The organism is Amycolatopsis thermalba, assembly GCF_003385215.1.
Taxonomy (GTDB): domain Bacteria; phylum Actinomycetota; class Actinomycetes; order Mycobacteriales; family Pseudonocardiaceae; genus Amycolatopsis_E; species Amycolatopsis_E thermalba.
The window spans coordinates 1-55,496 of the sequence record NZ_PQHW01000038.1 but is presented as its reverse complement, the minus strand read 5'-3'; the positions used below and the strand labels follow the sequence as shown (position 1 = coordinate 55,496).

Here is a 55,496-nt window from a genome sequence, read left to right as displayed (position 1 = left end):
CTCTCGAGACACCGTCGAGGCGGGCCGCGCGTCGCGTTGACCAGGGGCGCCCCCACGCATACCGTCGATGGCGGTAAATCGCTTCGGTGTGATTCGGCCGCGGCGCGGTCACTGGGGCACAGCGCGGTCACGAGCGCGGAGGCGGTTTACCACTGCCGCGGGTCCTGTCCAGGACCCCGGGTGCTTGTTTCGACCGGCCGCACCGGCCGGGCGAGGGGAGGCATGCGTGGTCGACGAAAGGCCGGTTCAGGTCGTGCCCGGGGAGCAGGGTGAGCTCTTCCCGGACTCGTCCCTGCCTGACGAGCTGGTCGGATACCGGGGTCCCGCGGCCTGTCAGATCGCCGGCATCACCTACCGGCAGCTGGACTACTGGGCGCGCACCGGGCTGGTCGCGCCGAGCATCCGCACCGCCCACGGTTCGGGCTCGCAGCGGCTGTACTCGTTCAAGGACATCCTCGCCCTCAAGATCGTCAAGCGTTTACTCGACACGGGCGTCTCGCTGCAGAACATCCGCGTGGCCGTCGAGCACCTGCGCAAACGCGGGGCGCGTGACCTGGCGAAGGTCACGCTGGTCTCCGACGGCACCACGGTCTACGAGTGCACCTCGCCGGAGGAGATCGTGGATCTGCTCCAGGGCGGCCAGGGCGTGTTCGGGATCGCGGTGAAGGTGCCGATGCAGGAGATCAGCGGCACGATCCACGACTTCCCGGCCGAGCGCGCCGACGGTGGCGAGGTCGAATCGGTCGTACCCGACGAACTCACCCAGCGCCGCAACGCTCGCCGGACCGGGTGATCGTCCGGCCGAACCGGGGAGTAGGGTACTGATCGCGGTCGCCGAAGCCGCGCGGGAGAGACCGGGCCACCACCAGCGCGCCCGGCGCCGAAGGAGCAAATCCTCCCCGGAACCTCTCAGGCACCCTGGACCGCGCGGACGAGACGCCTCTGGAAAGCGGGCTGACGGGCACAACTCCGTCCGGCCCCGCCGAAGGTGCAAACCCGGCTCAACTCTCGGGTGAACCTCTCAGGCGCCCTGACGGGGCACGACAGAGTGGGGAGGGCCCGGAACTGGGGGTTCCGGGCCGGCCGGCGGCTTTCGTCAGCTGGGCACCTTGTCCAGGAATCCCAGCACCTGGCTGATGCGGCCGTTGTCGATCACCACCACGTCGAAGCCGATGACGAGCGGCTCCGCGGCACCGGGCGCGCCCAGGTGCCAGGTGAACCGCGCCTGGTCGTGGTGGCCGTCCACGGCGCCGCCGAGGCTGAAGGTCAGCCCGGCGAACTGCGCCTGCGCTCCGGCGACGAACCCGTCGATCCCGTCCGTGCCGCGCACCGCGCCCAGCGGGTCGGTGTAGGTGGCGTCCGGGGTGAACAGGTCCTCCACCAGCGCCCGGCGCTTGTCGGCGTCGGTCTCGTTCCACACGTCGATGTAGCGGTGGGCGAGGGTGGTGTAGTCGGACATTCGATCCTCCTGATGTGGTCGGTGTGACCTGATCACGATCTCCCGGAACGCGCGGCGCGTCGATTACGCCGGAGGTAATGGCGGCCGTGCCCCCGAACCCCGTAACTTCGCACGGGTGACGACCATGCAGCGCCCCGTGGGCGAGCAGTTGCGGAACTGGCGGGAACGCCGACGGCTGAGCCAGCTCGACCTCGCCCTGTCCGCCGAGATCTCCACGCGCCACCTGAGTTTCCTGGAAAACGGCCGGTCCCAGCCCAGCCGCGACATGGTGCTGCGCCTGGGGGAGCGGCTGGAGGTGCCGCTGCGGGAACGCAACCGGCTGCTGCTGGCCGCCGGCTACGCCCCGGTGTTCCCGGAGACCCCGCTGCCCGACGTGGGCGCGGCGCTCGACGCCGTCCGGCACCTGCTCGCCGGGCACGAGCCGTACCCGGCGGTGGTCGTGGACCGCAACTGGGACCTCGTCGAGAGCAACAGCGGCATCGCGTTGCTGACCGATCTCGCCGACCCGGCCCTGCTGGAGCCGCCGGCCAACGTCCTGCGGATCGCGCTGCACCCCCGTGGCCTGGCGCCGCACGTGATCAACCTGGGGCAGTGGCGGGCCGAGCTGCTGGGACGGCTGCGGCGCCAGGTGGAGATCACCGGGGACCCCGATCTGGCCGGCCTGCTGACCGAGGTGAGCGGGTACCCGTGCGACGATCCGGTGGACGAGGCGCCGGCCGGGTCGGTGTTCGTGCCGGTGCGGCTGCGCCGCGGGGACGCCGAGCTGACCCTGCTGTCGGTGGTCGCGACCTTCGGCACCGCGCTGGACGTCACGCTGGCCGAGCTGGTGATCGAGTCGTTCTACCCGGCGGACGCGGCCACCCGCGAGGTGCTCACCCGGTCAGCGTGACCACCGGCGGCGAGCGGCCCGGGCCGGTGCGGGGCGCCGGATCTGCCCGGTGCGGTGGTGGCCCGGAGGGCGGAGCCGGTCCGGGTCCTCAGGCGCCGGGGGTGAGCACCCGGTCGAAGTCGGCCTTCTGCGCGGGTTCCTGCAGGTAGTTGCGGAACACCTGGGAGGCGCGCTGCTGGACCTCGTCCACGGCGTCGGCGGTGAGCACCGCGCACGGGTAGTCGGCGGTGGGGGTGGTCGCCAGCGGTTCGGCCGGGGAGGTCAGTAGGGCGGGCCGGGCGGCGGTCAGCTGGGTGATCGTCGCCGTGGTTTCCGGGATCCACACGGCGGGCTGGCCGCCGATCGAGTCGAGGTTGCCGCGGCCGGTCAGGGCGAGCAGGACGCGCTGGTCGTCGATGGCCTGCACCCGGACGTGGACGCAGTGCGCGCGCACGACGGTCCTCGCCTGGTTCCACCGCTCGGCGGCGGCAGTCACCGCGGGCGCCACGGACGGGGCGGCGACCACGCTGAGGGTGGAGTCGCCCTCGGCGCAGGCGCTGGCCTGGGCCTCGGCGCGGCTGTTGAGGATGCTGTCGGCCCAGCCCCAGCCGAGGAGCCCCAGGACGAGCAGCACGACGAAGCTCGCGGCGACGATCGGCCACTTCGCGATGCCGCGCTTGGTCTCGCCGAGCACGCGGTGCGAGCCGGTCGCCTCCCCGGGCGGCGCGACGCGGTGCGAGCCGGTCGATTCGCCCGGCGAGGCCCGCCGGCGGCCGAGCTGGGGACGCCCATCCACCGCGAGGACCTGCCGGGTGCCGGCGCTCCGGCCCGCGCGGCCACGCCGAGAGCCCGACGCCTCACCCACCGCACGCTGGCTGCCAGTGGCCTCAGCGGCACCCGCGCGGCGGCTGCCGGTGGTTTCGGAGGCGCCCACCGCGGCGCGGCGGCTGCCGGTGGTGTCGGCCGTGATCGCCCGGCGGCTGCCGGTGGTCTCGCCGGGGGTGGTGCGATAGCCGGAGTCGAGGGCGCGGCGGCTGCCTGTCGCCTCACTGGGGGTGGTGCGGTAGCCGGAGTCGAGGGCGCGGCGGCTGCCTGTCGCCTCACTGGGGGTGGTGCGGTAGCCGGAGTCGAGGGCGCGGCGGCTGCCCGTCGTCTCACCAGGAGCGTCCGGCACGCGCCGGTATCCGCTCGCCGGGCCGGGATCCACTGGGAAGGCCCCCACGACCTCGCCCGGCCGCGGCGCCGCGGTCCGAGTCTCAGGACGGCCGTGAGCGGGGTCGTCGCCCCTGCTGTGTCGCCCCATACGTGCTCTTCCTCAACTCTCCGTGTGCTCCGACAAACGATGTTCACCCTAACAGGGGTTCGCCGTTAGCGAAACGTGATGAACCCAAGAAAATCGCAGGACTGAGCGTTACCGCTCTGCTGCGAGCAGCGTCCGGCAGTGCTCGATCAGCCGAGTGCGCAGCGGCTCCGCCCGGGCCGCGAACGCCGCCTGGGCACGCGCGTACTCCGCGCGCCCCCGGGCGGTCTCGATCCGCACGGGGGAGTAGCCGAGCCCGGACAAATCGTACGGGCTGGCCCGCATGTCCAGCTCCCGGATCTCCACCGCCAGCTCGAAGCAGTCCGCGACCAGCTCGGACGGCACGAACGGGTCGAGCTTGAACGCCGCCCGGTACAGGTCCATGTTGGCGTGCAGGCACCCCGGCTGCTCCAGCTCCACCTGCCGCTCCCGCGACGGCTCCAGCGCGTTGCGCGGCCGCGCCGGCGGGGTGAAGAACCGGAACGCGTCGTAGTGTCCACAACGGAGCTCCAGCGACTCCACCACGGTGTCGGTGCCCGCCGGCCAGAGCCGCAGCGGCAGCTGGTTGTGCCGCACCTGCCCGGGCGGCTGCCGGTACACCATCGCCCACTCGTGCAACCCGAAACAGCTCAGCCGCGGCGCGCGGGACGCGGTGGCCTCCAGCAGCACGAGCAGCGCCCGCACCGTCGCCACCCGCTTGGCCGGCAACTCGCCGACCACCACGCCCCCCTCGGCCTCCCGGAAACCCGGCCGCTCCAGGAACTCGCGGGCGCCCGCGAGCACCACACCCGGCCCCGGGCTCCACCGCTCCAGGTGCGCGGGGCGGTGCGGGTAGTACTGGAACAGGAAGTCGTGCACCGGGTGCTTCTCGCCCCGCGACCGGCGCTCCTGGTAGGGCACGGTCCAGCGGCGGACCCGCGCGACGTGCTCGCGTTCCCGGGCCCGCCACTCGTCCTCGGTCAGCACCCGCATCACGCCGTCACGTGCGTCCCGTCGCGCACCGTGCCCACGTACTCCTCGACCAGGTCCTCCAGCGCGACGACACCGATGATCGTGCCGTCGGCGTCCCGCGCGCGGGCCAGGTGGCTGCCCTCGCGCCGCATCGCGGACAGCGCCTCGTCCAGGCGGGCGTGCACCGGCAGATCGGTCAGCGGCCGCGTCCTGTCCGCCGGGACCGTGCTCCCCGCGGGCTCGCCGATCTGGTCGAGCACGTCCTTGACGTGCAGGTACCCGATCAGCTCACCGCCGGCCGACCGCAGCGGGTAGCGCGAGAAGCCGGTCGAGGACACCGCCGCCTCCACCTCGCCCACCGTCGGCGCGCTCGGCAGGGTGGTCAGCTCCGCGGTGGGCACCAAGACGTCGGCCACGGTCTTCTCCACCGACGACAGCGTCTGGCTCAGCCGCTCGTGCTCGGACTGCTCCAGCAGGCCCTCCCGGCGCGACTCGGACAGCAGCTCGGCCAGCTCGTCGGAGGTGTAGGCGGTCTCCAGCTCGTCCTTGGGCTCGACGCGGACCACCCGCAGCAGCGCGTTGGCCATGGCGTTGAGCAGCCAGACGAACGGGTTGGTGAGCTTGACCCAGCCCACGTGGATCGGCACCAGCCACAGCGCCAGCCGCTCCGGTTCGGCGATCGCGAGGTTCTTCGGCACCATCTCGCCGATCAGCACGTGCAGGACCGTGATGAAGGCCAGCGCGATCGCGAACGACACCGCGTGCAGCACCACGTCCGGCAGGCCGATCAGCTCGAACAGCCCCTCGAGCTGGTGTGCCACCGCCGGTTCGCCGAGGCGGCCCAGCAGCAGGGAGCAGATCGTGATGCCCAGCTGGGCGCCGGCGAGCATCTGCGACACGTGCCTGCTCGCGTTGATCACGATCCGGGCCCGGGTCTTGCCCTGCTCGAGCAGGGCCTCCAGGCGGTCGCGGCGCGAGGAGATCAGGGTGAACTCCGCGCCCACGAAGAACGCGTTGAGCAGCAGCAGGACGACGATCAGGAAGATGGCGAGCCCGTCGTTCACCGCGCCACCTCCGGCCGCGCCCCGGCCAGCGGCCGCAGGCTCACCTCGGCGATCCGCAGCCGGTCCATCGCGGACACGGTCAGCCGCCAGCCGTCGACCTCGGTGGAGTCACCCGGCTCGGGGATGCGGCCGAGCCGCTCCAGCATCAGGCCCGCGATCGTTTCGTAGTCGCCGTCGGGCATCCGGAACCCGGTGATCTCGGTGACCTCGTCGGCGCGCAGCTGCCCGGACACCAGCCAGGTGTCGGTGCCGACGCGCTGCGAGGACGGCGCCTCGCCGGTGTCGTGCTCGTCGCGGACGTCGCCGATGATCTCCTCGACCACGTCCTCCAGCGTCACCAGGCCGGCCGTGCCGCCGTACTCGTCGACGACCATGGCCAGCTGGAAGCGCGAGTCCCGCAGGCGGGACAGCAGCGCGTCACCCGGCAGCGACTCCGGCACGGTGGGCACCGGGCGCATCACCGAGCCGATCCGCACGGTGCCGCGCTCGGCGGCGGGCACCGCGAAGGCCTGCTTCACGTGCACCGCGCCCTGCACGTCGTCCAGGTCCTCGGTGTAGACCGGGAACCGCGAGAACCCGGTGCGCCGGGACAGCTCGACGAGGTCGTTGATCGTCTCGCCGACGGTCAGCGACTGGACCTGCACGCGCGGGGTCATCAGCTCCTCGGCGGTGCGGTCGCCGAAGCGCAGCGACTTGTCCAGCAGCTGCGCGGTCGAGGTGTCGAGCGTGCCGCTTTCCGCGCTGGTGCGCACGATCGAGCCGAGCTCCTGCGGCGAGCGCGCCGAGCGCAGCTCCTCCTGCGGCTCGATGCCGAACTTGCGCACGACCCAGTTGGCGCTGTTGTTCATCAGCGTGATCAGCCAGCGGAACAGCGCCGAGAACCGGGAGTGGTAGCCCATCACGGCCCGCGCGGTCTCCAGCGGCTTGGCCACGGCGAGGTTCTTCGGCGCCATCTCGCCCAGCACCATCGACAGGATCGTCGCCAGCAGCAGCGCGATGACCAGGGACGTGCCCGCGGCGAGGCCGTCGGACAGCCCGGCGCCGGTGAGCAGCGGGCGGACCAGGTTGCCGATCAGGGGCTCCGCGACGTACCCGGTGACCAGGGTGGTCAGCGTGATCGCCACCTGCGCGCCGGAGAGCTGGAACGACAGCGTCGAATGCGCCTTGCGGACCGTGTGGGCCCGTTTGTCACCGACCTGGCGGACGTGCGCCTCGACGGTGCTGCGCTCGAGGGCGGTGAGGGAGAACTCGGCGGCCACCGCGAGACCGGTGCCGACGGTGAGCAACACGAAGAAAACGACTCCGAGAACGGAGAGGAGCACTTCCATCATCGGCCATCACGGTCCTGAACCGGGCCGGGGAGGTGCTCGGGAACGCCGGGTTCGCCACCCGGCTTCGTACTGTCACCAGGTGACTGCGCGTCGCGCACGAAAGAAGTCACTCCTTGGGAGTTGGCTGAAAGTGTGCCGCCATGATACCCGCCCGCGCGTGCGCACGAGTGGTATCGGCGCTGGTGAGCGTGTCAGGACTCGGCGGCGGCCCGCGCCCGGTGCCGTCGCACGCTCTCCTCGACCAGGTCGAGCACCGGCCCGAGGTCGTCGGCGGGCAGGCCCATCGCCAGGTGCGAGACCAGGCCCTCCAGGACCAGCTCCAGGTACGCGGTGAGCACGTCCACGTCCACGTCGTCGCGGAGGTTGCCGGCCTGGCGCTGCCACTGCAGGCGCTGCCGGGTCGCGGCGGTCAGCTGCTGCGAGCGCTCGGCCCAGCGGCCGCGGAACTCCGGGTCGGTGCGCAGCCGCCGGGAGACCTCCAGGCGGGTGCCCAGCCAGTCGGCGGGGTGGTCGCTGCCCTCGGCGAGCAGGTCGCGCATCACCTGCACCAGGCCCTGCTGGGCCACGACGTCGGCCATCCGGGCGGCGTCCTCCTCCGCGAGGGCGAGGAAGAGTGACTCCTTGTCACGGAAGTGGTGGAAGATCGCGCCCCGGGACAGCCCGGTCGCTTCCTCCAGCCTGCGTACCGTGGCACCCTCGTAGCCGTACCGGGCGAAACAGACACGGGAACCGTCGAGGATCTGGCGCCTGCGCGCTTCGAGGTGGTCCTGGCTCACCCGGGGCATGGCTAGATCCTGACACCGGGTGCCCGGCTTTCGCAAACCGTACGTACTTACTGCAATTCTTCCGAACCTCCCGCGCCGTGGCCGGTACGGTCCGTTCGACGCCTGAAATTGTCGGTGCCCGCGTGTAGCTTCCGAAGACGAGTGCTCCGCAGAGATTGGACACGACATGACAACGGCTCGGCCCGTTTCTCCCGCCCCGGGCGGGGCGGTGGCGGCGAAGGTGGTTTCCGACCGCGCCGAGGGTGAGGCGTACGTGGCGTCCGTGTGCTTCAAGCACGGCCCACCGCGCCTGCTCGGCGTGGAGCTGGAGTACACCGTGCACTACGCCGGCGACCCCCGAAGACCACTCGACCCTGATGACCTCGCCCGTGCGCTCGGCCCGCACGCCCCGCGCACCCTCAGTCCCGACAGCCCGGCCCGCCCGTTGCCGGCCGGCTCCCCGCTGACTCTCGAACCCGGCGGCCAGGTGGAGATCTCCGCCCTGCCCCAGGCCTCGCTCCGCGAGCTCGCCGCGGCGGTCACCGCCGATCTGGAACACCTCACCGGACTCCTCGCCCGCCACGGGTTCGTCCTGCGCGACGACGGCATCGACGCCCACCGCGCACCGGCCCGGCTGCTCGACACCCCCCGCTACGCCGCGATGGAACGCCGGTTCGCCCCGATGGGCCCCGGCGGGGTCACGATGATGTGCAGCACCGCCGGCCTGCAGGTCTGCGTCGACGCCGGGGAAGCCGACACGTTCCCGGCCCGCTGGGCGGCGATCCACGCGCTCGGGCCGCCGCTGCTGGCCCTGTTCGCCAACTCGCGGCGGCACGCGGGCCGCGACACCGGCGCGGCCTCGGCCCGCTGGCTCGCGGTGATGAACACCGAACCGTGCCGGACCGCGGCCGCCGCGTGCGGCCCGGACCCGGTGGACAGCTGGTCCCGCCGCGTCCTGGACACGCCGCTGCTGGTGGTGCGCCGGGGCGGGGAGCCGTGGGACGCGCCGGAGGACCTGAGCTTCGCCGGCTGGGCCACCGGCCGCGGCGCCGGGCGGGTCCTGCGGCGGCCGACGCTGGCCGACCTCGACTACCACCTGTCCACGATGTTCACCCCGGTGCGGCCCCACGGTTACCTGGAGGTCCGCTACCTCGACGCCCAGCCGCGGCACCGTTGGCTGCACCCGGTCGCCTTGCTGACCGCCCTGCTCGACCGGCCGTCCACTGTGGACCGCGTGCGCGAGGTGTGCGCGCCCGTCGAAGGGGAGTGGGAAAGGGCCGCGCGCGCCGGGATGGCCGACCCGCGGATCGCGGCGGTGGCCCGCGAGGTCGCCGACCTCGGGTGCGCCGAGCTGGCCCGCACCGATCTGACCGAGGAGACCGTCGACCGGATCAGCGAAGGCGTGCAGCGGCTCGCGCACGCCGGGGAGGGGACGAAATGACCGAGGTGTCGCCGCTGACCGAGGCGCCGAACCCGGTGCGGGACCTGCCCGCCGAGGCCCTGCGGTCCCGCGCGGCCGCGGCGCTGGAGCGGGCCCGCGCCCGCAGCACCGCGCTCACTGGCGCGGTGGACGACGACGACCTCGTCCGCCAGCACTCGAAGCTGATGTCGCCGCTGGTCTGGGACCTCGCGCACATCGGCAGCCAGGAGGAGTTGTGGCTGGTGCGGGACGTGGGCGGCCGGGAGCCGCTGCGGCCCGACATCGACGACCTCTACGACGCCTTCCAGCACCCGCGCGCCACCCGGCCGTCGTTGCCGCTGCTGGGCCCGGCGGAGGCGCGCGCGTATGTCGCCGAGGTGCGGGCCAAGGCGTTCGACGTCCTGGAGCGCGCCCCGATGACCGGCCGCCCGCTCACCGAGGCCGGGTTCGCCTTCGGCATGATCACCCAGCACGAACAGCAGCACGACGAGACCATGCTGGCCACCCACCAGCTGCGCCGGGGCGATCCGGTGCTGCACGCGCCCGAGCCGCCGCCCGCCCGGTCCGGGCCGCTGCCCGGGGAGGTCCTGGTCCCGGCCGGCCCGTTCGTGATGGGCACCTCGCTCGAGCCGTGGGCGCTGGACAACGAGCGCCCCGCGCACGAGGTCCACGTGGACGCGTTCTACCTGGACACGGTGCCGGTGACCAACGGCGCGTACGTGGAGTTCCTCGAGGCGGGCGGCTACGAGCAGCGCGAGTGGTGGAGCGCGGCGGGCTGGGAGTACCGCACCGCGCACGACATCACCGCGCCGCGGTTCTGGCGGCGCGAACCGGACGGCTGGTGGCGCGTCCGGTTCGGGGTGCACGAACCGGTGCCGGCCGATCAGCCGGTGGTGCACGTGTCGTTCCACGAGGCCGAGGCGTACGCGAAGTGGGCCGGCAAACGGTTGCCGACCGAGGCGGAGTGGGAGAAGGCCGCCCGGTTCGACCCGGCGACCGGGGAGTCCCGGCGGTACCCGTGGGGCAACGACGATCCCACGCCCGAGCACGCGAACCTGGGCCAGCGGCACCTGTCCCCGGCCCCGGCGGGCGCCTACCCGAAGGGTGCCTCGGCGTTCGGCGTGCACCAGCTGATCGGCGACGTGTGGGAGTGGACGAGCACCGACTTCGCCGGCTATCCGGGCTTCCGCGCGTTCCCCTATCGGGAGTATTCGGAGGTGTTCTTCGGGCCGGAGTACAAGGTGCTGCGCGGCGGTTCGTTCGGCACCGACGCGGCGGCCGTGCGCGGCACGTTCCGCAACTGGGACTACCCGATCCGGCGGCAGATCTTCTCCGGGTTCCGATGCGCGCGGGACGTCCCGCCGGGCGAGCGGGCCTGAGATGTGCCGTCACGTGGGTTACCTGGGCCCGCCCCGCTCGCCGGTGGACGCGGTGTTCGACGCGCCGTACTCGCTGCTGCGCCAGACCTACGCGCCGCGGGACATGCGCGGCGGTGGTGTGGTGAACGCCGACGGGTTCGGGCTGGGCTGGTACGACGACGGGCCGGAGCCGGTGCGGTACCGGCGACCGGTTCCCCTGTGGAGCGACCACGACCTGCCGCGGCTGGCGCGATCGGTCCACAGTGGCGCGTTCGTCGCCGCGGTGCGCAACGGCACCACCGGCATGCCGTCCGGGGAGGGCGCGTGCGCGCCCTTCACCGGGGGCCGGTGGCTGTTCAGCCACAACGGGATGGTGCGCGGCTGGCCGGACAGCCTCGCCGTGCTCGCCGGGAAGCTGCCCGTCACCGACCTGATGACGCTGGAGGCGCCCACCGACTCGGCGGTGCTGTGGGCGCTGCTGCGCGAGCGGCTCGCGGCGGGGGAGGACCCCGCCGGGGCGGTCGCCGACCTGATCGCGCAGGTCGAGCGGGCCGCGCCGGGGTCGCGGCTGAACTTCCTGCTCACCGACGGCACCGTGCTGGTCGGCACGGCCTGGACCCACGCCCTGTCGGTGCGGGTCGAGGGCGAGTCGGTCCTGTTCGCGTCCGAACCGCTCGACGACGCGCCCGGCTGGTCGGAGGTGCCGGACCGGCACCTGGTCCGCGCCGAGCACGGCGCCGTCGAAGTCATCCCCCTCAACGCCGATCGGAGTGTTCCCTGATGACCGAGTCCGAACTGGACATCCACCGCAGCGCCACCGACATCGCCGAGGCGCTGCGCGCGGACGTGCGGGAGGGGCTGTCGGCCGAGCAGAAGTGGCTGCCGTCCAAGTGGTTCTACGACGCGACGGGAAGCCGGCTGTTCGAGGACATCACCGCGCTGCCCGAGTACTACCCGACGCGGTCCGAACGGGAGGTGCTGGCGCGGGAGGCCGGGGCGATCGCGCGGATCACCGGCGCGCACACGCTGGTCGAACTCGGTTCCGGGTCGAGCGAGAAGACCCGGCTGCTGCTGGACGGGTTGCGCGATCACGGCAGCCTGCGCACGTTCGTGCCGCTGGACGTGTCGGAGTCGGCGCTGGCCGAGGCGGTGGAGGCGATCCAGGCCGGCTACCCGGGGCTGGACGTGCGCGGGGTGGTCGGCGACTTCACCGAGCACCTGGGCCTGCTGCCCGGTGAGCCGCCGCGGCTGGTGGCGTTCCTCGGTGGCACGATCGGCAACTTCCTGCCGGCCGACCGCGGCAAGTTCCTGCGCTCGGTGCGGGACGTGCTCGCCGGTGGTGAGTGGTTCCTGCTGGGCACCGACCTGGTCAAGGACGCGGAGACGCTGGTGCGCGCCTACGACGACGCGGCCGGGGTGACGGCGGAGTTCAACCGCAACGTGCTGCGGGTGGTCAACGAGGTGCTGGGCGCGGACTTCGACCCGGACTCCTTCGAGCACGTGGCCCACTGGGACGCCGGGAACGAGTGGATCGAGATGCGGCTGCGCGCCCCGGAGGCGGTGCGCGTGTCGATCCCGGGCGCGGGCATGGAGGTGTCGTTCGAGGCCGGGGAGTACATCCGGACGGAGATCTCGGCGAAGTTCCGTCGCGAAGGAGTGACCACCGAACTGGCCGACGCGGGCTTCGAGGTGGCGCACTGGTGGACCGACGCCCAGGGGCGGTTCGGGGTGTCCCTGGCGCGCGCGGTGAGCTAGTGCGTGTTTTGTCAGCGGGGCAGCCCCGCGTTGATCGAGGCGATCATCGGTACCGCCTCGAAAACGCGCGGCGAGCTTGTCGTAGCGGGTGGCCACTGCCCGGTTGCGTTTGAGCCGGTTGATGCAGCACCGCGTGCCGCTGCTTGGAGACCTCTGGATCGAACGCTGGTGGCCGGCCCCCCACACGGCTACAACGCCGCAGGTAGCCGCGGTCAGCGCGGGAGCTGCAGGCCCCTTGTCGGTCGGCACCCGATCCGGCCGGGTCCGTGCTCGACCACCGGCGATACGGGCCACCCGAACACCCTCCGACACCACCTGAAACTGAGGGCTGTCGGCTCGTTGTCCGGCGGTCACCAGCAACGGCAACGGCTTCTGGCCCTGCTCGGTAGCCAGATGAGTCTTCGTCGTGAACCCGCCCCGGGAGCGGCCGAGCCCGTGTTCAGCAGGTTCGGCGGCGATCCCGCCGGGCGGTTCGACCTGCGGATCCCCTTGGCCGTGCGGCAGCCGCATGCTGGGGCGCCCGGCTGGCCGTGGAATCCACACTCACAGCCCAGGTGATCAGCCCGGCGGCTTCCGCGCGAGCCTGCACGCCGGGGAGGATCCGCTTCCCCGTGCCGTCACGTCGCCAGCGTCGGAACAACCCGCACCCCGTCTGCCACGGCCCATCGACCTGGGGGATGTCTCGCCAGGGTGCCCCGACCCGGATCCGCCAGCGGATCCCGTTGATCAGCGACCGTTCGGTCCACTTCGCGAGCGGCCAGGCTTTCTGCCGATGCGCAGCAGTGGTTCCAGTGCCGTCCAATGCCGTCGGTCAGGCCCGCTCGCCCCGTCACAACCCGACGCAATCGTCATCGCCATCACACCAGCTCCCAGCTTTGAAACACGCGCTAGCCGCGGTGCCGGGCCGGCGCCGAGGCGCGGTGGTGACCGGCACCCCAATGCGGGGTGATCGGTGGCGGGAGCGGGCGGGTGGTCCAATAGGGGTCGTGAAGAACCCGCTCCCGCTCCTGGCCCGCAGGCTGGGCACCCGGCCGTGGCTGATGCGGCTCGCGAAGGTCATCATCTGGGCCGACAAGCGGCTGCACGGCCTGTTCGGCGGGCGGGTCAGCCTGGTCGGCATCGCGGGCCTGCCGTCGCTGCGGCTGACCACCCTGGGGCGCAAGAGCGGACTGCCCCGCAGCACGAACCTGCTGTACTTCCCGCACGAGGACGGCTTCGTGCTGGTCGGCTCCAACTGGGGCCGTCCCCGCGATCCCGGCTGGACCTACAACCTGCGCGAGCACGCCGAGGCCACGGTCGCCATCCGCGGACGCGAGATCCCGGTGACGGCGAAGCCCGTCAAGGGCGAGGACTACGACCGCATGTGGCAGCGCTTGCTCGACTTCTGGCCCGGCTACGAGATGGAGCGCCTCGCCGCCGGCCGGGAGCTGCCGATCTTCCTGCTCACGCGCCGCTAGCTGGAGGGATCATGGGGAGTCAGGACCGGCAACGCCCTGGCCTGCCGCCGCTGGCACGCCTTCCGCACCCAATTTGTGTATAACGACCTATACGGCGCGACCTTCCTAAAACTTTTAGGAAGTATCTGATAGCCTTTAGGCATGGTGCGAGCGGGACTGACCGCGGAGCGGGTGGCCCAGGCCGGTGCGGAGCTGGCCGACGAGGCCGGGTTCGACGCGGTGACCCCGTCGGCGCTGGCGCGGCGCCTCGGGGTTCAGGTGGCGAGCCTGTATTCGCACGTGCGCAGCGCCCACGACCTCAAGGTCCGCATCGCGCTGCTCGCGCTGGGGGAACTCGCCGCGCGGGCCGCCGAGGCGCTGGCCGGGCGCTCGGGCAAGGACGCCCTGGTCGCGTTCGCCGGCGTCTACCGGGACTACGCCCGCCGGCACCCCGGCCGGTGGGCCGCGGCGCAGTTCCGGCTCGACCCGGAGCACGCCGCCGCGAGCGCGGGGCCCGAGCACACCCGGATGATGCGGGCGATCCTGCGCGGCTACGACGTGCCGGAAGCCGACCACCCGCACGCCGTCCGTCTGCTGGGCAGCGTCTTCCACGGCTTCGTCGCGCTCGAATCGGGCGGCGGGTTCGGCCACAGCGCGCCCGGCACCGGCCAATCCTGGACGCGAATCCTCGAGGTCCTCGACGCCACCCTGCGAAACTGGCCGGAACGGACCGGATCATGATCACCACACCGCTGACCGCGGACCTGCTGCGCGGCGCGCTGGACCTGGAAACCACCGCGCACGGCCTGCTGCCGCACCGCCTGCCCGCGTGGGCGCGCGCGAGGGCCGACGCGCAGCTGGCCATGGCGGAGTCGCAACCCTCCGGCGTGCGGCTGGCGATCCGGACCCGGGCCACCGTCGTCGAGCTGGACGCGCTGCGCACCACCCGCGCGTACGTGGGCGCCCCGCCGCGCCCGGACGGCGTGTACGACCTGTTCGTCGACGGCCGGTTCACCGCCCAGCGCGGCGTCGGCGGCGGCAACACCGTCCACCTCGACCTGTCCAGCGGCGCCGCCCGGATGGAGCCCGGCCCGCCCGGCACCGTGCGGTTCGACGGTCTGCCCGGCGCGGACAAGGACGTGGTGATCTGGTTGCCGCACAACGAGATCACCGAGCTGATCGCGCTGCGCACCGACGCGCCGGTCGAGCCGTCGCCGTCGCGGGGCCGCGTGTGGCTGCACCACGGCAGCTCGATCAGCCACGGCTCGGACGCCGCGAGCCCCGCCACCACGTGGCCCGCGGTCGCCGCCCGGCTGGGCGGCGCCGAGCTGGTCAACCTGGGCTTCGGCGGCAGCGCGCTGCTCGACCCGTTCACCGCGCGCGTCATGCGCGACACGCCCGCCGACCTGATCAGCGTCAAGATCGGGATCAACCTGGTGAACAGCGACGTGATGCGGCTGCGGGCGTTCACCCCGGCGGTGCACGGGTTCCTCGACACGATCCGCGACGGGCACCCGGACGTGCCGCTGCTGGTCGTCTCGCCGATCCACTGCCCGATCCACGAGGACACGCCCGGCCCCGGCGCGTTCGACCTCGCCGCGTTGCGGGCGGGCGTCGTGCGGTTCCGGGCCACCGGCGACCCCGCGGACGCCGCCGCGGGGAAACTCACGCTGCGCGTCATCCGCGACGAGCTGGCGCGGATCGTCGAGCAGCGCGCCGACGAGAACCTGCACTACCTCGACGGACGCGAGCTGTACGGCGAGGCCGACTACGCCGGACGCCCCCTGCCCGACGGCCTGCACCCCGACGCGGACACCCACCGGAGCATGGGGGAGCGGTTCGCCGGGCTCGCCTTCACCGGCCCGTTCGCGGCGCGTCAGTCCAGGCAGGACCGCAGCGCGTCCAGGTAGGCGGTCGTGTTCGGCGCGTTCAGCAGGCCCGGCGCCATCCGGTTCATGACGTAGGCGAAGGTCAGGCGCCGGTCGAGGTCGTTGACCACCACCGAGCCGCCGAAGCCGCTCCACCAGCACGTCCGGCCGTCCACCGCGTAGCCGAGCCCGAACCGGACCGGCGCGCCCAGCACCCGGTCCACGCCATCGGCCTGCACGTCGAAGATCCGGTCCACAGTGGACTCCGACAGGTAACGCCTGCCGTCGATCACGCCGCCGTGGGAGACGACCGATTGCAGCCGCGCCACCGAACGCGCGTTGCCCTGCCCGTTCAGCCCGCCCAGCTCGGCCGTGAGGAACGGCCGGGTGGTCGTCACCGCGGGCGGGATCAGCGGATTCGTCAGCGTCCGGATCGCCACCGCGCCGAGCGCGGCGTAGTCCACCCCGGACGACGGCGGCGGAACCAGCGTGGCGAGCCGGGAATCGAGGTCCGGCGGGGCGCCCAGCCAGTAGTCCGCCCCGAGCGGTTCGGCGAACTCCGCGCGCAGCACCGTGCCCAGCGACCGCCCGGTCACCCGCCGGACCAGCTCGCCGACCAGGTGCCCGTGGCTGACCGCCTGGTAGCCGGAGCCGTCGCCGGGTGTCCACCACGGCTCCTGGGCCGCCAGCAACGCGGCCGCTCGCGTGGTGTCGCAGACGTCGTCCAGCGTCACCGGCGCGTCCCACCCGCACACGCCCGACGTGTGGCCCAGGACGTGCCGCACCAGCACGCCTTCCTTGCCCGCGGCGCCGAACTCCGGCCAGTACCGCGCCACCGGCGCGTCCGGATCCAGCAGGCCCCGGTCGGCGAGTGCGAGCGCCACCAGCGCCACCATGGTCTTGGTCAGCGAGTACGTGGTCACCAGCGTGTCCCGCGTCCACGGCACGCCGGGGGAGGCGAAGCCACCCCACAGGTCCACCGCCACCACGCCGTCGGCGATCACGCAGACCGAGGCGCCCGCTTCGTCGCCGTCGCGCAACCGCTTCGCCAGCAGGTCGCCGAGCGCGGCGAACCGCGCGTCGCAGTGCCCGTTCACGTCAGGGCCGCCGCCCGCTTCCGGCCCGCCTCGATCTCCCGGTGCAGGTCCCGGACGTAGCGGGCGAAGTCGAGCTGGATGGTGTGCCGCGGCGCGGAGTAGTACTGCCCGAGGTGCTTGGCCTCGTCACGCGCGATGACCGCCGTCATCTCCGCCACGGCCGGCAGTTCGTACTCCCCGGTCAGGTGCGCGGCGATCAGCTTGCTCTGCTGCTCGGCCAGGTTCACGATCGTCGGGGACGCCTGCGCCAGCCCGGCGAAGTACAGGTTGCCGACGCCCGGCTTGACGATCCGCTTGAACAGCGGCATCCGGTGCTCGGCGTCCGGCAGCAGCTCCGGGTCGTCGAAGAACGGGAACGCCATCCGGTAGCCGGTCGCGCACACGATCACGTCGGCCTCGATGCGGGTGCCGTCCACGCACACCACGGCGTCGCCGTCCAGCCGCTCGATCGCGGGCACGCACGTCAGATCGCCCGAGCCGGCCTTGGCGAGGAAGTCCACGCTCACCGACGGGTGCGCGGACAGCGGCTCGTGGTCCGGCTTGGGCAGCCCGTAGTCCTCCATGTTGCCCAGCGTCTTCTTGATGGCCCGCCGGGACAGGGCCAGGCCGAGCTTCTTCGGCATCCACGGCGGCATCATCATCTTGTCCGCCGGTTTCCCGCCGCGGTACTTGGACAGCACCCACACCCCGCGCCGGGCGGACACCCAGACGTGCCGGGCGATCGCGCGGTGCGACAGCTCGGAGGCGATGTCCAGCGCCGAGTTCCCCATGCCCACCACCACGATCCGCTTGTCCCGCATGTCGACCGGGTCGAACGGGCTGCGGTAGGCGTGGCTGTGCAGGACCGGCCCGTCGAAGGTGCCCGGGTAGTCCGGCAGGTACGGGTTCCAGTGGTGGCCGTTGGCGACCACGAGCGCGTCGTAGGTCCGGGTCTCGCCGGTGGACAGGGTGACCCGCCAGGTGCCGCCGGACTGCCGTGCCGCGTGCTCGACGGCGGTGTTGAAGGTGATCGTGTCGCGCAGGCCGAAGTGGTCGACGTAGTCGCGGAAGTACTGGTGGATCAGCGAATGGTGCGGGAAGTGCGGCCAGTCCTCGCCCGCCGGGAAGTCCTCGAACTGCAGCCGCGTGGTCGAGGTGTCGATGTGCAGCGACTCGTAACAGGCCGAGCGCCCGTTGGGGTTGCCGAAGTACCAGTTGCCGCCGACGTCGTCGGACATCTCGAAGCAGTCGTAGGGGATGCCGTGGTCGCGCAGCCGCTTCGCGGTGGTGAAGCCGGAGCAGCCGGCGCCGATGATGCAGACGGTCGGGAGTGAACTCAACGCGTACCTCCTGTGCCGGCCACGATGCCGCAGTCACTGTGGCACGTTCGCTGACGCTGTGTCCAGTGAGTAGGCTGACCGTTATGACCCTGCGCGAGCGGCAGAAGCAGCAGACCCGGCGTGACCTGCTGGAGCAGGCCAAGGCGTTGTTCGTCGAGCGTGGCTACGCGGCGGTGACGATCGACGACATCGTCTCCGCGGTCGGCTGCAGCCGTGCGACGTTCTACCTGCACTTCACCGGCAAGCCCGAGGTGCTGCAGAAGATCGGCGCGGAGACGATGGCGCGGCGCGCGGTGGCGGTGTACGCGGAGCTGGACGAGGTGCTCGACTCCGGGTCGCGTGCCGAGTTCACCCGGTGGATGCGGCGCGCGGTGGCGTGGTTCGAGGAGAACCAGGCGATCCTGCCGGCGTGGGACGAGGCGGTCGCGCTCGAACCGGAGTTCCGGGCGATCGCCAAGCGCGCGGTCGACGAGCTGCCCGCCGCGATGCCGCGCTACCTGGCCCGCTGGGGGCCGGACCGCCGGGCCGAGGCGCACCTGCGGATCGAGCTGCTGGTCAGCCAGCTGGAGCGGTTCTTCACCCGGTGGGCGGTGCAGGGCACGATCACCTCCACGGCCGACGAGGCCGCGCAGGTGCTCAGCGACATCTGGTTCCCGGCCCTGCGGCCACCGCGCTGAGACGGTCGCCGTCTCAGTCGGATGCCAATCGGATATTGGACATCTCGGTGCCGGGGTGCGATGGTCGGAGGCATCTCTGCCCAGCCGTGAAAGGACGACGGATGTCCGTGGATGTCGTGATCTGCGAGCCCCTGCGCACGCCGATCGGCCGGTTCGGCGGAGCGCTGGCCGGGCAGACCCCTGCCGCGGTCGCCGCGCACGTGCTGGCCGCCGTGGTGGAGCGCACCGGCGTGGACCCGGAGCGCGTCGACGAGGTCATCCTCGGGCACGCCTACCCGACCTCGGAGGCGCCCGCGCTCGGGCGCGTGGCTGCTCTGGACGCCGGGTTGCCGGACACGGTCACCGGCATCCAGATCGACCGCCGCTGTGGTTCGGGCCTGCAGGCCGTGCTGGACGCCGCGATGCAGATCCGCGCCGGGTTCAGCGAGGTGGTGCTCGCCGGTGGCGCGGAGGTGATGAGCGCCGCGCCGTACTACACGCACGAGGGCCGCTGGGGCATCAAGGGCGCCGGGCTGCAGCTGCACGACTCGCTGGCGCGCGGCCGGGCCACCGCGGGCGGGGTCCACCACCCGATCCCGGGCGGGATGATCGAGACCGCGGAGAACCTGCGGCGCGAGCACGGCATCTCCCGCGAGGACCAGGACGCGCTCGCGCTGCGCTCGCAGCAGCGGGCGGCCCGGGCGATCGAGGGCGGGCTGTTCAAGGAGGAGATCGTCCCGGTCACCGTGCGCTCCCGCAAGGGCGAGACGGTGGTCGACGCCGACGAGCACCCGCGCCCGGACACCACGGCCGAGGGCCTGGCGAAGCTGAAGCCGGTCATGATCCGCACCGACCCGGAGGCGACGGTCACCGCGGGCAACGCGAGCGGCCAGAACGACGCGGCGGCGGCGTGCCTGGTCAGCAGCCGGGAGACCGCCGAGAAGCTCGGGCTGCGCCCGCTGGTGCGGCTGGTGTCGTTCGCGCGCGCCGGCGTGCCCGCGGAGACGATGGGGATCGGGCCGGTGCCCGCGACCCGGGCGGCCCTGGACAAGGCCGGGCTGTCGCTGCGCGATCTGGACCTGATCGAGCTGAACGAGGCGTTCGCCGCCCAGGTGCTGGCCTGCACCCGCACGCTCGGCCTGAGCGACACCGACGAGCGGCTCAACGTCAACGGCTCCGGCGTGTCGCTGGGCCACCCGGTAGGCGCGACCGGCGCCCGGATCCTGACGACGCTGGCGAGGGAACTCACCCGCCGCGAGGCGCGCTACGGCCTGGAAACGATGTGCATCGGCGGCGGCCAGGGCCTGGCCGCGGTGTTCGAGCGCGTGGCCTGACCGGCGTGGTTCATCGCCGCCCCTGGTGCTCCACTGTGGACACCCGGCGTTCGGTGAGCCGCCGGATGAGTGGCGCGAGCGCGAACAGGATCGCGGCGAGGACGACCGCGCCCAGGCCGAGCAGGCCGAAGTAGGCGGCCGCCGACCCGGCGTCGTAGAACTTCACCAGCTGCGCCCCGATGCCCTGCCCGGCGGCGTTCGACGACAACCACAGGCCCATCGTCTGCGTGGCGAACGCCGCGGGCGCCAGCCGGGTCGTCGCGGACAAACCGATGGGGGACAGGCACATCTCGCCGATCGTGACCACCGCCAGGCTGCCGATCAGCCACAGCGGGCTGGTCTGGCCGGGGCTGGCCGCCGGGACCACGAGCATCAGGTACGACAGCCCGGCGATCGCCAGGCCGGCCGCGAACTTGTGCGCCGTGGCGGGGGAGCGGGCGGACCGGTCCAGGCGCAGCCACATCACCGCGAACACCGGCGTCAGCACGATCAGCACCAGCGACCCGACCGACTGGAACCACGACGCCGGGATGGTGAACCCGAACGCGCCCAGGTCGGTGCTCTCGTCCGCGTACTGGGCGATCACCGTCGCACCCTGCTCCTGGATGCACCAGAACGCGACCGCGGCGACGAACATCGGGATGTAGCCGCGCACCCGCGCCCGCTCGGCCGCCGTCGTGCGCCTACTGCGCAGCATGACCGTGAAGTAGCCGACGGGCAGCGCGATCGCGAGCACGCTGATCAGGTCGACGATCCGGCCCGGGCCGAGCGCACCGGTGCCCACGGCCACGGACAGCACGGCGACGAGCACCGCGATCCCGGCCGCCACCGCGGCCAGCCGCGCCCGGGGAACCTCGCCCAGCCGCAGCGGGTTCTTCGGCGCGTAGCTGAGCGGGCTCAGGTGGCGCTGGCCGCGCACGTAGACGACGAGGCCGAGCGCCATGCCGATCGCCGCGAGACCGAACCCGAGGTGGTAGTCGTAGTTCTCGCCGACGGTGCCGACGATCAGCGGCGCGGCGACCGCCCCGACGCTGATCCCCATGTAGTAGATGCTGAACCCGGAGTCGCGCCGCGGATCGTCCGGCGCGTAGAGGTCGCCCACCGACGAGGAGATCGTCGGCTTCAGCAGCCCGGTGCCGCTCGCGATGAAGATCATCGACGCGAACAACGCGCCGGCGCCGGCGGGGATCGCCAGGCAGACGTGCCCGCACATGATCAGGACACCGCCGGTCAGCGTCGCCCGCCGGTCCCCGAGCAGCCGGTCGCTGATCCAGCCGCCCAGGATCGCCGCCATGTAGGTGGCCGAGCCGTAGACCGCGATCAGCGATTTCGCGCTGCCCGGGTCGATGCCGAGCCCGCCGTCCAGAATCCGGTCGGTCATGTAGTACAGCAGCAGCGCGCGCATGCCGTAGTAGGAGAACCGTTCCCACGCCTCGGCGAAGAACAGCCCGACCAGCCCGCGCGGCTGGCCGAAGAACATCCGATCCGTACTCGCCACGGCCACGCCCACCCTCCGACCCGCGTCCAATGGGCGCAGACGATACATCCGCCGCCAGCGGTGATCAATGGATGATTCGGTGGTCCGGTCGGCGAATACTCGCTGTTACGACTTCGCCAGGGCGTTCCGCGCGATTCGATCGGCGATCGGGTCCGGCGTGCGTTAGGTTGTTCCCGTGCCCGGGAACCTGGACGAGATCGACGAGCTGCTCGTCCGCGCCCTGCACGAGGACGGCCGGGCCTCCTACGAGACGCTGGCCCGCCTGGCCGGGCTCGCCCGCTCGACCACCAAGGCCCGCGTGCAGCGCCTGCTCGCCGACGGCGCGCTGCGGGTGGTCGGCGCGATCCACCCCGCGGTGTTCGGGCTGCACCAGCTCGGTCACGTGACCATCGAGACCGGCGGTCCGGCCGTCCCGGTCGCGCGGCAGATCGCCGGACTCGGCGAGGTCTCCTTCGTCACCACCACGGCCGGCCGGTTCGCGGTCACCGCCGAGCTGCGCGCCGCCGACCTGGAGTCGTTCGCCCGCGGCCTCGCACGCGTGCAGGCCGTGCCCGGGGTGCGCGCGCTGCAGACGATGACCTTCCTGCGCATCTGGAAGGACCCCTACTTCCCGCCGGGGCCGCTGGACAGCCCCGGCCCGCTCGCGCACATCGACCTCGACGCCGCCGACCACGCGCTGCTCGCGCACCTGCGCGTCGACGGCCGCGCGTCCTTCGCCGAGCTGGCGAGCGTCACCGGCCTGTCCCCGGGGGCCACGCGGGCCCGGGTGCTGCGGCTGCTGGACACCGGCGTGGTGCACATCGGTGCGCTGGTGCGGATGACGCCGCTGAGCCGCGTCCACACGATGGGGTTCGCGCTGCACGTCAACGGCGACATCGAACCGGTGGCGCGCAAGATCGCGGCGCTGCCGGAGATCGACTGCCTGGCGACCGGGATCGGCTGGTGCGGCGGCATCGGCACCATCCGGGCCGGCTCGCTCGACGACGTGCTCGCCACACTGGAGCGGGTGCGCGGCCTGCCGGGCGTGCGGACGGTCGAAGCGTGGACGCACCTGCGTGCCATCAAGGAGGAGAACGACCGGGCGCTGCCCCTGGCCGGCCAGGGTGCACGTCACGGTTCGGTGTCGGTGGCAACCGGATCGGGCCGGGGAGCGAGTTAGCGGCATGGTTGCCGTGAGGGTTTTCGTCGCGCTGCTCGGCCTGCTCCTGCTCGGCGGGTGCGCCGCGCAGCAAGCGCCGGTGCCGGTGCCGCCCGGCGTGACCACCGCGGAGACCACCGCGGAGGCCGCGGCGCCGGTGGAGCCGGAACTCGTCGACATCCCGCGCATCGGCGCGCGCTCCACGCTCGTCCCGCTGGGACTCAACGCCGACGACACCATCGAGGTGCCGCCGGTGACCCAGCCGATGCAGGCGGGCTGGTACCGCCACGGGCCGGCACCGGGCGAGGCGGGACCGGCCGTGATCCTCGGGCACGTCGACGGTGGCGGGCAGAAGGGGATCTTCCACCGGCTGAAGGAACTCGCGCCGGGGGACGAGGTGGCGGTGTCGCGAAAGGACGGTTCGGTCGTCCGCTTCGCGGTGTCCCGCGTCGAGCAGATCGACAAGGACGAGTTCCCCACCGAGGCGGTCTACGGCGACACCGCCGGGCCCGAGCTGCGCCTGATCACCTGCGGGGGCAGCTTCGACCGGGCCGCGCACAGCTACCGGGACAACATCATCGTCTTCGCCGTGCTCCGGTGAAGACCGATTCTGGGAGGAAAACCATGCAGCACAAGAGAATTCTCGCCGGCGCCGGGCTGCTGGCGTTCGCGGCGGGGATGCTGAACACGCCCGCGGCCGGCGCGACCGCGCCGCCGCCGAAGCTGAGCGTGTCCCCGTCCTCGGTGTCGGCGGGGGAGGTGCTGGAGTTCACCGCGGTCTGTGCGGGCAACGCCAGCACCGTGACCTCGCCCGGGCTGGCCGCGCCGGTCACGATGACCCGCACGCTCGACGGCTACGCCGGCACCGGGAAGGCCGCCGCCAAGCCCGGCAGCCACGCGGCCACCTTCACCTGCTCCGGCAGCGGCGGCCCGGCCGGCAACGGCACGGCGACCGTCACGTTCACGATCACCGGCCCCACGCCCACCACGACGACGAAACCCCGGCCGGACACGCCGACGGCCACCCGCACGCCGGCCCCCTCGAAGACCACCCCGAAGGCCCCGCAGGTCAAGGTGCTGCCGAAGGGCGCCCCGGAAACCGGCGACGGCACGTTGGCGGGGTAAGGCCGAGCCCCGGGTGATCCCACCCCTCGTCGGATCACCCGGGGCCGGCTCACCCCAGCGCGGGGACCGCCAGGCGGCGTTCGTTCGCGGTGGCGTCGTCGGGCGCCTCCTGGGCGGTGCGCTCCGCCTCGACGCGGGCCCGGTAGTGGGCCACCTCGCGGTCGCGGCGCTCGGGCGACCAGCCCAGCTCCGGCGCGATCAGGCCGGCCACCACCGGCGCCGCCGCCAGGCCGCGGTCCCGCTGCTCGATCGAGATCCGCGTCCGCCGCGTCAGCACGTCCTCCAGGTGCAGCGCTCCCTCGTGCGTGACGGCGTACACCGCCTCCGCCTTCAGGTACTCCGGCGCGTCCGGGATCTCCTCGCCCAGCTCCGGCCGCTCACCGGCCAGCTCCAGGACCTCCTCGGCCGCCGTGCCGTAGCGGCCCAGCAGGTGCTCGATCCGCGACACCGGCAGCCCGGCGCACCGGGCGAGCGCGTACCGGTCCTCCCACATCCGCGCGTACCCGCGCGCGCCGACGATCGGCAGCCGGTCCGTCCACGACGGCGGCGCCGGACGGTCCACATCGGACATCGCGGCGTCCACCGCGTCCGCCGCCATCACCCGGTACGTCGTGTACTTGCCGCCGGCCACGACCACCAGCCCCGGCACCGGGTGCGCCACCGCGTGCTCCCGGGACAGCTTGGTCGTCGCGGTCGCCTTCGCCGCCAGCAACGGCCGCAGCCCCGCGTACACGCCTTCGATGTCGTCGTGCGTCAACGGCTTGCGCAGCACCGCGTTGACGTGGCCGAGCACGTAGTCGACGTCCGCGCGGCTGGCCGCCGGGTGCTCGCGGTCCAGGTCCCAGTCGGTGTCGGTGGTGCCGACGATCCAGTGCGGTCCCCACGGGATCACGAACAGCACGCTCTTCTCGGTGCGCAGGATCAGCCCGGTGTCCAGGTCGATCTTCTCGCGCGGCACCACCAGGTGGATGCCCTTCGACGCGCGCACCGTGAACGGCTTCTCGATGCCCGCGGCCTCGGCGATGTCGTCGCTCCACACCCCGGTCGCGGCGATCACCACGCGCGCCCGCACGGTGATCTCCGCGCCGCTCTCCCGGTCGGTGACCCGCGCGCCGGTGACCCGCTCGCCGTCGCGCACCAGCTCGGTGACCCGCGCCCGGGTGACCACCGCCGCGCCCTGGTCGGCGGCCGTGCGGGCGATCATCATCGTGTGCCGGGCGTCGTCGACCTGCGCGTCGTAGTACTGGATCGCGCCGATCAGCGCGTCGTCCTCGAGGCCGGGCGCCACCTCGAACGCGCGGCGCCGGCTCAGGTGACGGTGCCGCGGCAGCGCCCGCGCCCCGCCGAGCGTGTCGTACAACGTGACCCCGGCGCCGATGTAGCCGCGCTCCCAGACGCGGTGCCGCAGCGGCACCAGGAACTTCACCGGGCGCACCAGGTGCGGCGCGAGCGTGCGCAGCAGCAGCCCGCGTTCGCGCAGCGCCTCCCGCACCAGCTTGAAGTCCAGCTGCTCCAGGTAGCGCAGCCCGCCGTGGATCAGCTTGCTCGACCGGCTGGACGTGCCGGCCGCCAGGTCACGTGCCTCGACGAGCGCGACGGACAGCCCGCGCGACGCGGCGTCCAGCGCGGCGCCCGCGCCGGTGACACCACCACCGACGACGAGCACGTCGAACTCTTCGTTGGCCAGGCGCCGCAGCGAGTCGCCGCGGTAGGCGGGGGACAGGGGTTGGGACACGGCTTTCTCCTCGTGATCGTCAGTCGACGTCGACCCAGTCGAGTGTGCGGCCGACGGCCTTCTGCCAGCCGGCGTAACCCTCGGCGCGCTGGGTGTCGCTCCAGGACGGTTCCCAGCGCCGGTCCTCGTTCCAGTTCTGTTCCAGCTCGCCGGTCGACCGCCAGAACCCGGCGGCCAGCCCGGCCGCGTAGGCGGCCCCGAGCGCGGTGGTCTCGGCGACGACCGGCCGCGACACCGGCACGCCGAGGATGTCGGCCTGCAGCTGCATGCACAGCTCGTTCGCGGTGACGCCGCCGTCCACGCGCAGCACGTCGAGCGTGACGCCGGAGTCGTTCTGCATGGCCTCCACCACGTCGCGCGTCTGGTAGCAGATCGACTCCAGCGTCGCGCGCGCCAGGTGGGCGTTGGTGGTGGCGCGGGTCAGGCCGACGATCGCGCCGCGCGCGTCCGAGCGCCAGTACGGCGCGAACAGCCCGGAAAACGCCGGCACGAAGTAGATCCCGCCGTTGTCCTCGACCTGCCGGGCCAGCGTCTCGCTCTGCGACGCGCCGCTGATGATGCCCAGCTGGTCCCGCAGCCACTGCACGGCCGACCCGGTGACCGCGATCGAGCCCTCCAGCGCGTACACCGGCTTGTCGTCGCCGAACTGGTAGCACAGCGTGGTGAGCAGCCCGTGCTGGGACCGGACCAGCTCGTGGCCGGTGTTGAGCAGCAGGAAGTTGCCGGTGCCGTAGGTGTTCTTGGCCTCGCCCGGCCGGAAGCACACCTGCCCGACGGTGGCCGCCTGCTGGTCGCCCAGCACCCCGGTGATCGCGATCTCCCCGCCGAGCGGGCCGTCGGCGCGGGTGGTGCCGAAGTGGCCCGACGACGGCCTGATCTCCGGCAGCATCCGCCGCGGGATGCCGAAGAACGACAGCAGCTCGTCGTCCCAGTCCAGCGTTTCCAGGTCCATCAGCATGGTACGGGAGGCGTTGGTGACGTCGGTGACGTGCACGCCGCCGTCCACCCCGCCGGTGAGGTTCCAGATCAGCCAGCTGTCGGTGGTGCCGAACAACGCGTCGCCGTTCTCCGCGTCCACGCGGACGCCCTCGACGTTGTCCAGGATCCACTGGAGCTTGCCGCCGGAGAAGTACGTGGCGGGCGGCAGCCCGGCCTTGCGGCGGATCACCTCGCCCTGGCCGCCGCGCTCCAGCGCCGAGGCGATGCGGTCGGTGCGGGTGTCCTGCCACACGATCGCGTTGGTGTAGGGGCGGCCGGTGCGCCGGTTCCACACCACGGTGGTCTCGCGCTGGTTGGTGATGCCCAGCGCGGCCAGGTCGGACACCGTCAGGTTCGCCTTGGTCAGGGCGCTGGCGATCACCGCGCGGGTGCGTTCCCAGATTTCGGTCGGGTTGTGCTCGACCCAGCCCGGCCGGGGCAGGATCTGCTCGTGCTCGAGCTGGTGGCGGGCGATCTCGTTGCCGCCGTGGTCGAAGATCATGAAACGGGTGCTGGTGGTGCCCTGGTCGACGGCACCGACGAAATCGGGCATGGTCACTCCTTCGTGAACTCAGGCGGTGGGCTCGAGGGCCTTGGCGGGCCCGATGTCCTCGGTGCGGGGCAGGTGGCGGCTGATGAAGTACTTGTAGATCGCGCCGCCGATCACCGCGCCGACGATCGGCGCGACGACGGGCACCCACCAGTACGGGCTGCCGTACTGGTCGTTCCACGCGGTGTCGTAGCCGGTCAGCCAGGACGCCAGGCGCGGGCCGAAGTCACGGGCCGGGTTGATGGCGTAGCCGGCGTTGGTGCCCCACGCCATGCCGATCCCCACCACCAGGAAGCCGACGACGACCGGGCCGAGGTTCGCGGCGGGCGCGGTGTTGCGCAGGTCGGTGATGGCGAAGATGACCAGGGCCAGGATCGCGGTGCCGATCACCTGGTCGCGGAAGGCGCCCCAGTCGCCCACCGGCAGCGCGCCGTTGCCGGGCAGGGTCGAGAACACGCCCTGGGTCTTGATGGTCAGGCCGGGGTCGACGGCGTTGAGCACCTCGGTGTAGTTCCAGCGCACCAGCAGCGCGGCGACGAACGCGCCGGCGGTCTGGGCCAGGGCGTAGGGGGCGACCTTGCGCCACGAGAACCCCTGGAACACCGCCAGCGCGACGGTGATCGCGGGGTTGAGGTGGGCGCCGCTGATCCGCGAGGCGACGTAGACACCCAGCGTGACGCCGATGCCCCAGGCCCAGGCGATGCTGTCGTGGTCCCCGATTCCGGCGGCGCTGACCTGCGCCACCACCCCGCATCCGAACAGGATGAGGATCATCGTCCCCACGAACTCGGCGGCGAGTTCGCCGGCGAGCCCGTGAGCCTTGAGGCTTCGCGTCATTGCTTCCTCCACAAAGGACCGGTTCCCCCATTGGTGACGCCGAAGCTATGACCGCGGGGAGACCGGGGCAACGCGCCGCGGTCGGCATTGCCGAACACCCGGAGAGGCGGTTCGACATTGTCGAACTCCGTCCCGCCGCGTTAGGGTCCCGCTGTGCCCGGTCCGATCCAGTCCATCGAACGCGCCGCCGCGATCCTGCGGCTGCTGGCGCGCGGTTCCGGACGCCTCGGCGTCGTCGAGATCGCCGAGTCGCTGGAGCTGGCCAAGGGCACCGCCCACGGCATCCTGCGCACGCTGGCCGGCGTCGGGTTCGTCGAACAGGACCGCGACACCGGCAAGTACCGGCTCGGGGCGGCGCTGCTGCACCTGGGCAGCAGCCACCTCGACGTCAACGAGCTGCGCTCGCGGGCCATCAACTGGGCCGACGCGCTGGCCGCCCGCAGCGGTGAGGCGGTGCGGATCGGCGCCCCGCTCCAGGGCCGGGTGCTGGTGGTGCACCACGTGTTCCGCCCGGACGACAGCCCGCAGACCCTCGACACCGGCTCGCTGCTGCCGCTGCACGCCACCGCGCTGGGCAAGGTCCTGCTCGCCTACGACGCCGCGCTCCTGGCGTCGTGGCGCTCGGCCGAGCCGGAGGCCTACACCCGCCGCACGCTGGCGCCGGCCGCGCTCACCCGGGCACTGGCCGAGGTCCGCCGGGCCGGGTGGGCGGCCGAGCGCGGCGAGATGGTGCCGGGCGAGGCCGGGATCGCCGCGCCCATCCGGGGCCACGGTGGCATCGTGGTCGGGGCGATCGGCGTCTCCGGCGCCGAGGACCGGATCTGCGAGCCGAGCGGGACGCCGAAACCGCGGCTGGCCGAGCAGGTCCGCGACGCGGCCAGGGCGGTGTCGCGCGACCTCGTCGCGTCCCGGTGAGGAGGAGGTGAGGCGGTGCAGCACTACGTGATGGCGGTCGACCAGGGCACCACGTCCACCCGGTGCATCTTGTTCGACGCCCGCGGGCGGCTGGTGTCGGTGGCGCAGCGCGAGCACCAGCAGCACTTCCCGCGCCCCGGCTGGGTCGAGCACGACGCCACCGAGATCTGGCGCAACCTCGCCCGGATCGTGCCGCAGGCGCTGGCCGACGCCGGGATCGGCGCCGAGCAGGTCGCCGCGCTCGGGATCGCCAACCAGCGCGAGACCACGGTGCTGTGGGACCGGCACACCGGCGTGCCCGTCGGCCGGGCGATCGTGTGGCAGGACACCCGCACCGACGGCATGGTCGAGGCGCTGGCCCGCGAACCGGGCGCGGACCGCGTCCGGCGGCTGTGCGGGCTGCCGCTGGCGACGTACTTCTCGGCGCCGCGCATCCGCTGGCAGCTGGAGCACACGCCCGGTCTGCGCGAGCGGGCCGAGCGCGGTGACGTGCTGTTCGGCACCATCGAGAGCTGGCTGATCTGGAACCTCACCGGCGGGCCGGAGGGCGGCGTGCACGTCACCGACGTCACCAACGCCTCCCGCACCATGCTGATGAACCTGCGCACGCTGTCCTGGGACGACGAGCTGCTGGAGTTCTTCGACGTGCCGCGCGCGATGCTGCCGGAGATCCGCTCGTCGACCGAGGTGTACGGGACGACGTCGCGGGTGGTGCCGGGGATCCGGATCGCCGCGGCGCTCGGTGACCAGCAGGCCGCGCTGTTCGGGCAGACGTGTTTCGCGCCCGGAGAGGCGAAGTGCACCTACGGCACCGGCAGTTTCCTGTTGCTCAACACCGGGACCACGCCGGTGCTGAGCACCCACGGCATGCTCACCACGGTCGGGTTCCGCATCGGGGACGAGCCCGCGGTGTACGCGCTGGAGGGTTCGATCGCCGTCACCGGGTCGCTGGTGCAGTGGTTCCGCGACGGGCTGGGCCTGATCGGCAGCGCGCCGGAGATCGAGACGCTGGCGCGGACGGTCGAGGACAACGGCGGGTGCTACATCGTGCCGGCGTTCTCCGGGTTGTTCGCGCCGCACTGGCACAGCGAAGCGCGGGGCGTGATCGCCGGGCTGACCTCCTACATCACGAAGGGGCACCTGGCGCGGGCGGTGCTGGAGGCCACCGGGTGGCAGACGCGCGAGGTGGTCGAGGCGATGAACGCCGACTCCGGGATCGCGCTGTCCACGTTGCGGGTGGACGGCGGGATGACCGCGGACAACCTGCTCATGCAGTTCGTCGCGGACGTGCTGGACGTGCCGGTGGTGCGGCCGATGGTGGCCGAGACGGTGTCGCTGGGCGCGGCGTACGCGGCGGGGTTGTCGGTGGGGTACTGGCCGGACCTGGAGGGGTTGCGGCGCAACTGGCACCGCGCGGGCCAGTGGCTGCCGGAGATGGACCCGGCCCGCCGCGAGCGGGAGTACGCGCACTGGCGGCAGGCGGTCGGGCTGACGTTCGGCTGGACGCGCCCGTCCCCGGCGGCGACCCCCGGCACCGACGTGACGGAGCTGGTGCAGGCCGACCACCGGCGGTTCGAGGAGCTGTTCCGGGAGCTGCGCAACGACCAGGCCGACCGGGCGGCGCTGGCGGGTGAGCTGGCCGCGTTGCTGACCGCCCACGCCGCGGCGACTTCGCGTGTGCTCCACCCGGCCGAGCCGGGGGTGGACCTCGCCGCCGATGTGCTCGCGCTGGTGGAGTCCGGTTCGGAGAAAGCGTTGCTGCGCCTGGAATCCGCCGTCGATGACCACATTCGCGCGGAGGAGCGCGGGCTGCTCAACGACCTGCGCCGCACGGTGTCCCCGGCGGAGCGGCTGAGCCTGGGCCGGGCGTACGCGGCGGAACGGGCGCGCCGCCTGGACGCGACGCCGGATCCGGGGCGCGGGCTGCGCCTGTGACGGGGCAGCCCGCGCCGGTGACCGGTCAGATCAGGTCGTCCACCGTGGGGGCGATCGTGCCGAACAGGTCGCCGATCGTGGTCAGGGCCGCGGTGTGGAGCGCGCCGGCCGCCACGGGGGTGCCGTCCGGGCCGGGCAGGGTCCGGGCGGCGCTGGCCTCGGCGACGACCGTCGGGCGGTAGCCGAGGTTGAAGGCGCCCTGGGCGGTGAACATGACGCACATGTGGGTCATGAAACCGGCCAGCACCAGGTCCGGCCCCGCGCCCAGCTCGCGCAGCGTCTTGTCCAGCTCGGTGTCGTGGAAGGCGTTCGGCATCTGCTTGACCACCACGGGTTCCCCGTCGGCGGGGGCGACCTCCGGGCTGATCGCGCCGATCTCGGCCCGGACGTCGTAGGGGCTGCCCGGGCCGCCGTCGTTGACGACGTGGACCACCCGGGATCCGGCCTGCCGGGCGGCGGCCAGCAGGCGGGCGCCGGCGGCGAGGGCGGGTTCGGCGTCGGCGAGGGCCATCACGCCGGTGCGGTAGGTGTTCTGGTAGTCGATCAGGACCAGCGTGGCGTCGGCGAGCCGGGGCAGCTCCTTGCCGAGGCCCATCACCTCACGCAGGGTCGCGGACACGGTCATGTGAACTCCTTCTGGGCAGGGGTAACGACGGGCGCGGCGGGATTGCCGGGCCCGGAGACTGGGGAATCGGGTCAGACGGTGGTGCGGAAACGGCGGCGGTAGGCCGCCGGGGTGGTGCCGATCTGCTTGCGCATCGCCCGGTGCAGGGTCTCCACCGACCCGAGCCCGCAGACCGCGGCGACCCGGTCCAGTGGTTCGTCGGTGCTCTCCAGCAGGCGCCGGGCCGCCTCCACCCGGGCGGCTTCGACGTAGGCGGCCGGGGTGTCGCCGGTCTCCTGCCGGAAGACCCGGGCGAAGTGCCGCTCGCTCAGGCACATCCGGGCCGCCAGCGCCGCGGTGGACAGGTCGCCGTCGAGGTGGTCGGCGATGAACAGGCGCAGCTCGTCGATGTCCCGGCGGGAGGCCGGTGGCCGGCTCAGCGGCACCGAGAACTGGCTCTGCCCGCCCTGGCGCTTGAGGTACATGACCAGCTGCCGGGCCACCGCCAGGGCGACCTCCTCGCCCAGGTCCTCGGCCACCAGCGCGAGCGACAGGTCCATGCAGGCGCTGATCCCGGCGCCGGTCCAGACGTTGCCGCACCGCACGAAGATCGGGTCGGGGTCCACCCGCACCGCCGGGTGGTCGGCGGCCAGCTGGGCCGCGGTCGACCAGTGGGTGGTGGCGGTCTTGCCGTCCAGCAGCCCGGCCGCCGCCATCACGTGCGCGCCCACGCACACCGACGCCACCCGGCGGGCCAGCGGCGCGGTCGCCTTCACCCAGGCCACCACCTCCGGGTCGATCCGCGCGACCGGCCCGTCCGGGTGCAGGTCGACCGCGCCGGGCACCAGGAGCGTGTCCAGCGCGCCGTCCACGTCGGCGAAGGCGAGGTCGGTCACCAGGCGCACGCCCGCCGAGGTGGTGATCACGCCGGAGTCCGGCCCGGCGAGCTGGACGCGGTAGCCCGCGGCGCCGCCGGTCTCCCGGTTGGCCAGCGCGAACACCTCGGCCGGACCGGTGACGTCGAGGAGGTCGACGTCGGGGAAGACCGCGATCACGATGCGGCGGGTGGTTGCCATGTACCCATCGTGGCCGCTGGAGGGGCGTGGCGGCAATGACGGTGTTCTGTCAGATCCGGACACCTGGCGAAGAGACCTCGGCCCTGGACCGAATCCTGGCGCGGCGCCCGGTTTGTCTAGGCTGGGACCGGACAGTGGGGGTGTGCGGATGAGCGTGCGTGCTGCGGAGTTCCACCGGATGGTGGACGCGCTGGCGGAGGTCCAGCGCGGCAAGGGCAGCGAGTACACGTCCTTCAGCGTGCGCGGCAAGCGGTTCGGCTACTACTGGCCGCGGACGGAGACCGTGGGCCTGAAGCAGACGCTGATCGAGCAGCAGGCGCTGGTCGCGGAGCGGCCGGAGGTGTTCGAGGAGCAGTTCACGGCGGGCGGCTTCGGCTGGGTGGTGGTCCACCTGGCCGGCATCGACGCCGACGAGCTGGCCGAACTGGTCTACGAGGCGTGGCGGTTGTCCGCGCCGGAGGAGCTGATCGACGCGCAGCCGCTGCCGCGGTAGCGGCTGGCGCGCCGGTGCGGCCACTGGCAGTGTGGTGACGCGTGGGTGATCAGCGGGACCGGATGCTCGCGGGCGAGCTGTACCGCGCCGACGACCCGGAGCTGCAGGCCGGGTTGTGCCGCGCGGCCGGGTTGCAGCGGCGGTTCAACACGGACGCGGACCCGGCGGTGCTGCGGGAGCTGCTGGGCTCGGTGGGGGAGGACGTCGAGGTCCGCCCGCCGCTGTACGTCGACTACGGCTCGCACGTCACGATCGGGCCGCGCACGTTCCTCAACTACGGCGTGGTGCTGCTCGACGTCGCCCCGATCACGATCGGCGCGGACGTGCAGATCGGCCCCGGCGTCCAGCTGCTGACCCCGACGCATCCGCTCGACGCGGAGCTGCGGCGGGCGAAGTGGGAGGCCGGGAAGCCGGTCACGGTGCACGACAACGTCTGGCTGGGCGGTGGGGTGATCGTGTGCCCCGGCGTGACGATCGGGGCGGACACCGTGGTCGGCGCGGGCGCGGTGGTGACGCGCGACCTGCCGCCGAGCGTGGTGGCGGTGGGCAACCCGGCGCGGGTGGTGAAAACGCTCTGAGTCCTGTCGATCCGGCGCGTGGTGGTTCGACGTACCGGTATCAGGCACGAGGAGGAGGACGAGAGCGATGACCACCACGACACTGCTGAGCCGGATCGCCCTGGACGACGCGCTCGTCGCCGAGGACCACGCCGAGGAGAGCGGCTTCCTGGACCCGCTGGACCGGATCACCTGCCCGGTGCACCGCCGCTGGATCCACCAGTGCTGCCACAGCGACCTGCACGTCAGCCAGGTCAGCGGGCACCGCTGGTGCCGCCCGTGCCGGCGGGCGCTGGAGGTCGCGGTCGACGAGGTGCTCGGCACGGTCACCCTGCGCTGCCCCGGGTGCGCCCGCGGAAGCCACACCCGCGCCCACGCCCAGCTGATCACCGCCTGCGAGGCGAGCCTCACCGCGGCGACCCGCGCCGCGCGGCGCGCCGCCTGACGGTCACACCGCGAGCCGGTCCCGCCCGGGCGGCGCCGCAAGGTGCCGCCACGTCCCGAACCACGAGCCGGCCCGGCCTGGGCGGCGGCGAAGGTCTCCCCACGTCGAGCGAGCCGTGGACCTCCTGTCACAACGGCCGGTTGTGACACGCCGCCCGGTGCGTTGTTGGTGGTGCCACCCCGGGTTCGGCTTGCCTGTCCCGGTGCGGAAATCAACGAACCTCGGCCGTCCGTTCGCGTGGTTGTGGGCCGCTTACGCGGTCAGCGCCTACGGGACCGGGCTCGGCTTCGGCGCGTTCACGGTCGTCGCCGTCGATGTGCTGCACGCGGGACCGGCGCAGGTCTCGGCCCTGTCGGCGGCCGGGCTCGCGATCGGCGCGCTGCTGGCTGTGCCGCTGGGGCCGTGGATGGAGTGGCGCGCCAAGCGGCCGGTCATGATCGCGATGGACCTGGTCCGCTTCGCCGCGCTGGCCTCGGTCCCGCTCGCCCACTGGCTCGGCGTGCTGTCCTTCGCGCAGCTGCTCGTGGTCGCGGTGATCGCGGGCGCGGCGAAGATCGCGTTCACGGCCGCCGCCGGCGCCTACCTCAAGACCCTCGTCCCCGCCGACCGGCTTCTCGTCGCCACCAGCCGGTTCGAGTCCACCACCTGGTCGGCCACGGTCGTCGGACCGCCGCTGGGCGGCGCGGCGATCGGGGTGCTCGGCCCGGTGGTGACCGTCCTCGCCGACGCCGTCAGCTACCTGCTGTCCGCGCTGGGCCTCGCCGCGATCCGGCACCGCGAACCGCCCCCGCGCGGGACCACGGCCACCCGCCGGTGGCGCGACCTCGCCGAGGGGTGGCGCCTCATCCTCGCCCACCCCACGCTGCGCCGGCTCTTCGCCAACACCATCGCCGTCAACGCGCTGATCATGGCAGGCGAGCCGATCGTGTCCGTGCTCATGCTCGCCCACCTGGGGTTCCCGGCCTGGCAGTACGGGCTGGCGTTCGCGGTGCCCTGCCTCGGCGGCCTGATCGGGTCGCGCCTGGCCCGCCGGATCGCCGCCCGCCTCGGGGAACACCGGGTGCTGCGGGTCTTCGGCACGCTTCGCGTGGTCTGGCCGCTGGGGCTCGCCGCCGTCCAGCCGGGACCGGCCGGGCTGGTGATCGTCATGGGCACCCAGTTCGGGCTCATCGTCTGCCTCAGCGTCTACAACTCCGTCCTCGCCGCCCACCGGCTGAACCACGTCGAGACCGGGCGGCACGCCCGCGTGCTCACCGCGTGGTCGATCAGCTCCAGCGCCGCGATCGCCGTCGTCACGGTGCTGTGGGGGCTGCTCGCCCAGGCCGTCGGACCGCGCGCGGCGCTGGCCCTGGCGGGGGTCGTCCTGCTCGCCACGCCGGTCCTGCTGCCCGGACGGTTGACAAAAGGCAGGTATTTACCTGCATAATGGTCGGCGTGAGCGCGGAAGCGATGGACGCGGTGTTCAAGGCGCTGGCCGACCCCACCCGGCGGTTGCTCCTGGACCGCCTGCGGGAACAGAACGGACAGACGCTGAGCCAGGTGTGCGAGCGGCTCGGCATGGCCCGCCAGTCGGCGACCCAGCACCTCGACGTCCTGGTGCGGGCCGGTCTCGTGACCGTCGTGCGCCGCGGGCGGCAGCGCCTGCACTACCTGAACCCGGCGCCGATCCACGAGATCGAGCAGCGCTGGATCGCCGAGTTCGACAAGCCCCGGCTGCGCGCGCTCGCGGCCATCAAAGCCCAGGCAGAGGAGTCCGCCATGACCATCCCGACCTACGTCTACGTCACCTACATCCGCGCCGGCGCCGAGCAGGTGTGGCACGCCCTCACCGACGCGGACCTGACCGCGCGGTACTGGGGGCACTCCAACGTCTCCGACTGGCAGCCCGGCTCGCCCTGGGAGCACCGCCGCACGGACGGATCGGGCGCGGCCGACGTCGTGGGGAAGGTGATCGAGTCCGAGCCGCCGACGCGTCTGGTCATCACGTTCGAGGACTCACCCGAAGAGTCGCGGGAGCCGTCGGTGGTCACGTTCCTCGTCGAACCGCACCAGGACATCGTGCGGCTCACCGTGACCCACGAGAAGCTGCCCAACCGGGAGATGCTGAACGGGATCTCCGCCGGGTGGCCGGCGGTGCTGGCGAACCTGAAGTCGCTGCTGGAGACCGGCGACGTGCTGCCGCAGGCGCCGTGGGAGATGTCGGCGGCGCACGCGTGATCGCGGGGTTGCGCGACGCCTGCCGCGGGCTGCTCGACGCCGCCGCCGGGCGGTTCACCGAACCGCCCGCGGGCGAGTGGAGCGCGGGCCAGATCCTGGCCCACGTCTCGATCGTCAGCGCGGTGACGATCGGGGCGGTCTCGGCCGTCGCCGCGGGTGAGCACACCACCTACGACAACCGCGTCGCCCAGGACCGCTGGACGCTGTCCCGGATCATCGAGCTGGCCGGCGGGAGCGCCGGGCTCCGCGAGCGCATCCACCGCCAGGGCGAGGCGCTGTGCACCCTCACCTCGGCGCTGAGCGAGGCCGAGCTGGACACCCCGGTCCCGGCGCGGCTGGTGTCCGGTGACGCGGTGCTGGTGGACCGGCCGCTGCCGCTGCGGGATCTGATCACCGGCCTGGCGGAGACCGAATTGCCGGGCCACACCAAGCAGTTGCTCGCGCTGCGGTCCGGTTAGGACAGTGCGACGAGGATGACGCGAAGCGTTCCTCGTGGACCCCGGCTCAAGCGTCGTCGAGCAAGGTGCCCAGCTTCGCCTCCGCGATCGCGAACAACGCGTCCAGCGACTGGGGCTCCACCCGCAACCGCGCGGCGATCCGGGCTCGCGGGACGCCGGCGTCGCGCAGCCGCAGCGCCTCGGCGTAGGCGTCCGGCAGCCGCGCGATCGCCGCGTCCCGCGTGGACGGTGGATCGCCGGACGGGCGCCCTGCCACCTCTCAGCTGCCCGGTTCCAGGAGGCTGACGCCGTGCCGGCGGATCACCTCCAGCACCGCCGGCAGCACCTCCTCGATCGGCCGGCCCGCCGGCACCGTCGCCGCGAAGTCGGCGAAGAACCGGCCCGCGCCGTCGCCGGTGGTGATCGCGAGCACCCGTGCGGCCTTGCTCGTCACCTCGAAGGTGAAGGGGCACCGGGCCGGAATCGTGATGGCCGCGCCCGGGCCGAGGTCGTGGACCTCGCCGCCGGCGTGCACCGTCACGTCCCCCTCGACGACGTACATCGTCCCCGCCCACGGCGACCGGTGCGGCGGTCCCGCGGGTGCCCGCGGCGCCTCGACCTCGAACACCTCGTACACCCCACCGGTGTGTTCCGCGCCCGCCTTGACCGTGTGCACCCCGTCCGGCATGGCGAGCGGCACACCCGCGCCGGGCCCGGTGAGGTGGATCTTGCCGGTCATCACGCCTCCTGCTGGGTGATCAGGGCCTGCGCGCACCCGGCGAACCCGGCCGCGAGGACGAGCCAGGCGACCAGTGCCGCGATGCCGGAACCGGAGAACCACGAGACCGGGATCGCCACCGCGGCCAGGATGAGCGCGGCACCGGCCCACACCGGCGCCGCGTGCCCGCGCACGATCGCGACACCGAGCAGGATCAGGCCGGCGAGCCCGGCGAAGAAGACGAAACCGAGGATGCCGGACGGGATGTCCTCCGCGGTGTCCATCATGGTCACCGTCGTGGACACCGGCACGCCGCTCTTGAGCGCGACGTAGGCCAGCGCCTCGGTGTCCAGACCGACCGGGAGCGCCGCGCCGAACGCCAGCACGGTGCCGGCCAGACCGAGCGTGGGCGCGTTCCGGCGGGCCACGCGGCCGGCGGTGAGCACGGCCGGCACCCACAGGAGCGTGGACACCGCGGCCAGCCAGGCCGTCGCCGGGTAGCCGTCCGGATCGGCGGCCATCCGCTGCGCGATCGCGGTGTTGCTGGTGCCGGCGATGTCCAGGTCCAGCGCCAGGCTCACGGCGACCAGCAGCGGGGCCAGCACGGCGGACGCGCCCATGAGGTACCTCGCCACCGGCGGCAGGGCGAGGCCGGACCGGGGCCCGGTGTGCACAGCGACCATGACGTCCCTCCTTCGGGAACGGCGGAACCCTGACGCGCCCAGCCTGATCCGGCCTCGGGCCGGGCACACGAGTAGTGCGGTACTCGGAAATCGCCCGCGGGGTGGAAGACGCCGGGACAGCGGCCGTCTACCGTCCCGTGTCGTGGGCCTGAACTGGCCGTTGACCGGCCGGGCGGAAGAGCTGCGGTTCGTCGACGCGGTCGTGCGGCGCGGCGCGGGCCACGGCGTGGTGCTGGCGGGCGCGGCCGGGGTCGGCAAGACCCGCCTCGCCCGGGAAGCGGTGGCGGCGGCCAGGCGGCGGCACGCGAGGACGGTGTGGGTCGCCGCGACCGCGTCGGCCCGTGCCGTCCCGCTCGGGGCGTTCGCCGCCGTGCTCACCGACGTGAGCGGGGACGCGACCCAGCTGCTCCGGCAGGCCGCCGAGGCGCTCACCGGAACCGCCCGCGGTGACGTCGTGGTGGCGGTGGACGACGCGCACCTGCTGGACGCGCTGTCCGCGTCGCTGGTGCACCAGTTCGTGCTGCGCCGGGTCGCCACCGTGGTGCTCACGGTGCGCAGCGGGGAACCGGTGCCGGACGCGGTGACCGCGCTGTGGAAGGACGGTCACCTCGACCGGCTGGAGGTCCAGCCGCTGTCCGAGGCGGAGACCGTGGCCCTGCTGGAGGCGGTGCTCGGCGGCCCGGTGGACAGCGCCGGCGCGGCCCGGCTCTGGACGCTCTGCCGCGGCAACGCGCTCTACCTGCGCCAGCTCGTCGACGGCGAAGTGGCCGGCGGCGGGCTGCGCCTGGTTCGCGGGGTGTGGCGCTGGTCGGGGCGGCCCGCGCTCTCGCCCGGCCTGGCCGACCTGGTCAACACCCGCATGGGCCGGTTGTCCGGCGCGGTCCGCGACGTGGTGGACGTCCTCGCGCTCGGCGAACCCCTCGGCGTGCCCGTGCTCGTGGCCCTGACCAGCGCCGACGGCGTGGAGCAGGCCGAAGCCGAGGGCCTGGTGGCGGTCGAACCGGACGGCCGCCGGCTGGAGGCCCGGCTGGCGCACCCGCTCTACGGCGAGGTGCGCCGCGAGGCGCTGGGCGTGCTGCGGGCGCGGCGGCTGCGCGGCCGGATCGCGCGGGCGCTGCAGGACACCGGCGCCCGGCGCGCCGACGACACGATGCGGCGGGCAGTGCTCGTCGTGGACTCCGACCTCGATCCGGACCCCCGGCTGCACACGCTCGCCGCGCAGCGGGCCATCGCGCTGCTCGACGTCCCGCTCGCCGCCCGGCTGGCGCGGGCGGCCGTCGTCGCCGGTGGCGGGTTCGAGGCGCGCGTGACGCTCGGTTCCGCGCTGTCCTGGCTGACCCGCGGGGACGAGGCGGAGGCCATGCTGTCCGCGCTGGCCCCGCTCGCCACCGACGACGACCAGCGCAGCGTGGTCGCGGTGTCCCGCGCCGGGAACCTGTTCTTCTCGTGCCGCCGCCCCGCCGAGGCCGGGGCCGTGCTGGACCGGGCGGAGTCCGCCATCACCCGGCCCGGGGCACTCGCGCCGATCCGGGCGATCCGCGGGGTCTTCCACGCCGCCGCGGGACGGCCCCGGGAGGCGATCGAGTCCGCCGTCGCGGCGCGGTCGGCCGGCGCGCTGCCCCCGCACGCGAGCCTGCTGGCGGCGTGGGCCGCGGTCGGCGGGCTGGGCCCGCTCGGCCGGGCCGGTGAGCTGGACCGGGCGGCCGCGCCCGGATACGCCGCGGCCGAGCAGTCCTTCGACGCGGTCGTCCCGTCGTTCGGGTTGTGCGCGGCCCACCTCCTCGGCCTCCGGCTCGCCGGGGCGCTGCGCGGCGTGGAGGACCTCGCGCGGACCAGGTACCGGCAGGGCGCCGAGATCCCCGGACCGCTGCAGCTGCTGGGTGTGGCGCTGCTGGGCTACGCCGCGCTCTACCGGGGCCGGCTGGGCACCGCCGTCCGCAGGCTCCGGGAGGCGGAGGCCGGGCTGGGGCCGGTCCGCCGGCAGGGGCCGGGGTCCGGCAACCTCGTCGCGCTGACCCAGGCGCTGGCCATGTCCGGGGAGGCCGGTCAGGCGGCGGTGGTGCTCGCCGCCGCGGAGGACGAACGGCACCCGGCGACGGCGGTGCTGGAACCGGAGCTCGTGCTCGCCCGGGCGTGGGTGCGGGCGGCCGAAGGAGCGGTGAGTGCCGCGATCCGGCTCGCCCGTGACGCGGCCGGCCTGGCGGCGGGACGCGGCCAGCCCGCGTTCGAGGTCTACGCGCTCCACGTCGCGGTGTGTTTCGGGGACCGGACCGCCGCCGGCCGGCTCGCCGAGCTGGCCGGCCAGGTCGAGGGTCCCCGGGCGGCGGCCGCCGCGGCGCAAGCAGCCGCTCTCGCCGGCGACGACGCCGACGGACTGTTCGCGGCCTCCCGGGCGCTGGAGGAGATGGGTGACCAGCTGGCCGCTGCCGACGCCGCTGCCCAGGCCGCGGTCGCGCACGCCCGGTCCGGTCACCCGGTGGCGGCACGCGCGGCCGTCACCCGCGCGCACCGGCTCGCCGAAGCGTGCGAAGGCGCGCGAACCCCGGCGCTGGCGGCGGTGCGGCCGTTGCCGCTGACCGGCCGCGAGCGCGAGATCGTCACGATGGCCGCGCGCGGCCTGTCCAACCGCGAGATCGCCGACCGGCTCGTCGTCTCGGTCCGCACCGTCGAGGGACACCTGTACCGGGCGAGCGCGAAGCTGGGTGTCACGGAACGCGCCGCGTTCGCCGAACTGCTCGGGTTCTGAAGGTTACTTCTCCTGGCCCCGGAAGCCGGGGAGTCCAGGGAAATCCCGGCCCCGCCCGGCCTGGTGCAGTCCCGACGGCGGCTCGGCCGTCGGGTGCGGGTGGTGGCGCCGCCGCGCAACGTCGAGGCGACGACGCGGTCCGGCTGCCTGCCGCTTTCCACCCAGGCCATCACCGGGGTGAGCACGCCGGCGGTGGTGGGCCAGTAGGCCACTGTGGACCGCGGGGAGGTGCGCTGGTCGTTCCAGCCGTGCCAGAGCAGCAGCTTCCCGCCGCCGCGGGCGCTGGCCGGGGTCTGCTGGAGGCGGGACGAACAGCGTCCACTCCAGCTCCGACCCCCACTCGTGGGCGATCGCCGGTTCCAGGCGGCAGCCCTGGGCGCCGACGGCGCCGTCGTGCAGCTTGCGCACCACGGCGGCCTCGGCGGGGGACAGGCAGGTCGCGGTGTCCTGGCCGGGGTCGCAGACGAGGGTGCCGGGGTCGAAGTCGCACCGCTCATGGCCGCGCCACGCTACCCGGAGGCTTGTGAACAGATTGCCAGCATTTCGGCCTGAGGCAGCGCTTTCAGCGCGGGGCGTCCGGGTCCCTGTCCGCCTGGAGTTTCGCCGCGAGGACGGCCGCCTGGGTGCGCCGCTGGAGGCCGAGTTTGGCCAGCAGCCGCGACACGTAGTTCTTCACCGTCTTCTCCGCGAGGAACATCCGCTGCGCGATCTGCGCGTTGGTCAGCCCCTCGCCGATGAGGTCCAGCAGCGTGCGTTCGCGCTCGGTGAGCCCGGCCGCCGGGCCGTCGCCGGCGTCGGCGCGCAGCTTGGCCATCAGCGTCGACGCGGCGCGGGTGTCGAGCAGCGACCGGCCGGTGCCGACCGCGCGCACGGCCGAGACGAGCTGCAGCCCCTGGATGTCCTTGATGACGTAGCCGCCCGCGCCGGCGAGGATCGCGTTGAGCATGGCCTCCTCGTCGGTGTAGGAGGTCAGGATCAGCACGTTCAGCTCCGGGAACCGCGACCGCAGCTCCCGGCACAGCTCGATGCCGTTGCCGTCGGGCAGGCGCACGTCGAGCACCGCGACGTCCGGGCGCAGCGCCGGGATCCGCGCCATCGCCTGGGCGGCCGTGGACGCCTCGCCGACGACCCTCAGCTCGCGGTCGGCTTCGAGCAGGTCGGCGACGCCGCGGCGGACGACCTCGTGGTCGTCGACGAGGAACACGGTGATCACGGCAGGACCCTTCCGCAGGCGATCTGCCCAATCTAGGCCGCGCCGCGCGCCCCGCGGCCCGGCGGAAGTCACCTCGGGCGAGGACCAAGGTCACTTTCCGCCGCGTCCAGGCCCAGACGGCGCAGCACCTCCGGCATCCGGTCGAGCACCGGCTGCGGCATCTGCCCGCCGAGTGTGGCGCGCAGGTAGAGGCCGTCGCCGAGCAGCCCGACGATCTCGGCGGTCAGCGGGTCGCCGATGTGCTCTTCCAGCAGCTCCCACCACAGCCGGCCGACCTCGTTCATCGTCTCGGTGACCTTCGGTTCGCTGCCGAGCAGCCGCAGCGCGGCGATCGAGGCGCGGTGGGCCGGCTTGGTCATGTCGGCGTCGGTCACCGACGACAGCAGCCAGTACCGCACCACGCCCTCGGGGGCCGTGCGCGCCTGCTCGACGTCGGCCGCGGTGAGCCGCAGCAGCCGGTCGAGGAGGCCGTCGAGCAGGGCGTCCTTCGACCCGAAGTGGTACAGCAGCCCGCCCTTGGACACCTTCGCGCGCGCGGCGACGGCGTCCAGGGTGACGGCGGCCGATCCGCTCTCGATGAGGATGTCCTGGTAGGCGTCGAGGATCTGTTCCCGCGCGGAGGGGCGTCCCATGTCACTTGACTATACCGTCTGGACGGTTTAGTTTCGAGAGGGGGCAAACTGTACCGTCCGGACTGTTCAGAAAAGGGTTGTGATCGTGATGGCCGGGGGACGCCGGGACTGGCTCGCGCTGGGTGTGCTGGTGCTGCCGGTGCTGCTGATCAGCGTCGACATGACGGTGCTCGGGTTCGCGCTGCCGTACCTGAGCGAGGACCTCGGCCCGACCGGCGCCGAGCAGCTGTGGATCGTCGACATCTACTCGTTCGTGCTGGGCGGGCTGCTGGTCCTGATGGGCACGCTCGGGGACCGGATCGGGCGGCGCAAGCTGCTGCTCTCCGGCGCCGTCGCGTTCGGTGCCGCGTCCGTGGCCGCGGCGTTCGCGACCAGCCCGCTCATGCTCATCGCCGCGCGGGCGCTGCTCGGGGTCGGCGGGGCGACGCTGATGCCCTCGACCCTGGCGCTGATCCGCACCATCTTCACCGACCCGGCGCGGCGGCGGACCGCGATCGCCGTGTGGGGCGCCGGGTTCTCCGGCGGCATGGCGCTCGGGCCGGTGCTGGGCGGCTGGCTGCTGGAGCACTTCTGGTGGGGCTCGGTGTTCCTGATCAACGTGCCGGTGATGCTGGTGCTGCTGGTCGCCGGGCCGCTCCTGCTGCCGGAGGCGCGGGACCCGGAGCCCGGCCGCTTCGACCCGCTGTCCGCGCTGCTGTCGCTGGCGGCGGTCCTGCCCGTGGTCTACGGCATCAAGCGGTTCGCCGAGCACGGCGCGGATCCGCTCGCGGCCGTGAGCGTGCTGGCCGGCGCGGTGTTCGTGGTGGTGTTCGTGCGGCGCCAGCGTGCGCTGCCGGACCCGATGCTCGACCTGGCGCTGTTCGCGGACCGGCGGTTCAGCGCGTCGGTGCTGACGAACATGCTCGGGGTGTTCGCCCTGGTCGGACTGTTGTTCCTGGTGCCGCAGCACCTCCAGCTCGTGCTCGGCCTGCGGCCGATGACGGCGGCGCTGTGGCTGCTGCCGACGACGGTCGCCGGCGTCGCGGGTTCCTTCGCCGCGGCGCGCCTCGCCCGGCGGGTGCCGGTGCCGCGGCTGATCGGCGGCGGGCTGCTGGCCGCGGCGGCGGGGTTCGCGGTGCTGGTGGCCCTCGGCGTCCACAGTGGACTGGCGATTCTGGTGGCCGGCATGGCGCTGGTGGGGTTCGGGGTGTCGTTGTCGGAGACGCTCACCAACGACCTGATCATCACCGCCGCCCCGCCCGCGCGGGCCGGTGCGGCGTCGGCGATCTCGGAGACGGGGTTCGAGCTGGGTGGCGCGCTCGGGACGGCGGTGCTGGGCAGCATCGCGGCGGCGGTCTACCGGGCGGGCGTGCCGGCCGGTGCGGGGAACACGGCGCGCGAAACGCTCGGCGGAGCGGTCGCGACGGCGGCCGGGCTGCCCGCGGCGGAAGCGGATGCGCTGCTGGCCGCCGCGAAGGAGGCGTTCGTGCACGGCGTGCAGGTGAGCGCGGTGGCCGGGGCGGTGCTGCTCGCCTACACCGGGGTGCAGGCGCTGTTCTTGTTGCGCTCCAGAGGAACCGGCGCGGCACCCGCGCGTGGGCGGCACCGGGCGGCGGCTCCGCGCGGCTGAGGTCGGCCTGTGCAGGAGTGGATCAGAGGAACAGGCGCAGCACTCGGGCGTGGGCGGTGCCGAGCAGCGGTTCCGCGCGGTTGAGGAGGTCGCGCAGCTCGGCGGCCTGCGTGGTGGTCGGCGTGGTGTAGGTGGTCGCGGCCCCGTAGGCGAACCAGTTCCGCAGGTCGCCGGCGGCGATGTCCCGGAGCGGCTCGTCCGGGTCCAGCACGAGACGCAGGTCGAGCGCGAGGCGGGTCCAGGTGTCGCGGGCGGAGAGCAGCTGGAACGCGATCCGCCTGCGGTGCGCGGGCTGGCCGGGGGCGAGCATGCCGTGCAGCACGGTTTCGTCGATCAGGGCGGCGGTTTCGCGCAGCGCGAGCATCACCTGCCGGGCGACGCGCGGGGACGGATCGGCGAGCAACGGCACGGCCCGCGCGAGGGGAATCGCGCGCAGGCGACGCAGCGCGCGGACAGTCTCGGCCCGGACGCCGGCCCGCCCGTCGGCGAGGAACGGCACGAGCAGCACCGCATCGGCGCCGTCGCCGGTCTCCCCGAGGCCGGCGACCAAGCCGGCGGACACGGGATCCGCCGCGGCGGCCGGGCCAGGCCGGTGGGATGCGGGAGTCCCGGCAGCCCCGGGGGCCACGCCCGCGGCGCGCGGGTGTGTGGCGCGGCGGCCGGGCCCGGCTGAGCCGGAGCCATTCGCGCGAGTTCCCGGCGCTGGGCCTGGTGCGGAGCGGTGGGATGCGGGAGTCCCGGCAGCGATGGCGGCTGCGTGCACCTGTGCGGCGGTGCCGTTCACCGCGGTCAGCAGGGATCGGTAGTGCCGCGCGGGGTCTTCGCCCGCGCGGCGGAGCGTCAGGTGCGCGTGTGCGCGCACCAGCGAGGCGGGATCGGCCAGTGCCGCCACCGCGCCGGCGCGGTCGCGGATCGCCAGGGCGCGCAGGGCCGCCGTGCCGCTGGTGCGCAGCAGGTGCAGCACCTCGGGGTCCGGGCTGCCGGCCAGGGCGCGAGCACACCCCAGCCGGATCTTCAGATCCCCGTCCCGGAGCCCGGCCCTCAGCTCGCCGGCGCTCGCGTACCCCGACTCATACACCGTCCGGCGGGTGAGCACATCCGAAGCGGCGAGTGCGGCCGAGCGGACCTCGGGCAGGCGCAGCATCCCCTCCAGCGTCGCGGCCAGCCACTCGCCCTCGGCGCGGCGCCGCACGCGGCACGCCAGCGGGAACAGGTCCACCACGGTCATCGGGTCGCGGAAGAGGTGACGCAGGCACTCCCGCCGGGCACGCTCGCGCACCTGCGGCACCCAGTCCGCCGCGCGGATCGCCAGCACCGGCAGCGCGATCCGCTGGTCGAGCTGGGGCAGGGCGGCTTCGCGGAGGTGGCCGTCGCGTCCCAGCGCCCGCAACACGACACTGCGGTGCCAGCCCGCCGGGACCGAGCGTCGCGCGCTCGCGTCGACGGCGAGCCACAACCGCGGGTCCGCCCCCGCCATCACCGCCACCTCGGCATCGGCGTCCCGCGCGGCACACAGTGCCTCGACGCGCTCCCGGGCCTCGTCCCACACCCGGTGATCGTCCCGCCGCCCGGCCCGTTCGCCAACCGGTTATCGCGTCGTGTGGGCGCCGCCGTTGACGTGGATCGTCTGGCCGGTGATGTGGCGCGCGCCCGCCGACGCCAGGAAATACGCCGTCTCCGCGACGTCGTCCGGGTGGCCCGGACGGCCGTTGTGCGTCGCGGCGATCAACGCCCGCCGGCGCTCCTCGCTGAGCTTTCCCTGGAAGAACCCGGTTTCCGCGATGTACCCGGGCGCGATCAGGTTCGCCGTCACGCCCTTCGGCCCGACCTCCGACGACAGGCCGGCCGTCCACGCCGCCAGCGCCGCTTTCGCCGCCCCGTAGGACGACGCGGCGTACTCGGCGCCGATCGACCCGACGTTGATGATCGAGCCACCCGGCCGCAGCCGGTCCCGCACCGCCGTCGTGGTGAGCACCGCGCTGAGCAGGTTGGCGTCCAGGTTCGCCCGCCACGCGCGCAGCACCTCCCCGACCCCGTCCCCGGCGGGCGCGGTGAGATCGGTGTTCCCGCCCGCCATGTTGACCACCACGTCCAGCTCCGGCCCCAGCTCGTCCGCCATCCGCGCCACCTGCTCCGGATCCGTCGCGTCGCAGGTGATCGCCCGCGCGCCGATCCCGGCGGCGGTCCGGGCCAGCCGCTCGCCGTTGCGGCCGGTGATCACCACGGCGTCCCCGCCCGCGCGGAACCGGGCGGCCACGGCCCGTCCGATGCCGTTCCCGCCACCGGTGACCAGCACGATCCGGCTCACTGAGCACTCCTCTCTGCTATGTTTAGCTCTAAACGTAGCGGAGGGAGGCAGGCCGTGTCGAACGACTTCGGCGCCGAGGGCTACCCGATGGGCTCGATCCTCAGGTGGCCCGCGCACGACATCGCCGAGTCGTGGCGGCGCGAACTCCCCGGTGTGCGCACGGAGTCCATCGAGATCATCACCCCGGTGTGGCGGATCGCGAAGATCCTCGCCGACGACCGGCGCCGCACCCTGGCCGAGCTCGGCGTCGATCCGTCCACACTGGACCTGCTGAGCGTGATCCGCCGGTCCGGCCCGCCGTACGAGCTGACCACGCGGGAGATCACCCGGCGCACGCTGGTCACCCCCGGCGCGGTCTCCCAGCGCGTGGCCCGCGCCGAGCAGGCCGGGCTCGTCGAACGCGCGCCGTCCGCCGCGTCACGACGCGCGGTCGCCGTCCGCCTCACCGACGCCGGTCACCGCCTGATCGAAACCACCGTCCGCCGCCTGCTGGAACACGAGGCGGACCTGATCGGCGGGCTGGCCCCGGACGAGCGCGCGGCCCTCACCGGCCTGCTCGCCCGGCTGGAGCAGACCCTGGAACCACCGTGAGGGCGAGGGCCACGGCGGCGGCGAAGAGCACGGCGCCGAGCGCCAACCCGAACGCGTACCCCGCCACGGGCGAAGCGCCGTACCCGTGCGCGGCCGTGCCGAGGGCGGCGAGCCCGAGCGACGCGCCGATCTGCCGGGACGCGGCGAGCAGACCGGACGCCGCGCCCGAGTCCTCCGGCGCCGCACCCGCGGTCGCCACGGACACCACCGGCCCGAGGCACAGTCCGAACCCGGCACTGGTCACCATCGACGGCCCCAGGACGTCGGCCAGGAACGACCCGTCCGCGCTGAGGAAACCGAACCAGGCGAACCCCGCCGCGGCGAGCAGCCCGCCGCCGGCCATCAGCGTGCGGGCCGCGATCCGGTACCCGAGCTTGACGGCGAGCACGGACCCGGCGACCACCCCGAGCGCGAAGGGCAGGAACTGCAGCCCGGCCAGCGCCGGCCCGGTCCCCAGCACCCGCTGCAGGTACAGGGACACGAAGTAGAAGGCGGACGCCATCGCCGCGCCGAGGAGCAGGTTGTACAGGTTGGCACCGGCGACCGCGCGGCTGGCCAGCAAACCCAGGCGCACCACGGGGTCCCGGGTCGTCGTCCGTTCGATGTGGACGAACGCGGCCAGCAGTGCGACGGCGACCGCCAGGGTGATCAGCGTGACCGGCGAGGCCCAGCCGTACTGCTCGGTGCGCACGACGCCGAACACGAGCGTGCTCATGCCCGCCGTGACCAGGACGGCGCCCAGCACGTCCGGACGGCTGCCGCGCACCGGCGGCGGCTCGGTGGCGACCCCGCGCCGCACCAGCACCAGCGCGACGGCGGCCATCGGCGCGCTGACGAACATCACCCACCGCCACCCGGCGTACTCGGTGAGCACCCCGCCGATCAGCACGCCCAGAGCCCCACCGGCGGCGTTCGTCGCGCTCCACACGCCGAACGCGCGGACCCGCTCGCGGCCCCCGGGGAAGGTCGCGGTCAGCAGCGCCAGCGCGGCCGGGGCCGCCGCGGCGGCCCCGATGCCCTGCGCGGCGCGCGCCGCGACCAGCTGGCCGGGGTCCGCGGCGAAACCCCCGGCCAGGGACGCGATCCCGAACACGGCCAGCCCGACCAGCAGGACCCGCTTGCGGCCGTAGCGGTCGGCGAGTTTGCCGCCGAGCAGGAGCAGCCCGCCGAAGGTGAGCGCGTAGGCGTGGATCACCCAGGTCAGGCCCAGCGGGCCGAACCCGAGCGCGGCCGCGATCGCCGGCAGCCCGACGTTCACCACCGACAGGTCCAGCGACACCGTGAACTGCACGACGGCCACCGCCGTGAGGGTGAGCCCCGCCCGGACCGCCGGTCCCGGGAACTCCGTCTTCGTCATCGCACCCCAGTCCTCTCGCGCTAGTTTCGGAACGCGTTCCGAAACTAGCACCGGAGGGCGCCGGCTGTCGACGAGGGGAGCGGGCAGCATGATGGGACCCATGCCCCGACCCGATGCAGCGCGCGCCCGGACCGGGCGGCCACCGGTGACCTCCCGGGCGGAGATCCTGGCGGCCGCGCGGCGGCTCATCGACCGCGACGGCTGGGAGAAGCTGAGCGTCCGCCGGCTCGCGGCGGAGCTGGGGATCGGGCCGACGACGCTGTACCACCACGTGCGGGACAAGGCGGATCTGCTGGTGCAGCTGCTCAACGCCTACACCGGGCAGCTGGAACGCCCCCGGCTGCCCAGCGATCCGCGGGAGCGGATCGTCGTGGCGGCCACGGTGATGCACGACGCGCTGGCAGCGTGGCCGTGGGCCGCGGAGGTCGTCACGGTGGACGGGTTCGTCGGCCTGCTCGACGAACCGGCCCTGTGGATGGTGGAGGCCATCGTGGGCGGCGCCGTGGACAGCGGATGCAGCCCGGAGCAGGCGGTCGGGGTGTTCCGCGGCATCTGGTACTACACCGCCGGTGAGATCCTCGTCCGCGCGCGGTCCGGCCGGCGCCCGGCGGACGAGCGGCCCTACCGCGACGCCGAGTTCCGGTTCGACCCGGAGAAGATGCCGCACCTGGCGGCGATCGGCGACCAGTGGCCGGAGCTGGCGGCGCGCGACACCTACGCCGACGGGCTGCGCGCCCTGGTGGACGGGCTGCTCGCCCAGCGGGGCTGACGGGTGACCGGCCGATACGCTGAACCGGTCCGTGCCGCGGCACGGACCGGTTCAGCGTGACCACGACCTGCTTCCGGCCCGCCCGCTCGCGCGGCACCACGTCGTAGCGGAGGGTGGTTCCGTCGCCGGAAACGCCGTCGGGTGACCGTGGCGGGAGTGAATCCCGTTCGGTCGAGCCCCGCCGCCGCGGTTCATGGTCTACACTGGTGATCGCGGCCCGCACAGTTCTGCCTCGGGCCGCGTTCTGATGTCGACCACCACGCGCCGCGACCGCCGACGGTCTGCGCCGGGCAGGACGACCCCCCGACGTTCGGAGATCTTCCCTTGACTTCATCCCCCGTGCCCTCCTTCGCCGCGCTCGGCGTGCCTTCGGTGCTCGTCGCCGCGCTGGCCGAGCGGGGCATCGAGGCGCCGTTCCCGATCCAGGCCGCCACGCTGCCGCATTCGCTGGCCGGCCGGGACGTGCTCGGCCGGGGCCGCACCGGCTCCGGCAAGACGTACGCGTTCGCGCTCCCGGTCCTGGCCCGGCTCGCCGCGAGCGGCACCCCGCGCCGTCCCGGACGGCCCCGCGCGCTGATCCTCGCGCCGACCCGCGAGCTGGCCTCCCAGATCGACGCGGCGCTGACGCCGCTGGCCAAGGCCCTGTCGCTGCGCACCATGACCGTGTTCGGCGGGGTCGGCGCGGGGCCGCAGATCGCCGGCCTGCGGGCCGGCGTGGACATCCTGGTCGCCTGCCCCGGCCGGCTCGCCGACCACCTCGCGAGCGGGCACGCGCACCTCGACGCCGTCGAGGTCACCGTCCTCGACGAGGCCGACCACATGGCCGACCTCGGGTTCCTGCCGCAGGTGAAGCGGCTGCTGGACCGCACGCCGCGGCAGGGGCAGCGGCTGCTGTTCTCGGCCACCTTGGACGCCGGTGTGGACGTGCTCGTCAAGCGTTTCCTCACCGACCCGGTCACGCACAGCGTCGACTCGGCCCGCTCGCCGGTGGCGACGATGGAGCACCACGTGCTGCACGTCCAGCCGAACGCGCGCCTGGACGTGCTGGTGGACCTCGCCGCCGCGCCCGGCCGGACCGTGGTGTTCACCCGGACCAAGCATCGGGCGAAGGCGCTGACCCGCAAGCTCGTGGCGGCCGGCGTCCCGGCGGTGGAGCTGCACGGCAACCTCGGCCAGACGGCGCGGACCCGCAACCTGTCGGCGTTCTCCGACGGCAGCGCGACCACGCTGGTGGCCACCGACATCGCCGCCCGCGGCATCCACGTCGACGACGTGGCCCGCGTGATCCACGCCGACCCGCCGGTCGAGCACAAGGCGTACCTGCACCGGTCCGGGCGCACCGCCCGCGCCGGCGCCGAGGGCACGGTGATCACGCTGATGACCGACGACCAGGTCGCCGACGTCCGCGACCTGACCCGCAAGGCCGGGATCACCCCGGTCACCACCCGGCTGGCGCTCGGGCACCCGCTGCTGGCCGAGCTCGCGCCGGGGGAGCGGGTGTTCACCGCGCCCGCGGCCGGCGGCGCGGTGCGGACCCGGGACGGCTCGCCGTCCCGCGCCGGCTCCCGGCGCGGGGAACCGCGGCGCGGTGACTCCGGCCGTGGCGCCGCGCGGCAGAAGCCGCGGGGCGAGACGCGGGACAAGCCGGCCGGCGAGGCGCGGCAGAAGCCCGTCGGCGACGGGCGGCAGAAGCCGGGCCGTGGCACGGGCGCGGCGCCCCACCGATCGGGCGGGGCCGCCGCGTTCTCGGCGGGCGCCCGCGGCGGTCGTCGCCGGGGTGCTTCGTCCCGCTGACGCCGCCGGGCGCGGCTCAGTCCCGGGTGGCGTGCGTGGGGTCGCGGTGGTTCTCCGCGGGCGCCGTCGCCGGGTGCCTCCCCCCGCTGACCCCGCCGGGCGCGTCTCAGGCCCGGGTGGCGTGGGTGTGGGTGCGTGCCAGGTCGCGGTAGCTCTCCGCGTTGGCCCGGGTCGCGGCCTGCTCGTCGGCGGTCAGGGACCGCCGGACCTTCGCCGGCAGGCCCGCGACGACCGCGCCGGCCGCGACGAGGCTGCCCGCCCCGATCCGGGCCCCCGTTGAGCACGACCGCGCCCATGCCGATGAGGCAGTCGTCCTCGACGGTGCAGCCGTGCAGCACCGCGCGGTGCCCGACGCTGGCCCCCGCGCCGATGACGGCGGGGAAGCCGGGATCGGCGTGCACGATCGTGCCGTCCTGGATGTTGCTGCCGGCCCCGATGCTGATGGTGTCCAGATCCGCGCGCAGCACGGCGGTGTACCAGACGCCGGCGCCGGCGGCGAGCATGACCGCGCCGGCCAGCACCGCGTCCGGGGCGATCCACGCGGCCGGGTCGACGGACGGCCGCCGGCCGTCCACGGTGAAGTGGTTCATGGCGTCCTTTCCGGAATGTCTACTGTGGAGTCACAACGCGGACGGCAGGATCGCCACCGTCCAGGCGAGCAGGGGAGCGCCGGCCACGACGGGCGCGCTGTAGGCGAGCATGCGGCGCTGGAAGAGGCGTTTGCCGGGCACCTGCGCCTGCGCGAGCACGATGATCCCGTTGGTGGAGAACGGGCTCACGTTCACGCCGTAGAGCCCGGCGGCGCCGCCGGCCGCACCGGCGGGCGGTCCGGGTGCCCGGTGACCTGCCGCAGCCCGCCGAACGACTCGGCGACGCCGCCGAACCCGGCGCGGTCGCGGTAGGGGCCGGTCTGGTCGTAGCCGGAGACGGGCACGATCACCAGTAGCGCTGCGGGTGCCGGGCCGTCGCGGCGGCTCGCTGGACAATCTGCCCAGCGAAACCGGCGAAACGCCGCGCAGATCGTGCACAGTGATCAGCCGCTGGGGCGACACTTGCGCACTCCGGAGGCCGCACCGCACCCTTCCCGCCATGCAGGAAGCTGATCTCCCCGCGCTCCACCGGCTGATGCTGGTGGCACGCCGGCTCGACGACGAAGCCATCGCGTTGCAGCGCCAGGGTGTCCTCCCCGCCTACGCCCCGGCGAAGGGCCAAGAGGCCGCGCAGGTCGGCAGCGCCGCCGCGCTCGACCTCGGCCGTGACTTCGCCTTCCCGTGCTACCGGGAACTCGGCGTCGCGGTGGCGATGGGCGTCGACCTCGCCGGCTACCTGGCCACCCACCTCAACCTCTGGCACGGCGGCCTCTACGACCCGCTGGCCTCCCGCCTGGCGCCGTTCAACGCCGTCGTCGGCGGTCCCGTCACCCACGCGGTCGGCTGGGCGATGGGCGCGAAGCTGGACGACACCGGCGGCGCGGCCATCACCTACTTCGGCGACGGCGCCAGCTCCCAGGGCGACGTGCACGAGGCCATGAACTTCGCCGGCGTCTACCGGCTGCCGGTGATCTTCTTCTGCCAGAACAACGGCTGGGCGATCTCGGTGCCCACCGCGGACCAGGTCGCCGGCGGTTCGGTCGCCGCCCGCGCCGCCGGGTACGGCATCGAGGGCGTGCGCGTCGACGGCAACGACGTGACCGCCGTGTTCGAGGCGACGCGCGCCGCGCTGGACCGCGCCCGCGACGGCGGCGGCCCGACGGTGATCGAGGCGATGACCTACCGGCTGGGCCCGCACTCCACTTCGGACGATCCCGGCCGCTACCGCACCCTGGACGACGAGCGGGCCTGGGCCGGGCGCGACCCGCTCCTCCGGGCGGCGAACCAGCTCACCGCCGAGGAGGTCGCCGCCGCCGAGGAGCACGCCGCCACCGTGGTGAGCCGGGTCCGCGACGACCTGCTCGCGCTCGGCGCGCCCCCGGCCGAGGAGCTGTTCTCGTTCGTCTACCGCGAGCCCACGGCGGCCCTGCTGGAGCAGCAGCGGGCGTGGAAGGAGTCCCTCGATGCCTGAGTTCTCGTTGCAGCAGGCCCTCAACCTCGCCCTGCGCCACGCGTGCGAGGACGACGACCGGGTGCTGATCTTCGGCGAGGACGTCGGCACGCTCGGCGGGGTGTTCCGGGTGACCGACGGCCTGCGCGACAAGTTCGGCGAGCACCGCGTGTTCGACACACCGCTGGCCGAGTCCGCGATCATGGGCATGGCGGTCGGGCTGGCGATGGCCGGGTGGCGGCCGGTGCCGGAGATCCAGTTCGACGGCTTCAGCTATCCGGCGATCGACCAGATCGTCAACCAGGTCGCGCGCATGCACTACCGCAGCCGCGGCGTGCTGAGCATGCCGATCACGCTGCGGCTGCCCAGTTTCGGCGGGATCAAGGCGCCCGAGCACCACGGCGAGAGCCTGGAGGCGCTGTTCGCGCACGTGCCCGGCCTGAAGGTGGTGTCGCCGTCCACCCCGGGCGAGGGGTACCACCTGCTGCGGCAGGCGATCGCCGATCCGGACCCGGTGATCTTCCTGGAACCGAAGTCCCGCTACTGGCACCGCGAGACGTTCGACCCCACGGAGGCCGTCGAGCAGCTGCCCGTCGGCACCAGCCGGATCGTCCGGCCGGGCAGGCACGCCACGCTGGTCGCCTGGGGCGCGATGGTCGCCCGCTGCCTGCAGGCCGCCGAACTGGCCGCCGAGGACGGCGTCGAGCTGGAGGTCCTCGACCTGCGCTGGCTCAAGCCGATCGACGCCGCCGGGCTCGCGGAGTCGGTGGCCCGGACCCGCCGCGCGGTCGTGGTGCACGAGGCGCCGCTGACCGCCGGGCTCGGCGCCGAGGTGTCCGCGCTGATCACCGAACGCTGCTTCGCCGGGCTGCGCGCGCCGGTGCAGCGGGTCACCGGGTTCGACGTGCCCTACCCGTCCGGCGCGCTGGAGGACGAGTACCTGCCCAGCATCGACCGCATCCTGACCGCCGTGCAGACCACCCTGGAGTACCGCCGTGGCTGAAGTGACCTTCCCCCTGCCCGACCTCGGTGAGGGCCTGATCAGCGCCCGCGTGCTGGAGTGGCTGGTCGCCGAGGGCGACTGGGTCGAGCGCAACGCGCCGCTGGTCGAGCTGGAGACCACCAAGTCCGCGGTGGAAATCCCCTCGCCCCAGTCCGGCCGCGTCACCCGCCTGCACGTCGGCGAGGACGAGGAGCTGGCGGTGGGGGAGCCGCTGGTCACCTTCGCCGTGGAGGACGCCGGGATCGTCGGCACCGTCCCGGAGGAGAAGAAGCCGCGGCGGAGGGTCCGCCTGACCCTGCCGGAGGACTGAGCCGTGTTCGCCACCGCCGCCGACGGCACCAAGATCTGGTACGACACCGCCCCCGGGCCGCGTCCGGTGCTGCTGATCCACGGCTTCGCCTCGGACAGCCTCCGCACCTGGGAGCAGACCGGCTGGATCCGCGCCCTGGCCGGGCACGGGCACGGGCACGGGCACGTGACCGTGGATCTGCGCGGGCACGGGCAGAGCGACCGCCCGGCGTCCGGGTATTCGCCGCGAACGCTGGCGCGGGACGTGCTCGCCGTGCTCGACGAGGCCGGACTGTCCACTGTGGATGTGGTCACCTACTCGATGGGCGGTCTGGCCGGGTGGGAGCTGGCGCGGCTCGCTCCGGGCCGCGTCGGGCGGATGGTGCTCGGCGGGATCGGCGGGCGTGCCGCCGACCGCGCGTCGATGGAGCGCGTGGCGGAGCAGCTGTCCGGCGGCGGCCTGGACGCCTGTATCGACGGGATGGCCGGGCACCGGCTCGACGGTGCGCCGCCGGTGCCGGTGCTGTTCGCCGCCGGTGAGCAGGACGAGATCGCCGCGGACGCGCCGGAGTTCGCGGCGTCGCTGGGTGCGCCGTTCGTCTCGCTCGGCCGGCGCACCCACCTCAACGCCGTGTCCAGCCGGAAGTTCAAGGACGCGGCGATCGAGTTCCTCGCCCCGGCAGGATGACCAGCGCGCCGAGGACGAGCACGGCCACGCCGAGCGCGCTGCCGAACTCGCGCGTGGCGCCGGTGCAGGCCGGTCGCGACACCGGCCTGCGCGGGGGCAGCGAACCCGCGATCACGCTGGACAGCGTCGGCAGCGCCAGCGTCACGCCGGTCCCGGTCACGACGAGCCAGACCGCGTACAGCGGACAGGGCGTGGCCATGTCGCTTGTGGACAGCCCGAGCAGGCCGGCGCCGGTGCAGGCGAAGGCGAGGGCGATCACGGCGGTCAGCCCGATGCGCCCCACCAGACGGCCGACGTGCCACGCGCCGTCCTGCCCAGGCACGTGCTTCGCAGACCCGCGGCCCGGAACAACCGCGGGTCGAGCAGCGGGTGCGCGGATGCCGAGCAGCAGCGCCACCGACGCGAGCAGGACGGCGAGGGTGTCGGGCAGCACGGCGGCCACGCCCACCCCGGTGATCGCCCGCCCGGCGAGCAGGCGCGGGATGTCCGGTGCGGCCGCCGAGAGCAGCGCGCCCGCGGCGAACAGCGCCAGGCCGG

Annotated in this window: 57 protein-coding genes, 2 pseudogenes and 1 riboswitch; of the genes and pseudogenes, 32 read left to right on the top strand and 27 right to left on the bottom strand. The window is 73.6% G+C overall.

The window, feature by feature from the left end; genetic code table 11:
- Window positions 1–226: 226 nt before the first annotated feature.
- Window positions 227–793, top strand: coding sequence for a MerR family transcriptional regulator (locus D0D15_RS17295; protein ID WP_094005301.1), 567 nt, complete (start codon window positions 227–229; stop codon window positions 791–793).
- A gap of 42 nt (window positions 794–835) precedes the next feature.
- Window positions 836–936, top strand: a riboswitch (glycine riboswitch).
- 160 nt (window positions 937–1,096) lie between these two features.
- Here the strand turns inward: D0D15_RS17295 and D0D15_RS17290 are convergent.
- Window positions 1,097–1,459, bottom strand: a complete 363-nt coding sequence (locus D0D15_RS17290) for a nuclear transport factor 2 family protein (RefSeq protein WP_094005302.1) — start codon at window positions 1,457–1,459, stop codon at window positions 1,097–1,099.
- A gap of 124 nt (window positions 1,460–1,583) precedes the next feature.
- Here D0D15_RS17290 and D0D15_RS17285 point away from each other — a divergent pair, with 124 nt between their 5' ends.
- The gene (locus tag D0D15_RS17285; protein WP_094005469.1) at window positions 1,584–2,348 is read left to right on the top strand and encodes a helix-turn-helix transcriptional regulator; all 765 of its coding nucleotides are present in this window, start codon (window positions 1,584–1,586) and stop codon (window positions 2,346–2,348) included.
- Window positions 2,349–2,436: 88 nt separating this feature from the next.
- Here D0D15_RS17285 and D0D15_RS36595 read toward each other — a convergent pair whose 3' ends face one another.
- From D0D15_RS36595 to D0D15_RS17260, 5 genes are all read right to left on the bottom strand, one after another.
- Entirely contained in the window at window positions 2,437–3,501 is a 1,065-nt protein-coding gene (locus D0D15_RS36595) for a substrate-binding domain-containing protein (protein ID WP_198958209.1), read from the bottom strand.
- 237 nt (window positions 3,502–3,738) lie between these two features.
- A complete protein-coding gene (locus D0D15_RS17275) occupies window positions 3,739–4,599 on the bottom strand; it encodes a 3-methyladenine DNA glycosylase (protein ID WP_115944566.1) in 861 nt (286 codons plus the stop codon).
- The gene (locus tag D0D15_RS17270; protein WP_094005304.1) at window positions 4,599–5,642 is read right to left on the bottom strand and encodes a hemolysin family protein; all 1,044 of its coding nucleotides are present in this window, start codon (window positions 5,640–5,642) and stop codon (window positions 4,599–4,601) included. The genes D0D15_RS17275 and D0D15_RS17270 overlap by 1 nt, the downstream gene beginning before the upstream one ends.
- Window positions 5,639–6,973, bottom strand: coding sequence for a hemolysin family protein (locus D0D15_RS17265; protein WP_094005305.1), 1,335 nt, complete (start codon window positions 6,971–6,973; stop codon window positions 5,639–5,641). The genes D0D15_RS17270 and D0D15_RS17265 overlap by 4 nt, the downstream gene beginning before the upstream one ends.
- Before the next feature lie 191 nt (window positions 6,974–7,164).
- Window positions 7,165–7,758: a TetR/AcrR family transcriptional regulator gene (locus D0D15_RS17260; RefSeq protein ID WP_094005306.1), complete on the bottom strand. Its 594-nt coding sequence runs from the start codon at window positions 7,756–7,758 to the stop codon at window positions 7,165–7,167.
- A 166-nt stretch (window positions 7,759–7,924) separates the two neighbouring features.
- On the opposite strand from D0D15_RS17260, the gene D0D15_RS17255 reads away from it, so the two are divergent.
- The 4 genes from D0D15_RS17255 to egtD are packed head-to-tail and all read left to right on the top strand — an operon-like array spanning window position 7,925 to window position 12,270.
- The gene (locus tag D0D15_RS17255) at window positions 7,925–9,178 is read left to right on the top strand and encodes a glutamate-cysteine ligase family protein (RefSeq protein ID WP_094005307.1); all 1,254 of its coding nucleotides are present in this window, start codon (window positions 7,925–7,927) and stop codon (window positions 9,176–9,178) included.
- Window positions 9,175–10,536 (top strand): ergothioneine biosynthesis protein EgtB, encoded by a 1,362-nt coding sequence (egtB, locus tag D0D15_RS17250; protein ID WP_198958210.1) that lies wholly within the window; start codon window positions 9,175–9,177, stop codon window positions 10,534–10,536. The genes D0D15_RS17255 and egtB overlap by 4 nt, the downstream gene beginning before the upstream one ends.
- Window position 10,537: 1 nt before the next feature.
- The gene (egtC, locus tag D0D15_RS17245) at window positions 10,538–11,296 is read left to right on the top strand and encodes an ergothioneine biosynthesis protein EgtC (RefSeq protein WP_094005308.1); all 759 of its coding nucleotides are present in this window, start codon (window positions 10,538–10,540) and stop codon (window positions 11,294–11,296) included.
- Window positions 11,296–12,270, top strand: coding sequence for an L-histidine N(alpha)-methyltransferase (gene egtD, locus D0D15_RS17240; RefSeq protein ID WP_094005309.1), 975 nt, complete (start codon window positions 11,296–11,298; stop codon window positions 12,268–12,270). Before egtC ends, egtD begins: the two co-directional genes overlap by 1 nt.
- A 439-nt stretch (window positions 12,271–12,709) precedes the next feature.
- Here egtD and D0D15_RS37040 read toward each other — a convergent pair whose 3' ends face one another.
- Window positions 12,710–13,072, bottom strand: coding sequence for a transposase (locus D0D15_RS37040; protein ID WP_233157243.1), 363 nt, complete (start codon window positions 13,070–13,072; stop codon window positions 12,710–12,712).
- A gap of 184 nt (window positions 13,073–13,256) precedes the next feature.
- Here D0D15_RS37040 and D0D15_RS17230 point away from each other — a divergent pair, with 184 nt between their 5' ends.
- From D0D15_RS17230 to D0D15_RS17220, 3 genes are all read left to right on the top strand, one after another.
- Window positions 13,257–13,727 (top strand): nitroreductase family deazaflavin-dependent oxidoreductase, encoded by a 471-nt coding sequence (locus D0D15_RS17230; RefSeq protein WP_094005310.1) that lies wholly within the window; start codon window positions 13,257–13,259, stop codon window positions 13,725–13,727.
- 141 nt (window positions 13,728–13,868) lie between these two features.
- Window positions 13,869–14,447: a TetR/AcrR family transcriptional regulator gene (locus D0D15_RS17225; RefSeq protein WP_094005311.1), complete on the top strand. Its 579-nt coding sequence runs from the start codon at window positions 13,869–13,871 to the stop codon at window positions 14,445–14,447.
- Window positions 14,444–15,616, top strand: a complete 1,173-nt coding sequence (locus D0D15_RS17220; RefSeq protein WP_094005312.1) for an SGNH/GDSL hydrolase family protein — start codon at window positions 14,444–14,446, stop codon at window positions 15,614–15,616. Before D0D15_RS17225 ends, D0D15_RS17220 begins: the two co-directional genes overlap by 4 nt.
- Here the strand turns inward: D0D15_RS17220 and D0D15_RS17215 are convergent.
- The gene (locus D0D15_RS17215; RefSeq protein ID WP_094005313.1) at window positions 15,583–16,671 is read right to left on the bottom strand and encodes a serine hydrolase domain-containing protein; all 1,089 of its coding nucleotides are present in this window, start codon (window positions 16,669–16,671) and stop codon (window positions 15,583–15,585) included. The genes D0D15_RS17220 and D0D15_RS17215 overlap by 34 nt on opposite strands.
- Window positions 16,668–17,990: a flavin-containing monooxygenase gene (locus tag D0D15_RS17210; protein WP_094005314.1), complete on the bottom strand. Its 1,323-nt coding sequence runs from the start codon at window positions 17,988–17,990 to the stop codon at window positions 16,668–16,670. The genes D0D15_RS17215 and D0D15_RS17210 overlap by 4 nt, the downstream gene beginning before the upstream one ends.
- 83 nt (window positions 17,991–18,073) lie before the next feature.
- On the opposite strand from D0D15_RS17210, the gene D0D15_RS17205 reads away from it, so the two are divergent.
- Complete coding sequence (locus D0D15_RS17205) at window positions 18,074–18,667, top strand: TetR/AcrR family transcriptional regulator (RefSeq protein ID WP_094005315.1); 594 nt, start codon at window positions 18,074–18,076, stop codon at window positions 18,665–18,667.
- A 101-nt stretch (window positions 18,668–18,768) separates the two neighbouring features.
- Window positions 18,769–19,980: an acetyl-CoA C-acetyltransferase gene (locus D0D15_RS17200; protein ID WP_115944565.1), complete on the top strand. Its 1,212-nt coding sequence runs from the start codon at window positions 18,769–18,771 to the stop codon at window positions 19,978–19,980.
- A 10-nt stretch (window positions 19,981–19,990) separates the two neighbouring features.
- Here the strand turns inward: D0D15_RS17200 and D0D15_RS17195 are convergent, their stop codons facing one another.
- Window positions 19,991–21,478, bottom strand: a complete 1,488-nt coding sequence (locus D0D15_RS17195) for a peptide MFS transporter (RefSeq protein ID WP_233157244.1) — start codon at window positions 21,476–21,478, stop codon at window positions 19,991–19,993.
- A gap of 175 nt (window positions 21,479–21,653) precedes the next feature.
- On the opposite strand from D0D15_RS17195, the gene D0D15_RS17190 reads away from it, so the two are divergent.
- The 3 genes from D0D15_RS17190 to D0D15_RS17180 are packed head-to-tail and all read left to right on the top strand — an operon-like array spanning window position 21,654 to window position 23,741.
- The gene (locus D0D15_RS17190; protein ID WP_233157245.1) at window positions 21,654–22,637 is read left to right on the top strand and encodes an Lrp/AsnC family transcriptional regulator; all 984 of its coding nucleotides are present in this window, start codon (window positions 21,654–21,656) and stop codon (window positions 22,635–22,637) included.
- Window positions 22,638–22,641: 4 nt separating this feature from the next.
- Window positions 22,642–23,217, top strand: coding sequence for a class F sortase (locus tag D0D15_RS17185; RefSeq protein WP_094005318.1), 576 nt, complete (start codon window positions 22,642–22,644; stop codon window positions 23,215–23,217).
- Window positions 23,218–23,240: 23 nt separating this feature from the next.
- Entirely contained in the window at window positions 23,241–23,741 is a 501-nt protein-coding gene (locus D0D15_RS17180; RefSeq protein ID WP_094005319.1) for a hypothetical protein, read from the top strand.
- A gap of 49 nt (window positions 23,742–23,790) precedes the next feature.
- On the opposite strand, the gene glpD is transcribed toward D0D15_RS17180, so the two are convergent.
- The 3 genes from glpD to D0D15_RS17165 are packed head-to-tail and all read right to left on the bottom strand — an operon-like array spanning window position 23,791 to window position 27,841.
- Entirely contained in the window at window positions 23,791–25,476 is a 1,686-nt protein-coding gene (glpD, locus tag D0D15_RS17175) for a glycerol-3-phosphate dehydrogenase (protein WP_115944564.1), read from the bottom strand.
- 19 nt (window positions 25,477–25,495) lie between these two features.
- Window positions 25,496–27,007: a glycerol kinase GlpK gene (gene glpK / locus D0D15_RS17170; protein ID WP_094005321.1), complete on the bottom strand. Its 1,512-nt coding sequence runs from the start codon at window positions 27,005–27,007 to the stop codon at window positions 25,496–25,498.
- Window positions 27,008–27,025: 18 nt separating this feature from the next.
- A complete protein-coding gene (locus D0D15_RS17165; protein ID WP_094005322.1) occupies window positions 27,026–27,841 on the bottom strand; it encodes an MIP/aquaporin family protein in 816 nt (271 codons plus the stop codon).
- A 153-nt stretch (window positions 27,842–27,994) separates the two neighbouring features.
- Between D0D15_RS17165 and D0D15_RS17160 the strand changes: the two genes are divergently transcribed.
- Both D0D15_RS17160 and glpK (D0D15_RS17155) read left to right on the top strand, forming a co-directional pair.
- The gene (locus tag D0D15_RS17160; RefSeq protein ID WP_094005323.1) at window positions 27,995–28,756 is read left to right on the top strand and encodes an IclR family transcriptional regulator; all 762 of its coding nucleotides are present in this window, start codon (window positions 27,995–27,997) and stop codon (window positions 28,754–28,756) included.
- Window positions 28,757–28,786: 30 nt separating this feature from the next.
- Window positions 28,787–30,691, top strand: a complete 1,905-nt coding sequence (gene glpK / locus D0D15_RS17155) for a glycerol kinase GlpK (protein WP_094005472.1) — start codon at window positions 28,787–28,789, stop codon at window positions 30,689–30,691.
- 25 nt (window positions 30,692–30,716) lie between these two features.
- Here the strand turns inward: glpK (D0D15_RS17155) and D0D15_RS17150 are convergent, their stop codons facing one another.
- Window positions 30,717–31,316, bottom strand: a complete 600-nt coding sequence (locus D0D15_RS17150; protein WP_094005324.1) for an isochorismatase family protein — start codon at window positions 31,314–31,316, stop codon at window positions 30,717–30,719.
- A 71-nt stretch (window positions 31,317–31,387) separates the two neighbouring features.
- Window positions 31,388–32,371: a GlxA family transcriptional regulator gene (locus D0D15_RS17145; protein ID WP_094005325.1), complete on the bottom strand. Its 984-nt coding sequence runs from the start codon at window positions 32,369–32,371 to the stop codon at window positions 31,388–31,390.
- A gap of 148 nt (window positions 32,372–32,519) precedes the next feature.
- Between D0D15_RS17145 and D0D15_RS17140 the strand changes: the two genes are divergently transcribed.
- From D0D15_RS17140 to D0D15_RS17115, 6 genes are all read left to right on the top strand, one after another.
- Complete coding sequence (locus D0D15_RS17140) at window positions 32,520–32,864, top strand: MmcQ/YjbR family DNA-binding protein (protein ID WP_094005326.1); 345 nt, start codon at window positions 32,520–32,522, stop codon at window positions 32,862–32,864.
- 41 nt (window positions 32,865–32,905) lie between these two features.
- On the top strand, window positions 32,906–33,442 hold the full coding sequence (locus D0D15_RS17135) for a sugar O-acetyltransferase (RefSeq protein ID WP_275897103.1): 537 nt from the start codon (window positions 32,906–32,908) through the stop codon (window positions 33,440–33,442).
- A 67-nt stretch (window positions 33,443–33,509) separates the two neighbouring features.
- Window positions 33,510–33,866, top strand: a complete 357-nt coding sequence (locus D0D15_RS17130) for a hypothetical protein (RefSeq protein ID WP_094005327.1) — start codon at window positions 33,510–33,512, stop codon at window positions 33,864–33,866.
- 202 nt (window positions 33,867–34,068) lie between these two features.
- Entirely contained in the window at window positions 34,069–35,292 is a 1,224-nt protein-coding gene (locus D0D15_RS17125; protein WP_198958211.1) for an MFS transporter, read from the top strand.
- Window positions 35,292–36,083, top strand: coding sequence for an ArsR/SmtB family transcription factor (locus D0D15_RS17120; protein WP_094005329.1), 792 nt, complete (start codon window positions 35,292–35,294; stop codon window positions 36,081–36,083). Before D0D15_RS17125 ends, D0D15_RS17120 begins: the two co-directional genes overlap by 1 nt.
- On the top strand, window positions 36,056–36,541 hold the full coding sequence (locus D0D15_RS17115) for a DinB family protein (protein WP_205414038.1): 486 nt from the start codon (window positions 36,056–36,058) through the stop codon (window positions 36,539–36,541). Before D0D15_RS17120 ends, D0D15_RS17115 begins: the two co-directional genes overlap by 28 nt.
- A 46-nt stretch (window positions 36,542–36,587) precedes the next feature.
- Here the strand turns inward: D0D15_RS17115 and D0D15_RS17110 are convergent, their stop codons facing one another.
- The 3 genes from D0D15_RS17110 to D0D15_RS17100 are packed head-to-tail and all read right to left on the bottom strand — an operon-like array spanning window position 36,588 to window position 37,921.
- Entirely contained in the window at window positions 36,588–36,797 is a 210-nt protein-coding gene (locus D0D15_RS17110) for a hypothetical protein (protein WP_094005330.1), read from the bottom strand.
- Between the two features lie 3 nt (window positions 36,798–36,800).
- Window positions 36,801–37,259 (bottom strand): cupin domain-containing protein, encoded by a 459-nt coding sequence (locus D0D15_RS17105; RefSeq protein ID WP_094005331.1) that lies wholly within the window; start codon window positions 37,257–37,259, stop codon window positions 36,801–36,803.
- Complete coding sequence (locus tag D0D15_RS17100) at window positions 37,259–37,921, bottom strand: hypothetical protein (RefSeq protein ID WP_094005332.1); 663 nt, start codon at window positions 37,919–37,921, stop codon at window positions 37,259–37,261. The genes D0D15_RS17105 and D0D15_RS17100 overlap by 1 nt, the downstream gene beginning before the upstream one ends.
- A gap of 142 nt (window positions 37,922–38,063) precedes the next feature.
- Between D0D15_RS17100 and D0D15_RS17095 the strand changes: the two genes are divergently transcribed.
- Window positions 38,064–40,667, top strand: a complete 2,604-nt coding sequence (locus D0D15_RS17095; protein ID WP_115944563.1) for a helix-turn-helix transcriptional regulator — start codon at window positions 38,064–38,066, stop codon at window positions 40,665–40,667.
- Between the two features lie 63 nt (window positions 40,668–40,730).
- Window positions 40,731–40,874: a hypothetical protein gene (locus D0D15_RS35960; RefSeq protein WP_158224423.1), complete on the top strand. Its 144-nt coding sequence runs from the start codon at window positions 40,731–40,733 to the stop codon at window positions 40,872–40,874.
- 355 nt (window positions 40,875–41,229) lie between these two features.
- Here the strand turns inward: D0D15_RS35960 and D0D15_RS17085 are convergent, their stop codons facing one another.
- Window positions 41,230–41,880: a response regulator gene (locus D0D15_RS17085; protein WP_094005334.1), complete on the bottom strand. Its 651-nt coding sequence runs from the start codon at window positions 41,878–41,880 to the stop codon at window positions 41,230–41,232.
- A gap of 68 nt (window positions 41,881–41,948) precedes the next feature.
- Entirely contained in the window at window positions 41,949–42,512 is a 564-nt protein-coding gene (locus D0D15_RS17080) for a TetR/AcrR family transcriptional regulator (protein ID WP_094005335.1), read from the bottom strand.
- Between the two features lie 88 nt (window positions 42,513–42,600).
- Here D0D15_RS17080 and D0D15_RS17075 point away from each other — a divergent pair, with 88 nt between their 5' ends.
- Window positions 42,601–44,121 carry an MFS transporter gene (locus D0D15_RS17075; RefSeq protein ID WP_094005474.1) on the top strand — a complete coding sequence of 507 codons (1,521 nt, stop codon included), beginning with the start codon at window positions 42,601–42,603 and terminating at the stop codon, window positions 44,119–44,121.
- Window positions 44,122–44,143: 22 nt separating this feature from the next.
- On the opposite strand, the gene D0D15_RS37035 is transcribed toward D0D15_RS17075, so the two are convergent.
- Both D0D15_RS37035 and D0D15_RS17060 read right to left on the bottom strand, forming a co-directional pair.
- On the bottom strand, window positions 44,144–45,670 hold the full coding sequence (locus D0D15_RS37035; RefSeq protein WP_233157246.1) for a hypothetical protein: 1,527 nt from the start codon (window positions 45,668–45,670) through the stop codon (window positions 44,144–44,146).
- Between the two features lie 39 nt (window positions 45,671–45,709).
- Entirely contained in the window at window positions 45,710–46,429 is a 720-nt protein-coding gene (locus D0D15_RS17060; RefSeq protein WP_094005336.1) for an SDR family NAD(P)-dependent oxidoreductase, read from the bottom strand.
- Window positions 46,430–46,483: 54 nt separating this feature from the next.
- Between D0D15_RS17060 and D0D15_RS17055 the strand changes: the two genes are divergently transcribed.
- Complete coding sequence (locus D0D15_RS17055; RefSeq protein ID WP_094005337.1) at window positions 46,484–47,020, top strand: MarR family winged helix-turn-helix transcriptional regulator; 537 nt, start codon at window positions 46,484–46,486, stop codon at window positions 47,018–47,020.
- Here D0D15_RS17055 and D0D15_RS17050 read toward each other — a convergent pair.
- Window positions 46,974–48,377, bottom strand: coding sequence for an MFS transporter (locus tag D0D15_RS17050; protein WP_094005338.1), 1,404 nt, complete (start codon window positions 48,375–48,377; stop codon window positions 46,974–46,976). The two genes, D0D15_RS17055 and D0D15_RS17050, sit on opposite strands and share 47 nt — an antisense overlap.
- A gap of 100 nt (window positions 48,378–48,477) precedes the next feature.
- Here D0D15_RS17050 and D0D15_RS17045 point away from each other — a divergent pair, with 100 nt between their 5' ends.
- Together D0D15_RS17045 and D0D15_RS17040 are read left to right on the top strand one after the other, a co-directional pair.
- On the top strand, window positions 48,478–49,146 hold the full coding sequence (locus D0D15_RS17045) for a TetR/AcrR family transcriptional regulator (RefSeq protein WP_094005339.1): 669 nt from the start codon (window positions 48,478–48,480) through the stop codon (window positions 49,144–49,146).
- A 339-nt stretch (window positions 49,147–49,485) separates the two neighbouring features.
- Window positions 49,486–50,940, top strand: a complete 1,455-nt coding sequence (locus D0D15_RS17040; protein ID WP_115944562.1) for a DEAD/DEAH box helicase — start codon at window positions 49,486–49,488, stop codon at window positions 50,938–50,940.
- A 106-nt stretch (window positions 50,941–51,046) separates the two neighbouring features.
- Here D0D15_RS17040 and D0D15_RS17035 read toward each other — a convergent pair.
- The 3 genes and pseudogenes from D0D15_RS17035 to D0D15_RS17025 all read right to left on the bottom strand — a co-directional run bounded on the left by D0D15_RS17035 (window position 51,047) and on the right by D0D15_RS17025 (window position 51,880).
- Window positions 51,047–51,530, bottom strand: a pseudogene (locus D0D15_RS17035) (gamma carbonic anhydrase family protein).
- Between the two features lie 30 nt (window positions 51,531–51,560).
- Window positions 51,561–51,719 carry a hypothetical protein gene (locus D0D15_RS17030; protein ID WP_233157247.1) on the bottom strand — a complete coding sequence of 53 codons (159 nt, stop codon included), beginning with the start codon at window positions 51,717–51,719 and terminating at the stop codon, window positions 51,561–51,563.
- Window positions 51,720–51,721: 2 nt separating this feature from the next.
- Window positions 51,722–51,880, bottom strand: coding sequence for a CoA transferase (locus D0D15_RS17025; protein ID WP_233157248.1), 159 nt, complete (start codon window positions 51,878–51,880; stop codon window positions 51,722–51,724).
- 149 nt (window positions 51,881–52,029) lie between these two features.
- Here D0D15_RS17025 and D0D15_RS17020 point away from each other — a divergent pair, with 149 nt between their 5' ends.
- From D0D15_RS17020 to D0D15_RS17005, 4 genes are read left to right on the top strand one after another with little or no spacing between them, the layout of a single operon-like run.
- Window positions 52,030–53,001: a thiamine pyrophosphate-dependent enzyme gene (locus D0D15_RS17020; protein ID WP_233157249.1), complete on the top strand. Its 972-nt coding sequence runs from the start codon at window positions 52,030–52,032 to the stop codon at window positions 52,999–53,001.
- On the top strand, window positions 52,994–53,983 hold the full coding sequence (locus D0D15_RS17015; protein WP_094005341.1) for an alpha-ketoacid dehydrogenase subunit beta: 990 nt from the start codon (window positions 52,994–52,996) through the stop codon (window positions 53,981–53,983). Before D0D15_RS17020 ends, D0D15_RS17015 begins: the two co-directional genes overlap by 8 nt.
- Window positions 53,976–54,293 (top strand): biotin/lipoyl-containing protein, encoded by a 318-nt coding sequence (locus tag D0D15_RS17010; RefSeq protein WP_094005342.1) that lies wholly within the window; start codon window positions 53,976–53,978, stop codon window positions 54,291–54,293. Before D0D15_RS17015 ends, D0D15_RS17010 begins: the two co-directional genes overlap by 8 nt.
- Window positions 54,294–54,296: 3 nt before the next feature.
- Window positions 54,297–54,959: an alpha/beta fold hydrolase gene (locus tag D0D15_RS17005; protein WP_094005343.1), complete on the top strand. Its 663-nt coding sequence runs from the start codon at window positions 54,297–54,299 to the stop codon at window positions 54,957–54,959.
- A 16-nt stretch (window positions 54,960–54,975) separates the two neighbouring features.
- Here D0D15_RS17005 and D0D15_RS17000 read toward each other — a convergent pair.
- Window positions 54,976–55,496, bottom strand: a pseudogene (locus D0D15_RS17000) (hypothetical protein); the annotation flags it as partial.

Coding starts and splice junctions, on each gene's coding strand:
- D0D15_RS17260 (WP_094005306.1), bottom strand. CDS start 7,758: ATGCCCCGGGTGAGCCAGGACCACCTCGAAGCGCGCAGGCGCCAGATC.
- D0D15_RS17255 (WP_094005307.1), top strand. CDS start 7,925: ATGACAACGGCTCGGCCCGTTTCTCCCGCCCCGGGCGGGGCGGTGGCG.
- D0D15_RS17145 (WP_094005325.1), bottom strand. CDS start 32,371: ATGGCAACCACCCGCCGCATCGTGATCGCGGTCTTCCCCGACGTCGAC.
- egtC (WP_094005308.1), top strand. CDS start 10,538: ATGTGCCGTCACGTGGGTTACCTGGGCCCGCCCCGCTCGCCGGTGGAC.
- D0D15_RS17100 (WP_094005332.1), bottom strand. CDS start 37,921: ATGGTCGCTGTGCACACCGGGCCCCGGTCCGGCCTCGCCCTGCCGCCG.
- D0D15_RS17015 (WP_094005341.1), top strand. CDS start 52,994: ATGCCTGAGTTCTCGTTGCAGCAGGCCCTCAACCTCGCCCTGCGCCAC.
- D0D15_RS17275 (WP_115944566.1), bottom strand. CDS start 4,599: ATGCGGGTGCTGACCGAGGACGAGTGGCGGGCCCGGGAACGCGAGCAC.
- D0D15_RS17045 (WP_094005339.1), top strand. CDS start 48,478: ATGCCCCGACCCGATGCAGCGCGCGCCCGGACCGGGCGGCCACCGGTG.
- D0D15_RS17180 (WP_094005319.1), top strand. CDS start 23,241: ATGCAGCACAAGAGAATTCTCGCCGGCGCCGGGCTGCTGGCGTTCGCG.
- D0D15_RS17120 (WP_094005329.1), top strand. CDS start 35,292: ATGGTCGGCGTGAGCGCGGAAGCGATGGACGCGGTGTTCAAGGCGCTG.
- D0D15_RS17105 (WP_094005331.1), bottom strand. CDS start 37,259: ATGACCGGCAAGATCCACCTCACCGGGCCCGGCGCGGGTGTGCCGCTC.
- D0D15_RS17080 (WP_094005335.1), bottom strand. CDS start 42,512: ATGGGACGCCCCTCCGCGCGGGAACAGATCCTCGACGCCTACCAGGAC.
- D0D15_RS17185 (WP_094005318.1), top strand. CDS start 22,642: ATGGTTGCCGTGAGGGTTTTCGTCGCGCTGCTCGGCCTGCTCCTGCTC.
- D0D15_RS17050 (WP_094005338.1), bottom strand. CDS start 48,377: ATGACGAAGACGGAGTTCCCGGGACCGGCGGTCCGGGCGGGGCTCACC.
- D0D15_RS17220 (WP_094005312.1), top strand. CDS start 14,444: ATGATCACCACACCGCTGACCGCGGACCTGCTGCGCGGCGCGCTGGAC.
- D0D15_RS17165 (WP_094005322.1), bottom strand. CDS start 27,841: ATGACGCGAAGCCTCAAGGCTCACGGGCTCGCCGGCGAACTCGCCGCC.
- D0D15_RS17130 (WP_094005327.1), top strand. CDS start 33,510: ATGACCACCACGACACTGCTGAGCCGGATCGCCCTGGACGACGCGCTC.
- D0D15_RS17075 (WP_094005474.1), top strand. CDS start 42,601: ATGGCCGGGGGACGCCGGGACTGGCTCGCGCTGGGTGTGCTGGTGCTG.
- D0D15_RS17265 (WP_094005305.1), bottom strand. CDS start 6,973: ATGATGGAAGTGCTCCTCTCCGTTCTCGGAGTCGTTTTCTTCGTGTTG.
- D0D15_RS17225 (WP_094005311.1), top strand. CDS start 13,869: ATGGTGCGAGCGGGACTGACCGCGGAGCGGGTGGCCCAGGCCGGTGCG.
- glpK (WP_094005321.1), bottom strand. CDS start 27,007: ATGCCCGATTTCGTCGGTGCCGTCGACCAGGGCACCACCAGCACCCGT.
- egtD (WP_094005309.1), top strand. CDS start 11,296: ATGACCGAGTCCGAACTGGACATCCACCGCAGCGCCACCGACATCGCC.
- D0D15_RS17020 (WP_233157249.1), top strand. CDS start 52,030: ATGCAGGAAGCTGATCTCCCCGCGCTCCACCGGCTGATGCTGGTGGCA.
- D0D15_RS17200 (WP_115944565.1), top strand. CDS start 18,769: ATGTCCGTGGATGTCGTGATCTGCGAGCCCCTGCGCACGCCGATCGGC.
- D0D15_RS17205 (WP_094005315.1), top strand. CDS start 18,074: ATGACCCTGCGCGAGCGGCAGAAGCAGCAGACCCGGCGTGACCTGCTG.
- D0D15_RS17290 (WP_094005302.1), bottom strand. CDS start 1,459: ATGTCCGACTACACCACCCTCGCCCACCGCTACATCGACGTGTGGAAC.
- D0D15_RS17140 (WP_094005326.1), top strand. CDS start 32,520: ATGAGCGTGCGTGCTGCGGAGTTCCACCGGATGGTGGACGCGCTGGCG.
- glpK (WP_094005472.1), top strand. CDS start 28,787: ATGGCGGTCGACCAGGGCACCACGTCCACCCGGTGCATCTTGTTCGAC.
- D0D15_RS17150 (WP_094005324.1), bottom strand. CDS start 31,316: ATGACCGTGTCCGCGACCCTGCGTGAGGTGATGGGCCTCGGCAAGGAG.
- D0D15_RS17285 (WP_094005469.1), top strand. CDS start 1,584: ATGCAGCGCCCCGTGGGCGAGCAGTTGCGGAACTGGCGGGAACGCCGA.
- egtB (WP_198958210.1), top strand. CDS start 9,175: ATGACCGAGGTGTCGCCGCTGACCGAGGCGCCGAACCCGGTGCGGGAC.